Source organism: Pseudomonas sp. HY7a-MNA-CIBAN-0227 (assembly GCF_040310325.1).
Taxonomy (GTDB): Bacteria; Pseudomonadota; Gammaproteobacteria; order Pseudomonadales; family Pseudomonadaceae; genus Aquipseudomonas.
Genome location: NZ_JBEOPT010000012.1, coordinates 113,427 through 169,787, shown reverse-complemented (window position 1 = coordinate 169,787; position 56,361 = coordinate 113,427). Strand labels below are relative to the sequence as shown.

51 protein-coding genes, 1 tRNA gene and 1 pseudogene (1 of these 53 cut by a window edge) are annotated in these 56,361 nt (G+C 59.0%); 30 read left to right on the top strand and 23 right to left on the bottom strand.

The window, feature by feature from the left end:
• A tRNA-Arg gene (locus AAEZ06_RS20100) sits at nt 1-30 on the bottom strand (it extends 47 nt beyond the left edge of the window).
• Between the two features lie 275 nt (nt 31-305).
• Here AAEZ06_RS20100 and folD point away from each other — a divergent pair.
• Nucleotides 306-1,160, top strand: coding sequence for a bifunctional methylenetetrahydrofolate dehydrogenase/methenyltetrahydrofolate cyclohydrolase FolD (gene folD, locus AAEZ06_RS20095; RefSeq protein ID WP_350615849.1), 855 nt, complete (start codon nt 306-308; stop codon nt 1,158-1,160).
• A gap of 207 nt (nt 1,161-1,367) precedes the next feature.
• Nucleotides 1,368-2,303, top strand: coding sequence for a D-alanyl-D-alanine endopeptidase (pbpG, locus tag AAEZ06_RS20090; protein ID WP_149414021.1), 936 nt, complete (start codon nt 1,368-1,370; stop codon nt 2,301-2,303).
• Nucleotides 2,304-2,408: 105 nt separating this feature from the next.
• Here pbpG and AAEZ06_RS20085 read toward each other — a convergent pair whose 3' ends face one another.
• Complete coding sequence (locus AAEZ06_RS20085) at nt 2,409-3,086, bottom strand: peptidase C39 family protein (RefSeq protein WP_350615862.1); 678 nt, start codon at nt 3,084-3,086, stop codon at nt 2,409-2,411.
• A 210-nt stretch (nt 3,087-3,296) separates the two neighbouring features.
• Here AAEZ06_RS20085 and AAEZ06_RS20080 point away from each other — a divergent pair, with 210 nt between their 5' ends.
• A complete protein-coding gene (locus AAEZ06_RS20080) occupies nt 3,297-3,458 on the top strand; it encodes a hypothetical protein (RefSeq protein WP_350615846.1) in 162 nt (53 codons plus the stop codon).
• A gap of 149 nt (nt 3,459-3,607) precedes the next feature.
• Here the strand turns inward: AAEZ06_RS20080 and AAEZ06_RS20075 are convergent, their stop codons facing one another.
• Together AAEZ06_RS20075 and AAEZ06_RS20070 are read right to left on the bottom strand one after the other, a co-directional pair.
• Nucleotides 3,608-4,891 carry a Zn-dependent hydrolase gene (locus AAEZ06_RS20075; protein WP_149414022.1) on the bottom strand — a complete coding sequence of 428 codons (1,284 nt, stop codon included), beginning with the start codon at nt 4,889-4,891 and terminating at the stop codon, nt 3,608-3,610.
• A gap of 32 nt (nt 4,892-4,923) precedes the next feature.
• Nucleotides 4,924-6,408, bottom strand: a complete 1,485-nt coding sequence (locus AAEZ06_RS20070) for an NCS1 family nucleobase:cation symporter-1 (RefSeq protein WP_350615844.1) — start codon at nt 6,406-6,408, stop codon at nt 4,924-4,926.
• Between the two features lie 602 nt (nt 6,409-7,010).
• Here AAEZ06_RS20070 and hydA point away from each other — a divergent pair.
• From hydA to preA, 3 genes are all read left to right on the top strand, one after another.
• The gene (gene hydA / locus AAEZ06_RS20065; protein ID WP_350615842.1) at nt 7,011-8,450 is read left to right on the top strand and encodes a dihydropyrimidinase; all 1,440 of its coding nucleotides are present in this window, start codon (nt 7,011-7,013) and stop codon (nt 8,448-8,450) included.
• Nucleotides 8,451-8,591: 141 nt separating this feature from the next.
• Nucleotides 8,592-9,959, top strand: coding sequence for an NAD(P)-dependent oxidoreductase (locus AAEZ06_RS20060; RefSeq protein WP_149415039.1), 1,368 nt, complete (start codon nt 8,592-8,594; stop codon nt 9,957-9,959).
• The gene (preA, locus tag AAEZ06_RS20055; protein ID WP_149415040.1) at nt 9,960-11,234 is read left to right on the top strand and encodes an NAD-dependent dihydropyrimidine dehydrogenase subunit PreA; all 1,275 of its coding nucleotides are present in this window, start codon (nt 9,960-9,962) and stop codon (nt 11,232-11,234) included.
• Nucleotides 11,235-11,315: 81 nt separating this feature from the next.
• Here the strand turns inward: preA and AAEZ06_RS20050 are convergent, their stop codons facing one another.
• Nucleotides 11,316-11,936 carry a TetR/AcrR family transcriptional regulator gene (locus tag AAEZ06_RS20050; RefSeq protein ID WP_149415041.1) on the bottom strand — a complete coding sequence of 207 codons (621 nt, stop codon included), beginning with the start codon at nt 11,934-11,936 and terminating at the stop codon, nt 11,316-11,318.
• 116 nt (nt 11,937-12,052) lie between these two features.
• On the opposite strand from AAEZ06_RS20050, the gene copC reads away from it, so the two are divergent.
• Nucleotides 12,053-12,418 (top strand): copper homeostasis periplasmic binding protein CopC, encoded by a 366-nt coding sequence (gene copC, locus AAEZ06_RS20045; protein WP_149415042.1) that lies wholly within the window; start codon nt 12,053-12,055, stop codon nt 12,416-12,418.
• A 3-nt stretch (nt 12,419-12,421) separates the two neighbouring features.
• The gene (gene copD, locus AAEZ06_RS20040) at nt 12,422-13,279 is read left to right on the top strand and encodes a copper homeostasis membrane protein CopD (protein ID WP_149415043.1); all 858 of its coding nucleotides are present in this window, start codon (nt 12,422-12,424) and stop codon (nt 13,277-13,279) included.
• Nucleotides 13,280-13,331: 52 nt separating this feature from the next.
• On the opposite strand, the gene AAEZ06_RS20035 is transcribed toward copD, so the two are convergent.
• From AAEZ06_RS20035 to AAEZ06_RS20015, 5 genes are all read right to left on the bottom strand, one after another.
• Entirely contained in the window at nt 13,332-14,477 is a 1,146-nt protein-coding gene (locus tag AAEZ06_RS20035) for an HlyD family secretion protein (protein WP_149415044.1), read from the bottom strand.
• Nucleotides 14,474-16,132 carry an MFS transporter gene (locus AAEZ06_RS20030; RefSeq protein WP_149415045.1) on the bottom strand — a complete coding sequence of 553 codons (1,659 nt, stop codon included), beginning with the start codon at nt 16,130-16,132 and terminating at the stop codon, nt 14,474-14,476. The genes AAEZ06_RS20035 and AAEZ06_RS20030 overlap by 4 nt, the downstream gene beginning before the upstream one ends.
• A 195-nt stretch (nt 16,133-16,327) precedes the next feature.
• On the bottom strand, nt 16,328-17,806 hold the full coding sequence (locus AAEZ06_RS20025; RefSeq protein WP_149415046.1) for a DASS family sodium-coupled anion symporter: 1,479 nt from the start codon (nt 17,804-17,806) through the stop codon (nt 16,328-16,330).
• A gap of 243 nt (nt 17,807-18,049) precedes the next feature.
• Nucleotides 18,050-18,856 carry a sulfite exporter TauE/SafE family protein gene (locus tag AAEZ06_RS20020; protein WP_149415047.1) on the bottom strand — a complete coding sequence of 269 codons (807 nt, stop codon included), beginning with the start codon at nt 18,854-18,856 and terminating at the stop codon, nt 18,050-18,052.
• 9 nt (nt 18,857-18,865) lie between these two features.
• Nucleotides 18,866-19,000 (bottom strand): hypothetical protein, encoded by a 135-nt coding sequence (locus tag AAEZ06_RS20015; RefSeq protein WP_350615864.1) that lies wholly within the window; start codon nt 18,998-19,000, stop codon nt 18,866-18,868.
• A 189-nt stretch (nt 19,001-19,189) separates the two neighbouring features.
• Here AAEZ06_RS20015 and AAEZ06_RS20010 point away from each other — a divergent pair, with 189 nt between their 5' ends.
• On the top strand, nt 19,190-20,053 hold the full coding sequence (locus AAEZ06_RS20010) for an MBL fold metallo-hydrolase (protein WP_350615836.1): 864 nt from the start codon (nt 19,190-19,192) through the stop codon (nt 20,051-20,053).
• A 15-nt stretch (nt 20,054-20,068) separates the two neighbouring features.
• On the opposite strand, the gene AAEZ06_RS20005 is transcribed toward AAEZ06_RS20010, so the two are convergent.
• The 3 genes from AAEZ06_RS20005 to AAEZ06_RS19995 all read right to left on the bottom strand — a co-directional run bounded on the left by AAEZ06_RS20005 (nt 20,069) and on the right by AAEZ06_RS19995 (nt 23,889).
• Nucleotides 20,069-21,280, bottom strand: coding sequence for a cyclic di-GMP phosphodiesterase (locus AAEZ06_RS20005; protein WP_350615834.1), 1,212 nt, complete (start codon nt 21,278-21,280; stop codon nt 20,069-20,071).
• Nucleotides 21,281-21,298: 18 nt separating this feature from the next.
• Entirely contained in the window at nt 21,299-22,918 is a 1,620-nt protein-coding gene (locus AAEZ06_RS20000; protein WP_502948043.1) for a methyl-accepting chemotaxis protein, read from the bottom strand.
• Between the two features lie 479 nt (nt 22,919-23,397).
• Nucleotides 23,398-23,889: an Lrp/AsnC family transcriptional regulator gene (locus AAEZ06_RS19995; RefSeq protein ID WP_133100380.1), complete on the bottom strand. Its 492-nt coding sequence runs from the start codon at nt 23,887-23,889 to the stop codon at nt 23,398-23,400.
• 196 nt (nt 23,890-24,085) lie between these two features.
• Between AAEZ06_RS19995 and AAEZ06_RS19990 the strand changes: the two genes are divergently transcribed.
• The 5 genes from AAEZ06_RS19990 to AAEZ06_RS19970 all read left to right on the top strand — a co-directional run bounded on the left by AAEZ06_RS19990 (nt 24,086) and on the right by AAEZ06_RS19970 (nt 30,162).
• Nucleotides 24,086-25,321: a 3-methyl-2-oxobutanoate dehydrogenase (2-methylpropanoyl-transferring) subunit alpha gene (locus AAEZ06_RS19990; protein WP_149415051.1), complete on the top strand. Its 1,236-nt coding sequence runs from the start codon at nt 24,086-24,088 to the stop codon at nt 25,319-25,321.
• A 1-nt stretch (nt 25,322) separates the two neighbouring features.
• Nucleotides 25,323-26,381: an alpha-ketoacid dehydrogenase subunit beta gene (locus AAEZ06_RS19985; protein ID WP_133100382.1), complete on the top strand. Its 1,059-nt coding sequence runs from the start codon at nt 25,323-25,325 to the stop codon at nt 26,379-26,381.
• A complete protein-coding gene (locus AAEZ06_RS19980; RefSeq protein WP_350615829.1) occupies nt 26,382-27,656 on the top strand; it encodes a dihydrolipoamide acetyltransferase family protein in 1,275 nt (424 codons plus the stop codon). It abuts the gene before it with no gap.
• Nucleotides 27,657-27,659: 3 nt separating this feature from the next.
• The gene (gene lpdA / locus AAEZ06_RS19975) at nt 27,660-29,039 is read left to right on the top strand and encodes a dihydrolipoyl dehydrogenase (RefSeq protein WP_350615827.1); all 1,380 of its coding nucleotides are present in this window, start codon (nt 27,660-27,662) and stop codon (nt 29,037-29,039) included.
• A gap of 103 nt (nt 29,040-29,142) precedes the next feature.
• Complete coding sequence (locus AAEZ06_RS19970; RefSeq protein WP_149413076.1) at nt 29,143-30,162, top strand: branched-chain amino acid aminotransferase; 1,020 nt, start codon at nt 29,143-29,145, stop codon at nt 30,160-30,162.
• A 50-nt stretch (nt 30,163-30,212) separates the two neighbouring features.
• Here the strand turns inward: AAEZ06_RS19970 and AAEZ06_RS19965 are convergent, their stop codons facing one another.
• Complete coding sequence (locus AAEZ06_RS19965; protein WP_350615825.1) at nt 30,213-31,100, bottom strand: GNAT family acetyltransferase; 888 nt, start codon at nt 31,098-31,100, stop codon at nt 30,213-30,215.
• 209 nt (nt 31,101-31,309) lie between these two features.
• Between AAEZ06_RS19965 and ctlX the strand changes: the two genes are divergently transcribed.
• The gene (ctlX, locus tag AAEZ06_RS19960; protein ID WP_350615823.1) at nt 31,310-32,251 is read left to right on the top strand and encodes a citrulline utilization hydrolase CtlX; all 942 of its coding nucleotides are present in this window, start codon (nt 31,310-31,312) and stop codon (nt 32,249-32,251) included.
• On the top strand, nt 32,248-33,294 hold the full coding sequence (ocd, locus tag AAEZ06_RS19955) for an ornithine cyclodeaminase (protein WP_350615821.1): 1,047 nt from the start codon (nt 32,248-32,250) through the stop codon (nt 33,292-33,294). The genes ctlX and ocd overlap by 4 nt, the downstream gene beginning before the upstream one ends.
• A gap of 258 nt (nt 33,295-33,552) precedes the next feature.
• Here the strand turns inward: ocd and AAEZ06_RS19950 are convergent, their stop codons facing one another.
• The 3 genes from AAEZ06_RS19950 to AAEZ06_RS19940 form a co-directional block, all read right to left on the bottom strand.
• Complete coding sequence (locus AAEZ06_RS19950) at nt 33,553-33,849, bottom strand: hypothetical protein (RefSeq protein WP_256666198.1); 297 nt, start codon at nt 33,847-33,849, stop codon at nt 33,553-33,555.
• Between the two features lie 496 nt (nt 33,850-34,345).
• Entirely contained in the window at nt 34,346-35,068 is a 723-nt protein-coding gene (locus AAEZ06_RS19945; protein WP_350615819.1) for a DUF4225 domain-containing protein, read from the bottom strand.
• Nucleotides 35,065-35,550 (bottom strand): Hcp family type VI secretion system effector, encoded by a 486-nt coding sequence (locus AAEZ06_RS19940; RefSeq protein WP_350615817.1) that lies wholly within the window; start codon nt 35,548-35,550, stop codon nt 35,065-35,067. Before AAEZ06_RS19940 ends, AAEZ06_RS19945 begins: the two co-directional genes overlap by 4 nt.
• 285 nt (nt 35,551-35,835) lie before the next feature.
• On the opposite strand from AAEZ06_RS19940, the pseudogene AAEZ06_RS19935 reads away from it, so the two are divergent.
• From AAEZ06_RS19935 to AAEZ06_RS19925, 3 genes and pseudogenes are all read left to right on the top strand, one after another.
• Nucleotides 35,836-36,366, top strand: a pseudogene (locus AAEZ06_RS19935) (ABC transporter permease subunit); the annotation flags it as partial.
• Between the two features lie 3 nt (nt 36,367-36,369).
• Nucleotides 36,370-37,215, top strand: a complete 846-nt coding sequence (locus AAEZ06_RS19930) for an ABC transporter ATP-binding protein (RefSeq protein WP_256666202.1) — start codon at nt 36,370-36,372, stop codon at nt 37,213-37,215.
• Between the two features lie 12 nt (nt 37,216-37,227).
• Nucleotides 37,228-37,725 (top strand): Lrp/AsnC family transcriptional regulator, encoded by a 498-nt coding sequence (locus AAEZ06_RS19925; protein ID WP_149413080.1) that lies wholly within the window; start codon nt 37,228-37,230, stop codon nt 37,723-37,725.
• Nucleotides 37,726-37,851: 126 nt separating this feature from the next.
• Here AAEZ06_RS19925 and AAEZ06_RS19920 read toward each other — a convergent pair whose 3' ends face one another.
• From AAEZ06_RS19920 to AAEZ06_RS19910, 3 genes are all read right to left on the bottom strand, one after another.
• Complete coding sequence (locus tag AAEZ06_RS19920; RefSeq protein ID WP_149413081.1) at nt 37,852-38,685, bottom strand: TIGR03915 family putative DNA repair protein; 834 nt, start codon at nt 38,683-38,685, stop codon at nt 37,852-37,854.
• Nucleotides 38,682-39,902, bottom strand: a complete 1,221-nt coding sequence (locus AAEZ06_RS19915) for a putative DNA modification/repair radical SAM protein (RefSeq protein WP_149413082.1) — start codon at nt 39,900-39,902, stop codon at nt 38,682-38,684. The genes AAEZ06_RS19920 and AAEZ06_RS19915 overlap by 4 nt, the downstream gene beginning before the upstream one ends.
• A 131-nt stretch (nt 39,903-40,033) precedes the next feature.
• Entirely contained in the window at nt 40,034-40,378 is a 345-nt protein-coding gene (locus tag AAEZ06_RS19910; protein ID WP_149413083.1) for an FKBP-type peptidyl-prolyl cis-trans isomerase, read from the bottom strand.
• A gap of 243 nt (nt 40,379-40,621) precedes the next feature.
• Here AAEZ06_RS19910 and AAEZ06_RS19905 point away from each other — a divergent pair, with 243 nt between their 5' ends.
• From AAEZ06_RS19905 to AAEZ06_RS19895, 3 genes are all read left to right on the top strand, one after another.
• Complete coding sequence (locus AAEZ06_RS19905) at nt 40,622-42,118, top strand: PAS domain S-box protein (protein ID WP_149413084.1); 1,497 nt, start codon at nt 40,622-40,624, stop codon at nt 42,116-42,118.
• A gap of 122 nt (nt 42,119-42,240) precedes the next feature.
• On the top strand, nt 42,241-42,492 hold the full coding sequence (locus tag AAEZ06_RS19900) for a CsbD family protein (RefSeq protein ID WP_149413085.1): 252 nt from the start codon (nt 42,241-42,243) through the stop codon (nt 42,490-42,492).
• Nucleotides 42,493-42,502: 10 nt separating this feature from the next.
• A complete protein-coding gene (locus AAEZ06_RS19895) occupies nt 42,503-42,775 on the top strand; it encodes a DUF1652 domain-containing protein (RefSeq protein WP_149413086.1) in 273 nt (90 codons plus the stop codon).
• Here the strand turns inward: AAEZ06_RS19895 and AAEZ06_RS19890 are convergent.
• Nucleotides 42,738-43,931: an MFS transporter gene (locus AAEZ06_RS19890; protein WP_149413087.1), complete on the bottom strand. Its 1,194-nt coding sequence runs from the start codon at nt 43,929-43,931 to the stop codon at nt 42,738-42,740. The two genes, AAEZ06_RS19895 and AAEZ06_RS19890, sit on opposite strands and share 38 nt — an antisense overlap.
• Before the next feature lie 292 nt (nt 43,932-44,223).
• Between AAEZ06_RS19890 and AAEZ06_RS19885 the strand changes: the two genes are divergently transcribed.
• The 3 genes from AAEZ06_RS19885 to AAEZ06_RS19875 are packed head-to-tail and all read left to right on the top strand — an operon-like array spanning nt 44,224 to nt 47,309.
• Entirely contained in the window at nt 44,224-44,781 is a 558-nt protein-coding gene (locus AAEZ06_RS19885) for a helix-turn-helix domain-containing protein (protein ID WP_149413089.1), read from the top strand.
• A gap of 33 nt (nt 44,782-44,814) precedes the next feature.
• Nucleotides 44,815-46,161 (top strand): glutamine synthetase family protein, encoded by a 1,347-nt coding sequence (locus tag AAEZ06_RS19880; RefSeq protein WP_149413090.1) that lies wholly within the window; start codon nt 44,815-44,817, stop codon nt 46,159-46,161.
• A gap of 50 nt (nt 46,162-46,211) precedes the next feature.
• On the top strand, nt 46,212-47,309 hold the full coding sequence (locus tag AAEZ06_RS19875) for a DNA alkylation repair protein (RefSeq protein WP_149413091.1): 1,098 nt from the start codon (nt 46,212-46,214) through the stop codon (nt 47,307-47,309).
• A gap of 2 nt (nt 47,310-47,311) precedes the next feature.
• Here the strand turns inward: AAEZ06_RS19875 and AAEZ06_RS19870 are convergent, their stop codons facing one another.
• Nucleotides 47,312-48,199 (bottom strand): LysR family transcriptional regulator, encoded by an 888-nt coding sequence (locus tag AAEZ06_RS19870; RefSeq protein ID WP_149413092.1) that lies wholly within the window; start codon nt 48,197-48,199, stop codon nt 47,312-47,314.
• A gap of 140 nt (nt 48,200-48,339) precedes the next feature.
• On the opposite strand from AAEZ06_RS19870, the gene AAEZ06_RS19865 reads away from it, so the two are divergent.
• From AAEZ06_RS19865 to AAEZ06_RS19845, 5 genes are all read left to right on the top strand, one after another.
• The gene (locus AAEZ06_RS19865) at nt 48,340-49,986 is read left to right on the top strand and encodes a GMC family oxidoreductase (RefSeq protein ID WP_350615808.1); all 1,647 of its coding nucleotides are present in this window, start codon (nt 48,340-48,342) and stop codon (nt 49,984-49,986) included.
• Nucleotides 49,987-50,079: 93 nt separating this feature from the next.
• On the top strand, nt 50,080-51,702 hold the full coding sequence (locus AAEZ06_RS19860; protein ID WP_350615806.1) for an MFS transporter: 1,623 nt from the start codon (nt 50,080-50,082) through the stop codon (nt 51,700-51,702).
• Nucleotides 51,703-51,859: 157 nt separating this feature from the next.
• Nucleotides 51,860-53,809: a DNA topoisomerase III gene (locus AAEZ06_RS19855; protein ID WP_350615804.1), complete on the top strand. Its 1,950-nt coding sequence runs from the start codon at nt 51,860-51,862 to the stop codon at nt 53,807-53,809.
• A 130-nt stretch (nt 53,810-53,939) separates the two neighbouring features.
• Nucleotides 53,940-54,380, top strand: a complete 441-nt coding sequence (locus AAEZ06_RS19850; RefSeq protein ID WP_149413096.1) for a CBS domain-containing protein — start codon at nt 53,940-53,942, stop codon at nt 54,378-54,380.
• 590 nt (nt 54,381-54,970) lie between these two features.
• Nucleotides 54,971-55,300: a hypothetical protein gene (locus AAEZ06_RS19845; RefSeq protein WP_149413097.1), complete on the top strand. Its 330-nt coding sequence runs from the start codon at nt 54,971-54,973 to the stop codon at nt 55,298-55,300.
• Between the two features lie 69 nt (nt 55,301-55,369).
• On the opposite strand, the gene AAEZ06_RS19840 is transcribed toward AAEZ06_RS19845, so the two are convergent.
• A complete protein-coding gene (locus tag AAEZ06_RS19840) occupies nt 55,370-56,269 on the bottom strand; it encodes a LysR family transcriptional regulator (protein ID WP_350615802.1) in 900 nt (299 codons plus the stop codon).
• Between the last annotated feature and the right edge of the window lie 92 nt (nt 56,270-56,361).

Below are 56,361 nucleotides of genomic sequence, written 5' to 3'. Positions count from 1 at the left end.
GGATGCTCTATCCAGCTGAGCTACGGGCGCTTTATTAATCTGTACTCTTTGAGGATTACAAACTAAGTGCTTCCAGCCTTACAGAACAAACATTCTGCTCGACCTTCTTAACCAGTGCTAGGCTGTGCCCGACAAGTGCGACGAATAGTATAGACGCCCCCGGAACTCGTCAAATCCTTTTTAAAAAAAACTCATTTTATTTAAGGGGTTAGGGGAATTTACAGACCAAGCGCCTTTGCCCTCACGTCCTGGCGTGCGAGAATGCGTGCACTTTTCTTCCCCTTCTCGATGGTTAATCACGCGTAATGACTGCACAACTTATCGACGGCAAAACGATCGCCGCCAGCCTGCGCCAGCAGATCGCCAAACGTGTCGCTGAGCGTCGCCAGCAGGGCCTGCGCACGCCTGGCCTCGCGGTGATTCTGGTCGGCAGTGATCCCGCCTCTCAGGTTTATGTCTCGCACAAGCGTAAAGACTGTGAAGAGGTCGGCTTTATTTCCAAGGCCTATGACTTGCCTTCCGATACCACCCAGCAGGCACTCACCGACCTGATCGAGAGCCTCAACGGTGACCCGAAGATCGACGGCATCCTGCTTCAACTGCCGTTACCCAAGCATCTGGATGCGTCCAAACTGCTGGAATGTATTCGCCCGGATAAAGACGTCGACGGCTTCCATCCTTATAACGTCGGCCGCCTGGCCCAACGCATTCCGCTTCTGCGGCCCTGCACCCCGAAGGGCATCATGACCCTGCTGGAAAGCACCGGCGTCGACCTCTATGGTCTGGATGCGGTCGTAGTCGGCGCTTCCAACATTGTCGGTCGCCCGATGGCAATGGAATTGCTGCTGGCCGGTTGCACCGTGACCGTCACTCACCGTTTTACCAAGGACCTGGCCGGTCACGTCGGCCGGGCGGACCTGGTGGTGGTCGCCGCCGGCAAGCCGGGTCTGGTAAAAGGTGAATGGATCAAGCAAGGCGCCATCGTCATCGACGTCGGCATCAACCGTCAGGAAGACGGCAAGCTGGTGGGCGATGTGGTGTACGAAACCGCCCTGCCCCGTGCCGGCTGGATCACCCCGGTTCCGGGCGGCGTCGGTCCAATGACCCGTGCCTGCCTGCTGGAAAACACGCTGTATGCTGCAGAAACCCTGCACGACTAATAACCAGCCGCTCTGAAAAAGCCCTGCCTTATGGCGGGGCTTTTTATTGCCCCGAAAATAACCGCTTTTTTCTTTGTTTTTAAGGGCTTTCGTCTGGCTCTGGAAGAACATTCGACAGTTTCTGATCCATACTTCTAAAATGTAACGTCATTTTTCAGAAAGCCCGTTGCAGAACGGTATATCCCTACTTTTAGCGAGTTCATCCGCGTGAAAATTCGTATTTCTATCATCAGCCTATTTTTTGCATTTACAGGCACCTTCGCCAGCGCCAGCGAAACCACCCTCGCCCCACGCGATACCTCGCAACTGCACCTTGCCTCCGGCAGTGCCATGCTGGTGGACCTGCAGACCAACAAAGTCATCTACGCCAGTAACCCCGATGTTGTCGTGCCCATCGCCTCCGTCACTAAATTGATGACCGGGATGGTCGTGCTGGATGCCAAGCAGAACATGGATGAGTACATCTCCATCAACATCACTGACACCCCGGAAATGAAAGGTGTGTTCTCGCGGGTCAAGATCAACAGCGAAATGCCTCGTAAAGAGATGCTGCTGATCACCCTGATGTCTTCGGAAAACCGCGCCGCCGCCAGCCTTGCCCATCATTATCCGGGCGGCTACTCAGCCTTTATCGCAGCGATGAACGCCAAGGCCAAGGCCCTGGGCATGACTAGCACCCATTATGTCGAGCCCACCGGCTTGTCGATTCATAACGTCTCGACCGCCAGGGACTTGAGCAAGCTGGTACAGGCTGCGCATAAATACCCGATGCTCACGCAACTGAGCACCACCAAGGAAAAAACCGTGTCTTTCCGCAAACCCAGCTACACCCTGGGTTTCTCCAACACCGACCACCTCGTCAACCGCGCCAACTGGGACATCAAGCTGACCAAGACCGGCTTTACCAATCAGGCCGGTCACTGCCTGGTGCTGGTCACCAGCATGGGTAACCGTCCGGTGTCGCTGGTGATCCTCGATGCCTTTGGCAAACTCACCCACTTTGCCGATGCCAGCCGCATTCGCAAATGGGTAGAGACCGGCAAAAGCGGCTCAGTGCCGGACGTAGCTCTGCAATACAAGGCCGACAAGAATCTCAAAAATCGCCAAAGCGGGACAGCCCAGGTTTCCGAGGCGCACCGGTAATCAAAGCAGACCCCCTGTGGAGCAGACTTGCTCAGCGCGGTGTTCTCGGGTTCTTCGCGAGCAGGAACTAGGCGCCCCCCTCGCTCCTGCACAAGATGGTTTTTACTATTTCACCGGTTTGCCGGCCAGCACCTTCAGTGCCTGGGCTGCAGCCTGCTCCTGCCCGGCCTGGGCAAGTTCGTTGGCTGCTTTCTGCCAGCGTCCGGCATCCACGTTCGCCGGCAGCTGACTTGGCCGCTGGATCAGGATCGCCCAGTGGCCGGCGCTTTTCCAGGCGGACTCAAAGGCACTGAAGCCCATCAGCTGTCGCCGGTTCATTCCCTCCCGCAACAACACCGTACTCTTCTGCTGGTTGTAGCCGACCAGCACGGCGTAGCGTGGCCCAGCCCAGAAGGTCGATCCCTCGGTGATCCGCACCATCACCGGATACCCGGCGGCCACTTGTGCCAACAGTGCCGGCAGCTTGGCATCCAGCGGATACACCAGCATCCCGTATTCGCGCGCCAGCACCTGCATATTGTGCTCAAGGTCAGCTTCCGCGCCTGGAAGGTGCAGCGGCTTATCCAGCAAACCCGGTGTAATCACAATACCTTGTTGCGACAGCATGCTGGCCAAGGCAGCGGGACCGCTCTGATAGGCCTCACTGCGAAACACCGGCACGCCGTTGAGTTCAACACGCTCAGGCAAGCCTCGGATTTTCGAGGGTTGCCCGGCACAGGCTGCAAGTCCAAGGACACAGGCTGCCACCAGCAAGGAGGTTTTAACGTTCGGCCGTAAGCGCAACTTCTTCACTCTCTTGATCATCTGCAGGCGTGGGCCTCGATCATAGGGCGCTCTGGAACCTGGGTATAGCCTTGAGCCGCAGTAAATGGCCGGGGATAGAGCAAACAAGTTGCACGCTTCGACCATTGGTCAATAGCGTGCAACCACCCGATAGCTAGACTGTCCATGAGAAGACAGTACGTGCCCTGCACAGGGCGAAAGGAGGCACTTATGAGCCTGACAACAACGATTTTTTTCTTGGTCTGTGGCTGGCTGGCCGTCGCCGGCGCCATGCTGTGGGGCGTATTGCGCATTACCCGCCGCCGCCATCATCCGCAAACCAGGCCCGCAGCAACCAGCAAGTCGCGCAAACCCACCGCGCACCATGCCTAGGGGATCGCCCCGGCATGCAGTTGAAGTCATGGGTCTGCACCACTTCCTGACCGTGACCGTCCGTCATCAATGCCCTTTGCTTCCACCCGTTCGGCCATCAGAAGGCTGATCGTTCCCGTTCACCCCGCGTGGGAACGATCATCTGGGAGTCAGGCAGCCAGTTTTCCGCTGGCAATTGCCTGTGACGCCGCCACCATCGCCCGCAACAACACCGCACACCCCGCCGCCAGATCATCCGGCGCGGCATTTTCGATTTCGTTGTGGCTGATGCCGCCTTCGCACGGCACGAAGATCATCCCGGCCGGGCCGAGTTCGGCGACGAAGATCGCGTCGTGCCCTGCCCCGCTGACGATGTCCATGTTCGACAGGCCCAAACCATTAGCGGCATCACGCACGGCATCGACGCAGCCTTTGTCGAAGTACAGCGGCGGGAAGTCGGCGGTGGGTGTCATCTCAAACGTCAGGCCGTGTTTCTCGCAGGTGTCGTCGATCACCTTGCGTACCTGGGCAATCATTGAATCAAGCCGTGCTGGCTCCAGGTGGCGCAAGTCCAACGTCATGCGCACTTCACCGGGGATGACATTGCGTGAGCCGGGATAGGCTTGCAGGCATCCGACGGTGCCACAGGCATGGGGTTGATGGCCAAGAGCGGCAGCATTGACCGCGGCGACCACGGCGGCGGCGCCCACCAAGGCATCTTTACGCAAATGCATCGGCGTCGGGCCGGCGTGGGCTTCGACGCCGTGCAGCTTCAGATCGAACCATTTCTGGCCGAGGGCGCCGAGCACCACGCCGATGGTTTTGCGTTCATCTTCGAGAATCGGGCCTTGTTCGATATGCGCCTCGAAATAGGCGCCCACCTTATGCCCGCTGACTGGCCGCGATCCGGCATAGCCAATGGCGTTCAGCGCATCACCCACCGTCACACCGTCAGCGTCGGTTTTGGCCAGGGTATCTTCGAGAGTGAACTTCTCGGCAAACACCCCGGAACCCATCATGCACGGCGCAAAGCGCGAGCCTTCTTCGTTGGTCCACACAACGACTTCCAGTGGCGCTTCAGTTTCCACCTTGAGGTCGTTGAGCGTGCGCAACACTTCCACCCCGGCCAGCACGCCAAAGCAACCGTCGAACTTGCCGCCGGTGGGCTGGGTGTCGATATGGCTGCCGGTCATCACCGGTGGCAACGTGGGATTGCGCCCAGGGCGGCGGGCGAAAATGTTGCCGACGCCATCGATGGTCACGGTACAGCCGGCTTCCTCGCACCACTTCACAAACAGGTCGCGAGCCTGGCGATCGAGGTCGGTCAGAGCCAGGCGGCAGACGCCGCCCTTGGGCGTGGCACCGAGCTTGGCCAGTTCCATCAGGGACAGCCACAAACGGTCGCGATTGATGTGCTGATGGGTGGATTGCAGAACGTCAAGGGCAGCGTTCATGGTGATCTCCTCAGGCTATTTCTTATGGTTTATTAAGGGGCTTTGACCGCCACCGGGCTGGCCCCGCGCTTCATGCACAAGCCGTAATACAACAACCCGCCCAGCGCTGAGCCGGTGAACCAGCCATAGCTGTAGAACCAACTGAATGCATCACTGCCCAACGACAGCAACGTCAACACCACCGGCACGCCAAAGGCGATAAAGCCATACCAATTCCACGCCGGATACACGTCATCGCGGTACAACCCAGCCAGGTCCAATTGCTGTTTCTTGATGATGAAGTAGTCCACCACCATGATCCCGGCAATCGGCCCCAACAGGCTTGAGTAGCCCAGCAACCAATTGGAATAGACCGTTTCCAGGCTGACGTCGGAGACCAGCAGGCCAAGCTTTTTCAGCAGCTCATGGCCCATCAGCGCCAGCCCCACCAGGCCGGTAAGCACCACCGCCGTGGTGCGGTTGATCAACTTGGGCGCGATGTTCTGGAAGTCATTGGTGGGGGATACGATGTTCGCCGCGGTGTTGGTGGACAAGGTGGCAACGATGATCAGCAGCATGGCCACGGCCACCCACACCGGGCTCTGGATATGGCCGATCAAGGTCACCGGATCGGAGACGCTGACACCCACCAGTTTCACCGAGGCGGCGGTCATGATCACGCCGAGGGCAGCGAACAGGAACATGGTCAGCGGCAGGCCAAAAATCTGCCCGAGGATCTGGTCCTTCTGGCTTTTGGCGTAGCGGCTGAAGTCGGGAATATTCAGCGACAAGGTGGCCCAGAAACCGACCATCGCCGTCAGGCCCGCCATGAAGTAGCCGGTGAGGCTGGCGCCTTCGGGGCGCTTGGGCGCGATTGCCATCAACTCGGTCAGCGACACGTTGGGCAACGCCCACACCAGCAGGCCTATACCCACCAGCACCAACAGCGGCGCAGACAGGGTTTCCAGCCATTTGATCGACTCGGCGCCCCGCAGCACGACCCACAGGTTCAGCCCCCAGAAGATCATGAAACCGATCACCTCACCGGTGCCGCCCAACGACTTCCAACCCTCGAAAATCGAACCCAGGAACAGGTGAATCGCCAGCCCGCCAAACATCGTTTGGATACCGAACCAGCCGCACGCCACCAGGGCGCGAATCAGGCACGGCACGTTGGAGCCGATCACCCCGAAGGAGGAGCGCAGCAACACCGGAAATGGAATGCCGTACTTGGTGCCGGGAAAGGCGTTTAGCGTCAGGGGAATGAGCACCACGACGTTGGCCAGCAGGATCGCCATCAACGCCTCGCCCACCGACAACCCAAAGTAGGCGGTGAGCACACCGCCCAGGGTGTAGGTCGGCACGCAGATCGACATACCGATCCACAGCGCGGTGATGTGCCATTTGTTCCAGGTGCGTTCGTGCACCTTGGTAGGTGCCATGTCGTGGTTGTAACGGGGGCTGTCGAGGACGTCGTCGCCGGCGTCGAGTTCGTACAGGCCGTCGCGTTCGATGACTTGCGATCTGTTCTGTTGCATGGCCGCTCCACGGTTTTTTCGAATTATTTTTGCTCATCCCACGCAGGACGCGGGATGGCCGGAGTACCTCGTTGACAACATGACATCACGGACCCGGCCAACCGCCACTGCACTCAATAACCGTGCCGTAAGCCGTCACTTCGTCCGCACCGCTTATATAACTCGCTGATGTTTATCAGCTTTATTGTTTCGACCGATCAAGCCCTCGGTACTTGCAGCGTTACACAGGCCAAATAATGCGCAAGTTGCCCGAACCATCAGGACTCAATCTGGTGCAACACAATTATTTTTATTTCCCGCCCCCGTCAAGAGGCATGTCTCAAGCGTCTGATTTGCAATAAGAAATGTTGCTCATATTGGGAACCTGTCAAGTGCGTCAAAATGGTGAGAGGACGCTACATTTTGGTGATTTTTATTTATTATCCTTATAAATCAACAATTTAATAAACGTATAAGCTTATAAAAAATATTCTTGCTCATTCTAAAAACTCGGGCTAATTTCTATTCCTGTCACCGCTGACAGGAATTAACCTTCCCAGCGGCGCGATGCATTACAACACTTAGAACTGGCATAAGCCGGTCAAGCCCGTGAGGAACTCGGCATGTCTCTGTTGATCCGTGGCGCCACCGTTATTACCCATGATGAAAGTTACCGAGCCGATGTCTTGTGCCTTGAGGGTCTAATCCGCGCTATTGGCACTGATCTGGATATTCCCGCTGGCACCCAGATACTCGACGGCAGCGGCCAATACCTGATGCCCGGCGGCATCGATCCCCATACCCATATGCAACTGCCCTTCATGGGCACCGTGGCCAGTGAAGACTTTTTCAGTGGTACGGCGGCAGGCCTGGCGGGCGGAACAACATCGATCATCGACTTTGTGATTCCCAACCCCCAGCAATCCTTGATGGACGCCTTTCACCAGTGGCGTGGCTGGGCGGAAAAATCAGCGGCCGACTACGGTTTTCACGTTGCCATCACCTGGTGGAGCGAGCAGGTGCGCGAAGAAATGGCCGAGTTGGTCAGCCATCACGGCATCAACAGCTTCAAGCATTTCATGGCTTACAAGAACGCGATCATGGCCGCCGACGACACCCTGGTGGCCAGCTTCGAACGCTGCCTGGAACTGGGCGCGGTGCCGACGGTGCATGCCGAAAACGGCGAGCTGGTCTATCACTTGCAGCGCAAGTTGATGGCCCAAGGTATCACCGGTCCCGAGGCCCATCCATTGTCCCGGCCTTCGCAGGTAGAAGGCGAAGCCGCCAGCCGCGCCATTCGCATCGCTGAAACCATCGGTACGCCGTTGTACCTGGTACACGTCTCGACCAAAGAGGCACTGGACGAAATCACCTACGCCCGCAGCAAGGGCCAACCGGTCTACGGCGAAGTCCTGGCCGGGCATTTGCTGCTGGACGACAGCGTCTACCAGCACCCCGACTGGCAAACCGCCGCCGGCTACGTGATGAGCCCGCCCTTCCGCCCGCGCGGGCATCAGGAAGCGTTATGGCATGGCCTGCAATCGGGCAACCTGCACACCACCGCCACCGACCATTGCTGCTTTTGCGCCGAGCAAAAAGCCGCTGGCCGGGACGATTTCAGCAAGATCCCCAACGGCACCGCCGGTATCGAAGACCGCATGGCGCTGTTGTGGGACGAAGGGGTCAACACCGGGCGGTTGTCGATGCAGGAGTTCGTAGCGCTGACCTCCACCAACACCGCGAAAATCTTCAACCTCTACCCGCGCAAAGGTGCGATCCGTGTCGGTGCCGATGCCGACCTGGTGCTCTGGGACCCCGAAGGCACACGGACCATTTCCGCCAAGACCCACCACCAGCAGGTGGACTTCAACATCTTCGAAGGCAAGACCGTGCGCGGCGTGCCCAGCCATACCATCAGCCAGGGCAAGTTGGTCTGGGTTGATGGCGATTTAAGAGCTGAGCGCGGTGCCGGACGTTATGTCGAACGGCCGGCGTATCCGTCGGTGTTCGAGCAGTTGAGCAAGCGGGCTGAGCATTCCAGGCCAGTGACTGTAAAACGCTGAAAGCGGCCTTCGGCCTATCGCGGGCAAGCCCGGCTCCCACATTTGAAATGCATTCCCCTGTGGGGCTTGGCTTGCCTGCAATAGCGTCCGCCCAGGCAACAAAAACAATGCCCGTTAGAGGCAAACCGTGAGGCCAATACCGTGATCCAGACCCTGAACCATCTTCCACACCCCCACGAAGATGCGGCCGCCCTCGCCGCCCATTTCACCGACCTGGCGCCGCCGCTCAACGCCCGGCAAGCGCAATTGGAAGCCTCGCGCTGCCTTTACTGCTATGACGCACCGTGCGTCAACGCGTGCCCCAGCGAGATCGATATCCCGTCGTTCATTCGCAATATCCACACGGAAAACGTCCAGGGCGCGGCGCAGAAAATTCTCTCGGCCAACATCCTCGGCGGCAGTTGTGCCCGAGTGTGCCCGACGGAAATTCTCTGCCAGCAAGCCTGCGTGCGCAACAACGCCGAAGAGTGCGCCCCGGTGCTGATCGGCCTGCTGCAGCGTTATGCCGTCGACAATGCACACTTCAGCGAGCATCCGTTTCAACGTGCCGCGCCCACCGGCAAGCGCATCGCCGTGGTCGGCGCAGGGCCAGCGGGTTTGTCCTGCGCCCATCGCAGCGCCCTGCACGGCCATGACGTGGTGATTTTCGAAGCACGGGAAAAGGCTGGCGGCCTCAATGAATACGGGATCGCCAAGTACAAGCTGGTGGACGACTTCGCCCAGAAGGAACTGGACTTCCTCCTGCAAATCGGCGGCATCGAAATTCGCCACGGCCAGCGCTTGGGCGACAACCTGACCTTGAGTGAATTGCACCAGCAATTCGACGCGGTGTTCCTCGGCCTGGGTCTTGCCGCCAGTAAACAATTGGGCCTACCTCACGAAGATGCGCCAGGCCTGGTCGCCGCCACCGACTATATCCGTGAACTGCGCCAGGCCGATGACCTCAGCCTACTGCCCTTGGCCGACCGCTGCATCGTCCTTGGCGCCGGCAACACCGCCATCGACATGGCCGTGCAAATGGCCCGCCTCGGCGCCCGCGACGTCAATCTGGTGTACCGCCGTGGCTTGAGCGAAATGGGCGCCACCGGCCATGAGCAAGACATCGCCAAGGCCAATCAGGTGCGCCTGCTGACGTGGGCCCAACCGGAGGAAATTTTGTTGGATGATCAGGGCCATGTGCGCGGCATGCGCTTTGCTCGCACACGCATGGAAAATGGTCGCCTGCAGCCTACAGGCGAAACCTTCGAACTGGCCGCCGACGCCATCTTCAAGGCTATCGGCCAAGGTTTCGACGACGAGGCTCTGCACGATCCACTGGCCCACCAACTGCAACGCCAGGGCGACCGCATCTTCGTCGACGAACAGCTGCGCACCAGCATCCCCGGCGTGTATGCCGGCGGTGACTGCGTCAGCCTCGGCCAGGACCTTACCGTCCAGGCCGTCCAGCACGGCAAGTTGGCCGCCGAGGCCATGCACGCCCAACTCATGCTCAACGTGGAGGCTGCGTAAATGGCCGATCTCTCGATTGTCTTCGCCGGTATCAAAGCCCCCAATCCATTCTGGCTGGCCTCCGCGCCGCCCACCGACAAGGCCTACAACGTGGTCCGCGCCTTCGAAGCCGGCTGGGGTGGCGTGGTCTGGAAAACCCTTGGTGAGGACCCGGCGGCGGTCAACGTCTCGTCCCGTTACTCGGCGCACTATGGCGCCAACCGAGAAGTGCTGGGCATCAACAACATTGAGCTGATCACCGACCGTTCCCTGGAGATCAATCTGCGGGAAATCACCCAGGTGAAAAAAGACTGGCCGGATCGCGCCCTGATCGTGTCGTTGATGGTGCCGTGCGTCGAAGAGTCCTGGAAACACATCCTGCCCCTGGTGGAAGCCACCGGCTGCGACGGCATCGAGCTGAACTTCGGCTGCCCCCACGGCATGCCGGAACGGGGTATGGGCGCGGCGGTGGGCCAGGTACCGGAGTACGTGGAAAAGGTGACGCGCTGGTGCAAGACCTATTGCTCGCTGCCGGTGATCGTCAAGCTCACACCCAACATCACGGACATCCGCATCGCTGCCCGTGCGGCTTATCGCGGTGGTGCCGATGCGGTGTCGCTGATCAACACCATCAACTCCATCACCAGCGTCGACCTGGAACGCATGGTCGCCTTGCCGATGGTCGGCACCCAAAGCACCCACGGCGGCTACTGCGGTTCAGCGGTCAAGCCGATAGCCCTGAACATGGTCGCAGAAATCGCCCGCGACCCGCAGACCCAGGGCTTGCCCATCTGCGGGATTGGCGGCATTGGCAATTGGCGCGATGCGGCGGAGTTCGTCGCCATGGGCTGCGGCGCAGTGCAAGTGTGCACAGCAGCGATGCTCCATGGTTTTCGGATCGTCGAAGAAATGAAGGATGGGCTGTCGCGGTGGATGGACAGCCAGGGTTACGCCAATTTGCAGGAATTTTCCGGGCGGGCGGTGGGCAATACCACCGACTGGAAGTACCTGGACATCAACTATCAGGTGATTGCCAAGATTGATCAGGCAGCGTGTATTGGTTGTGGGCGCTGCCATATCGCTTGCGAAGACACCTCACACCAGGCCATTGCCAGCCTCAAAATGGCGGATGGGACGCATAAATACGAAGTGATTGATGATGAGTGCGTGGGTTGCAATTTGTGCCAGATCACCTGCCCGGTGGCCGATTGCATTGAGATGGTACCGGTAGATACGGGCAAGCCATTTCTCAACTGGACGCAAGACCCAAGGAATCCCTATCGGGAGTCGGTGTAATAACCTGACCTTCATCGGTGCCTGATAGACACCGTTATCGCGGGCTTGCCCGCGATGAGGCCGGCGCTAATACCACAAGGCTCAAGGCTCCAACCCAATCCCCCGTAAAATCACACTGGTCACCGTCTGCACCGCCCTTTCAAACTGCATGTCCGACAGCGGCGCGTGGTCGTTCAAAATCATCACCTGATGATCAAAGTCAGCATAGTGTTGGGTCGACGCCCAGATCATGTACAGCAGGCTCGACGGCTCCACCGGCAAGATGCGTTTGTCTTCCACCCATTGGCGAATTTTCGCCTCCTTCATCTTGGCCCAGTCGTACAGGCTGGCGTCCAGCGCCTCACCGAGGGTCGGGGCACCGTGGATGATTTCGTTGGCCCAGACTTTCGAGCCATAGGGGCGACTGCGCGAATGCTGCATCTTGGCGCGGATGTAACTGCTGAGCACTACGCGGGGGTCATCGAACATCTCAAAGCACAGCGCGTCCTGCTTCCACACTTCCAGCAGGTCAAACAGCACCGCGCTGTACAGCTCACTTTTGGTGCTGAAGTAGTAATGCAGATTGGAGCGTGGCAGTTGCACTTCTTCGGCGATATCGGCCATGGCGGTGCTGCCATAGCCCTTTTCGGCGAAGACCTTTTCAGCCGCCAGCAGAATCTTTTCGACGTTAACACGACGAATACCGATCTTGTGATTGCCCATAAGGGCTCCCTGACAACAACATGTCCCAGAGACTACCATCCGCTCTAGATCGGGGCGACAGGCCAAGCCGAAACTTCGTACACTGCTGCTCCTTTCCAGTTGATGGGTATTGAACAATGTTGATCAAGAAAACCCTCACCACCGTGGCCCTGCTCGCGTCCTTGCTGGGTGCCTCGGCGGCATTTGCCCACGCGCACCTAAAAAGCGCTACACCCGCAGCCGACAGCACTGTCGCCGCGCCGAAGGACGTGCGACTGACCTTTAGCGAAGGCATCGAAGCCACCTTCACCAACGTCTCGCTGAGCAAGGACGGCACCGAAGTGGCGGTCAAGGGCCTGGAAACCCCGGACGCCGACAAGAAAGTCCTGGTGGTGACACCCGCTGCCCCCTTGGCCGCCGGCACCTACAAGGTCGAGTGGCACGCTGTGTCGGTCGACACCCACAAAAGCGAAGGCCGCTACAGCTTCAAGGTCGGCCAATAATCCATGGCTACGCTGCTGGTTCTGTGCCGTTTCCTGCATTTCATCGTCGTGCTGTTGATGTTCGGGGCCTGTGCATTCAGGCCCTGGCTGCTGGGCGCGAAACCGCAGCCGGTGCTGGACCGACAACTGACACGCATCACCCGTCTGCTGGCCTGGCTGGCCCTGGTTTCCGGGGTCGCCTGGCTATTGCTGATCACCGCCAGCATCGCGGGCTCCTGGCCAGCGGCGCTAGAGCTGTCGACCGTGCAGTTGGTATTGGGCAAAACCTTCTTCGGTCAGGTCTGGGCCTGGCACCTGCTGCTGAATGTTTTGCTGGCACTCAGTTTCATGATGCCCTGGACCGCCCTGCGCCTGCCGTTGAGCGCGCTGCTGCTGGCAACCCTGGCGCCGGTAGGCCATGGCGCCATGCTCGACGGTATCAGTGGGCAATTGTTGATCCTTAATCAAGTGGTGCATTTGGTCTGTGTCAGCGCCTGGCTCGGCGGTTTACTGATGCTGGTGTTGATCCTCAGGCAATCTGCACACCCTCCACTGGAGCCAATCCTCAGACGCTTCAGCGGTGTTGGTTATGGCATGGTGGCGGGCTTGCTGGTGACCGGTTTGATCAATGTTCGCGTCCTCACCGGGCAGTTCTGGCCGACGCCGCTGTTCACCGGCTTTGCCTTGATTCTGTTGGTCAAAGTGCTGCTGGTGGCCGCAATGCTGGGGCTGGCGCTACTGAACCGACTGCGCATAAACAACTGCGAGCAGCGGCTGGGCACGCTGAAAGCCAGCGTGCTACTGGAATGGCTACTGGGTGTGGCGGCCGTTGCGGCGGTTTCCCTGCTCGGCACCCTGCCCCCCATGGTCATGGCCGGATGAAACGGTGCTGCTTGTCGACGCCGCGGTGGGTTAACCAACATTTCTTCGCAGCTTAGGGAGGTGTGTTCTGGAGCCTTCCCGCCGTATCAATACTCACCACCACCGACAACCCCGGCCGCAAGCGCTCGCTCTGCTCCTGATCCGGGTCGACGGTAATCCTCACCGGCACCCGCTGGGCGATCTTGACGAAGTTGCCCGTGGCATTGTCCGCCTGCAACAAGCTGAACTCAGAACCGGTGGCCGGGGAAATACGCTGCACCGTGCCGTGAAATTTGCGGTGGTTCAGGGCATCAACGGTAAAGGTCACCGGCTGGCCCACTTGCACATTGTCCATTTGGGTTTCTTTCATATTGGCAATCACCCACAACTGGTTCGGCACCAGGGCCATCAACTGCGCGCCGGAGTTAACGTAAGCACCGAGGCGCACGCCAATCGGCCCCAGTTGCCCGTCGCGCGGGGCAACCACGCGGGTGTTGGACAGGTCGATGCGCGCCAGCTCCACCGCCGCATCGGCACTGGCCACGGCGGCCTCCAATGAACCGCGATTAACGATCACCGTCTGCAAGTCCTGGCGGGCGATTTCCAGGCTGGCCTGGGCCTGGGCCACGGCAGCGATGGTTTGCGCGCTGGCGGCGCGGGTCACGTCCAGCTCGCGTTTGGACACTGAGCCGTCGCTGATCAACTCTTCATTGCGGCGCAGGTCGGCGGTGCTTTTGCGGGCCTGGGCCTGGCTGTCGACCAAGGCGGCTTGCCGCAACTTGATGGTCGCCTCGGCGCTGTTGCGTTGCTGCACCACATTGGCCAGAGACGCCTGTTGCACCGCCAATTGCGCCAGGGCCTGGTCCAGGCGCTGCTTGTAGATGCGGTCGTCCAGGCGCACCAGCAAATCCCCGGCCTTGACGAACTGGAAGTCCTGCACCGGCACTTCATACACATAACCGCTGAGCTGCGGCCCGATGATCGTCACCTGGCCACGCACCAGGGCGTTTTCGGTGGTCTCCACGGCGCTGCTGAACGGCGGCAACTGCCAGGCATAGAGCACGATCAACACCCCGACGATGGCAATCGCGGCAAAGCCCAGGGACGAGATGATCCGCACCCACAATGAACGTGGTTCGGTGGCCGCAATACTGGGCGGGGCGCTGTCTTGCGGGGTGGAAGCGATTGCGTTGGTAGTCGTAGTCGTCGGTTCGGTCATGAAGAAAGTGCACCGCTAGGTTGAACGGGAGGCGCTGCACTTACGGCAGCTTTGGTGGTACTCATCAGCCACAGGCTGTGGATAAAAATCCAGATCATGGTCAGTACCGCGATCACCGCAATCAGCATGAACACGTCGTTATAAGCCATGACATTGGCTTCACGGGTGGCCGCCGTGGCCAGACTGCGAATGCCCATCAGGTTGCGCAGTTCCGGATCGGCGAACACCGAACCGTAAGCCGAGCCGCCGCTCTGCACCCGTGCGGCCACCCGAGGGTCCATCAAGGTCAGGTGCTCGACAATCATGCTGGAGTGAAACTTCTCCCGCACGATCTGAAAGGTGCCGAGCAACGCTGCGCCAATCAGCCCGCCAAGGTTCTGGCAAATCCCGAATAGCACCGAGAAACTCACCAGGTTGCTGGGGTTAGTCAACACGTTGCGCACGCCCAGGACCATGGTCGGGCCAAGAAAGAACGTGCCGCCGAAGCCTAACAGGAACTGGCTGATGTACATGTTCTGCGGTCGGGTCAGGTTGCTGGAGAAACTGTCGATCACTGATCCGGTGGCCATCAGCGCCAGGGAAATGACCAGCGGCATCAGCAAATGGGCCGGGTTGATGGTCAGCGCGCTGGTGGCTAAACCGGCAATCGCCCCCACCAGCATCACCAGATACAGGGTGCGCATCTGCTCGCTGCCCATGTTCAGCGCCTGCAAAAGGCCCACGGCGCCGGTGGACTGCTCCGAGAGCACCATGCGGATAAGGATCACCGCCAACGCCAGGCGAATCATTACCCCGCTGCCCAGCCAGCGGGTCATCAGCATCGGGTTGGCGCGGTTATGCTCGATAGCCAGGCCGGCCATGATCAACACCAGCGAACAGGCCGATGCGATGCCGATCCACGGTGCTTCCAGCCACCAGTCAATCCTGCCCAGGGACAGCACCGCACACAGCAACGCCACGCCGGTAGACAGCAGGGCGAAGGTGAGGAAGTCGAGTTTCTCAAAGGTCTTGAGGCGATCACCCTGCGGCAATTTGAGCAGGAACACGCAGCCCAGGCAGGTCAGCGCCATGCCCAGTTCAAACAGGTACAGCCCGCGCCATTCGGCGATTTGCAGCAAGTCTTCGGAGAACAGCCGAGCCAATGGCAAGGCCAATTGCGAGGTGCCCAAGCCCAGCACCAGGGCCTTGAGCCGCCACTTTGCCGGAAACGCCTGGATCATATAGTACAAGCCCAGGGAACTGAGCGCCGCACCGACCATGCCGTGGGCCGCCCGCACGGCAATGGCGGAGCTTAAGTCGTTGACGAACAAGTGGCCGAAGGTCACCAGCGCATACAGCACCAGGAACACCTCGGTAAACGCCCGCAGGCCAAACTGCTGGCGAAACTTCACCAGCAGCAGGTTCATCGAGACGTTGGTCATCACATAGGCGGCGGGCAGCCAGGCCATTTCGGCGGTGGTCGCACCCAATGCGCCTTGTAGGTAAGTCAGGTTGGCGATTACCAGGGAGTTGCCCAGGCCGCCAGTGATTGCCACCAATAGGCCGACCAGGGCATAAGCCCAGCGTTTGCGGGTGGAGTGCAACGGCGTAGACGGCGAACCCGGTAGGGCCGGACGCTCGTGGGGCTGCCAGGTGCGCGGGGTGTACTTATCCATTCGGTGACCTTGATGACCGTGCCGCAACGCGCCGCACGGTAAAAACCTCTGCAAAGGGACTCGTAAACCTGAGCAGGGTTCATCTTGCCATGAAGGCAGGTCAACCTTGTAGCATTCTCATTCTGCGTGGCTGACCTCAACGGTCAGGCATTACTGCCTGTTCTGCGCGACAGCCATGGCAACGCTCCTTGTGCTTCAGATCCAGCCCAGCCAACGCCACCATGTGGCGGCGAACACCAGCATCAACAGGTAACCGATCAAGGTCACCAGCAACCCAACCTTGGCAAACTGCCGGGCGGTAAAGGTCCCGGTGCCCAGGCACACCATATTCTGCGGTGCGTTGATCGGCAGGATGAAGCCATAGCTGACGACGAATCCCAGTAGCATGGTCATGCCCAACCGGTTGATATCTCCCGGCAGGGTTTGCAACACCGCAATCAGGATCGGCAACAACGCCGAAGTCAGCGCCGTGGCACTGGCAAACCCCAGGTGGATCACGATCAAGAACGCCCCAAGAATGGCAAACACCCCCAGCGGTCCCAGTTGATCAAGCCCGGTATGCCCTACCACCTGCGCGCCCAACCATTGCCCGGCATGGGTAGTCAGCAGCGCCGTACCGAGGCTGATGCCCACGCCAAACACAATCACCGTGCCCCACGGGATGCGCGGCTGCACATCTTTCCAGGTCATCACCCCGATTCCCGGCAGCAGCAAAAACACCAGCCCGACGTAGGTGGTCGAGGTGGTATCAAAACTGTGTAGCCGCCCTTCCGTGGCCCAGGCCAGCAACAGCAGCACCGACACCGTCAGCAGACGTTTTTGCGGGCCGGTCATAGGCCCGATGTCCGCCAGGGACTGCGCCACCGCTTCCTTGCCGCCGGGAATGCTGTCGCTTTCCGGTGGCAGCAGTTTCAACACCAGGAACAGCAGCACCGCCGACATGATCACGGCCCACGGCGCACCGGCGATCAACCAGTCGATCCACGACACCCGCTGGCCGAGCATCTTGTCCATGAAACCGACGGTCAGCAGGTTTTGCGCGGCTGCGGTTTGGATGCCGACGTTCCAGATGCTGGTGCCCTGGGCGACGACGATCATGATCCCGGCGGCGATGTTGGAACGCTTGTCGACACCAAAGGCGGCGATCACGCCCATCATGATCGGCACCACACAGGCGCTGCGGGCGGTGGCGCTGGGCACCACCAGGCTGAGCAGGATGGTCACGGCAATCGCCCCCACCAGAATCCCTCGGGTGCTGGTGCCGACGCGGGTCAAGGTCACCAGGGCGATGCGCCGATCCAGACCGGTGTGGGTCATGGCAGCGGCGATAAACAGCGCGCCGGCCACCAGGGCCAGGGCCGGGTTGGAAAAGCCGGTCAGGGCCATGCCGATGGCCGAGCTGGAGCCGATCAGGTGAGTGGGGTCCTGCATCGACGGCGCGGTGCCCAGCAGAAAAGCCATGAGCGAGGTGATCATGATCGCACTGGCCTCGTAGGACACCGCTTCGCTGATCCACACCACCACCGCAAACACGAGGATCGCCAGCATCCGATGCCCGGCCACCGGCAAGTCGGCAGGCAGCGGCAACAGCAGCACGCCGACCATCACCAGCACGGCGATGACCAGGCCCATGGGCAGCTTGTATGAGACTGCAGGTGTTACAGGGGCGCCCATGGCGATCTCCATCAGCCAAAATATTCTGGCCAGGAGCATGAGGCAAAGCGTCGTAACATGCCTTGACGGGTATCAAAGGGAAACCGATTGCCCGAGGGGGCGCAGTTAAGAATGTGTGTGCTGGTTTGCCTGCGATCGTAGTGGATCAGCAATTCCTGGCGACTGATATACCGTGGGCCCTCAAGTTTCTCGCCAGCACGAGCTAGGCCAGGTCACCCTCGCTCCTGCAGTGAATGTGCGGTGTTAGATGAAGGCTCTGGACAGCATGCCGACGGCAACCAAAAAGCATAGGCTGGCGAAACCCACTTGCAGGGTTCTGGCCTGAATCAGCGAACAAAGGCGCCGCCCCACAATCATCCCGACGATGCTGGAGACGATAAACACCCAGCCCACGGAGTCGATGGTGACACCGGCATGAAACGCGCCGACCACGCCGATCAGGGAAATCAGGCTGATCACCATCAACGACGTGGCGACAATGCCGCGCATCTGCACATCGGTCAGTTGCTTGAATGCCGGCACAATCAGAAACCCGCCGCCAACACCGAGCAAACCCGACACGGCACCGGTCACCGCGCCCAAGGCTGCCAGGGTGGCGGTACACTTGGCGGTCCAGGAGAAGCGCCCGGTCTGTTGATTGAGCATGCAGTTCTTCTGGCCCCAGGAAGCGGCGCCATGGTCACTGGGCCCCGCCTCGACCTTCTCGCGCCGCAACATGCGCCAGGCCACCAGCACCATCAGCGCGCTGAACAGGCCCATCAGAATTTTGTCCGACAGTTGATGGGCCAGGAACACCCCCAGCGGCGAAAACAGCGCCCCCAGCAAGGCGATCAGCAGCGCCGCGCGGTAGCGCACCAGGCCATGGCGCAAACCATCTATGGCCCCGACAGCGGCAGCCGCGCCCACGGCGAACAACGATACGGGCGCTGCTTGGGTCATGGTCAAGCCAAGCCCCAGCACCAGGGCCGGAACGCCGATAATTCCACCGCCGGCGCCGGTCAAGCCCATCACCAACCCCATGATCACGCCAAAAAAACTTGCCAGTAGCATAGGGTTCTCTCAATCCACCTTGGCCATACGGGTCAGCCATTCGCGGCCCTTGAGCAGGCTGGCCAGCAGGCCGATACCCGCGGAACCGCCGCCGATGACAACGATATCGCCACTGATGGTCGGTCCCCAGTGTTGGTCGTTCATGGTTTTTGGCCTTTTTTAGTCAATGCACGCAAGGGTCGTTGCCGTATGGCATCACGCCCTGCTGTTTGCCACCACGATGCCATCCTTTGCCTCGAGTCCTTTAATTCACTTAAGCTCGCAAGGTTATGTGGAAAACACCATGAATGTAAGCCGCGATTTCCCGGCCCCCAGCCACTCAGGACGACCGTTATGTCAGCGTTGATTCAATCCTTTCTGGACGAGGCATCGTCGACCTACACCTATGTCGTCTATGAACAAGACGGTGGCCAGTGCGCCATCGTCGACTCGGTGCTCAACTATGACCCAGCCTCGGGGCGCACCGGCACGGCCCAGGCCGACCAGGTGATTGCCTTCGTGGGCGAGCACCGCTTGCAGGTGCAATGGCTGCTGGAGACCCACGCCCACGCCGATCACCTGTCCGCCGCACCCTATCTGCGCCGGCAACTGGGGGGCAAGATCGCCATCGGCAAGTCCATCACCAAGGTACAGGGCGTATTCAAGAACCTGTTCAACCTGGAACCGGAGTTCCGTGTCGACGGTTCGCAATTCGATCATCTGTTCGCCCCGGATGAGGTGTTCCACATTGGCAACCTCAAGGCCCGTGCCCTGCATGTGCCAGGGCATACGCCGGCGGACATGGCCTACCTGATCGACGATCAATTGATCCTGGTGGGCGACACGCTGTTCATGCCCGATGTCGGCACGGCGCGCTGTGACTTTCCCGGCGGCGACGCACGCCAGCTCTACGCCTCGATGCGCAAGTTGCTGGCCTTCGCGCCGCAAACGCGTCTATATGTCTGCCACGACTACCCGCCCGAAGGCAGGGCCGCCAAATGCCTGACGACGATTGCCGAGCAGCGGGCCGGGAATATTCATGTGCATGACGGGGTGGATGAGGCGGCGTTTGTGACAATGCGTACCCAGCGTGATGCGGGCCTGGGTATGCCGACGCTGTTGCTGCCGGCGATTCAGGTCAATGTGCGGGCGGGAAATATGCCGCCAGCGGAGGAGAATGGGGTGGTGTATTTGAAGATCCCGTTGAATCAGCTTTAAGGCGACGCATAAGGCCTAGCCAAAATAGGATGTCTTAGGCTGGGCGAGCCCCGACCACAACTCGTCGACATGCTTGAATCCCCACTCCTCAGCGGACTCCCGGCCGATGATCTTGTCGCGCTGTTCGGCCAGATTCACCACCGCCTGAACAATCGGCAAGCGAGAGCGCGCCGAAAAAAACACGTTGACCACCGGCGTGAGCAAGGACTTGGGGTTTTGCTCTATTACCACGCCAATACGACCACTCTCCAGGCGGACCAGAGCACCAACGGGGTAGATCCCCACACACCGAACAAACGCCTGGAACACCCTCTCGTCAAAATGGCCTTTCCACTCAGCCATTTTCTGAATCGCGTCGGCCGGCCCCCAGCCGCGCTTGTAGGGACGCTCTGAAGTGATCGCATCGTAGACATCACACACAGCGCCCATCTGCGCAAACAGGCTGATCTGATCCTGGACGAGGCCGTGGGGATAGCCGCTGCCGTTGCATTTCTCGTGGTGATGCAGACAGACATCCAGCACCAATGCACTGATATGCGGGCAGTTGCGCAACATTTTCGCGCCCTCCACCGGGTGACTGCGCATGATGTCGAACTCCGCCTCAGTCAGCGCCCCAGCCTTGTTCAAAATGCCCTCCGGGATGGCCATTTTCCCGACATCATGGAACAAGCCCGCCAGGCCCGCCTCCTGGACCAGCTCAGGCGAGAGGCTCAATTGCCGGGCCAGCGCGATCATCAATCCACTGACGGCAACCGAATGCATGTAGGTGTATTCATCAGACTTTTTCAAACGGGCCAGGCTAATCAATGCATGGGGATGGCGTAGCACCGACTGGGATATTTCCTCGACCAGGCTGGCCACTCGGGTTAACTCAACCGCCCTGCCCATGCGCAAATCACTGAACATCTCGATGACCGCGCCTTTGGCGACAGCGCACACCTTGACCGCGCGCGCCACCTCAGCCTTCATTTCCATATGGGGGGAAGCCACCGGGCGTTTCAAGGCAGGTGGTTTATGTACGGCCTGTAGGCCCTGCGGTTTCAGGTCGCAACCTTTCTCGGTGTCAATCCAGACACCCTGGACCTTTGATGCCAACAAGCGCTGCAAATCTTCGTTGCGGTTGAGCAAAAAACTGCTCTTCCAAAAAGCATGATCGATCCATGAACCATCAAGCTTATGGATGTGCATACCCAGAGTCACCTGCGACGCAGGAATGCATTTCAACATACGTCAAACCCCAATCAACTAACTCACGGAAAACTTTGAAACGATCTGCTTAAGATCCACCGCAAGCTTGGACAGTTCATTGCTGGCAATGGATGTCTGACCGGCGGCAGAAGAGCTCTGAATAGAAAGATCCCTGATGCTGATGAGGTTCTGATCAACGGAACGAGCCACATGGGCCTGCTCCTCCGATGCGGTCGCAATCAGCAGATTTCTTTCATTGATATCAGAGATGGCTTGGGTGATTTGGGTAATGGCGGCGCCTGCTTCATGGGCGATCTTTAACGAGTCCACGGCTTCACTGCGGTTCAACTCCATGGACAACACCGCCTCACTGGAGCAGCTCTGGATTTTCGCAATCATCTGTTCAATTTCGTGGGTAGAGGTTTGCGTTCTGTGGGCCAGCGCCCTGACTTCGTCGGCCACGACAGCAAAGCCGCGCCCCTGCTCTCCGGCCCTGGCCGCCTCGATCGCCGCATTCAAGGCAAGCAAGTTGGTTTGTTCGGCAATGGAACGGATAACCTCGACCACCTTGGCGATATCCTGGGCCTGCTTGGCGAGCCCTTCGACTTCCAGCCCGGTTTGCTGAACCGTTGCGCTCAACTTTTCAATCGAGGCAATGGTCTGGGCAACACGGTCCTGACCCACTTTTGCCGAGCGCTGGGAGTCTTGAGTCGATTGGGAAGCCGAGACAGCATTTCTGGCCACTTCCTCTACCGCCGCAGTCATCTCATTGACTGCCGTAGCGGCCTGATCAGTTTCCATACTTTGTCGCTCAATGCCTGCACTTGACTCTTTGGTGATCGAACTCATCTCCTCCGCCGCCGAGGCCAGTTGCCCCGAAGCTTCGGAGATATGCTGCAAGGTGCTTTTCAGGTTCATTTGCATGGCCGCCGTAGACTGCTGCAGATCCGTCAACTCGTCCTTGCCACTGATATTAATGGCGACACGCAGGTCGCCTTGGGCAATCTTGGCCGTCGCCGCCAATAACTCCTTGACCGGCGTGATAATGCTTTTGGTGAACAGGTGCGCCACCACGACCGTCAACAAGACCGAGACCACCATCAGCACAATGGTAAGCAGGCGGGCGGCATCAAACTCATCGGAGGCCGTACCCACGGCGATTTGCGCACCGTTTTGGTTTATAGCCACCAGTTCACCGATCCACGATTGAAGTTTTAACGCCACGGGACTGGCCTGGTCGCGGATAAACACGTTGATATCATTTATCGAACGAGATGCATCCATGGTCACCAGCTCATCAACCTTGAGGTTATAACTCTGGACGCCTTTCACTATGTCTTCGTACTTGTTTTTCTCCTGCGGACTTGAAACAAATTTTGAGTACTTCTCTGTCACGTCAACCAATACGTTCCTCGCATCCTTGATCGCGTCAGCGGAGTCCCCACTCAACCTATTGTTTTCCATCGCAAATCGACGCAGCTCCAGCCGAAGGTTTAGCAATGCGCTTTCTATTTTTCCTGCCTGGCTAATACTGGGAAGCCAATTAGTTTCAATCGCGACCGTCGAGGCATAAATCTTGTCAGCTTTTACCAGCGTCAGGCTCCCTTGTATCAATAGCAAAAGACAGACAACGCCAAAACACAAAGTGGTGCGCAAGTTCAGCCTTATCAATCGCATTGACATAACAACTCCCGATTTCCTTAGCTCTGCGGACCTTGCGCCCTGTGCAGAAGCTGTCAGATATCACTTTATTTAGAGGCGAGTGAAAAAAACGTAACGCTAAGCGGTTATTTTTGTTAAAGCCAAAAATACCGTGTGAGCGCAAAACCAAAACACCACCTGAGACACTATTGAAAGTGCTCAATATGGCGCTTTATTTAATAAGAGGGCGCAATGCAAGTTGACCAGCGAAATCATAAAGCGCACGGCAGACTAAATCTTGACGCGCCATGACTATAAGTTCTCGCTTAAAGCTGGAGTTTAGCAGGTGCACCAGCGAGCGCAGGGAAAACCGATCTTATAATGTAAAGTATCGACAGTGATAGAGCGTATCGGGGGTCATCCGCACTTGTTGCCATCTAAACGAATAGACTGGAGGGAAACTTCACCTTATAACGCAGCGACGACGCCCCCCCGTCGCTGGTCAAGGCTGGCGCTTACGGCTTGCTCAACATCAGGCCATCTGGCGGCAACGGTAGCGCCGTCTTGTAGCGCACCTGCTTGAGCGCGAAGCTGGAGCGGATATTCGCCACGCCGGGCACCTTGGTCAGAAAGTCCATCATGAAGCGCTCCAACGACTGGATGGTCGGCACCAATACCCGAATCAAATAGTCGGGATCGCCGGCCATCAAATAGCACTCCATCACCTCCGGCCGATCAGAAATCGCCCCTTCGAACTGCTGCAACGCCTCCTCGTTCTGCTTTTCCAGGCTGACATGGATGAACACATTGACGTGCAGCCCCAGCAAATCGGCGTCCAGAAGCGTCACCTGGTCGCGAATAAGCCCCAGCTCTTCCATGGCCTTGACCCGGTTAAAGCACGGCGTGGGTGACAGGTTGACCGAGCGGGCAAGGTCGGCGTTGGTGATGCGGGCGTTCTCCTGGAGGCTGTTGAGAATCCCGATATCGATACGGTCCAGCTTACGCATGAGACAAAACCACCTGTTTATTATGTTTATGCAGTTTTTTTATCCTCAAATGAACTGAAGCGCAACGAAACAGAGAGAAATATTCTCCTACGCCCAGCCTATGATTGTTGTAGGACAAGATTTCTTCTACCCGAAGACTGACTGTCAGCTAAGCGCGCCCACTACAAGAAATTCACAAGATCGAGCGTAGAAAGCCATGAATCAGCAATACGAACCGCTGCGCCTGCACGTTCCCGAGCCTTCCGGCCGTCCAGGCTGCAAAACTGACTTTACCTACCTGCGTCTGACCGATGCCGGTACGGTGCGCAAACCCGCCATTGACGTTGAACCCGCCGACACCGCCGACTTGGCCAAGGGCCTGATCCGCGTGCTCGACGATCAGGGCCAGGCCCTTGGCCCATGGGCTGAAGGCGTACCCGTCGAAATCCTGCGCAAGGGCATGCGTGCAATGCTCAAGACGCGGATCTTCGACAACCGCATGGTGGTCGCCCAGCGTCAGAAAAAAATGTCGTTCTACATGCAAAGCCTTGGCGAAGAAGCCATCGGCAGCGCCCAGGCCCTGGCCTTGAACATTGACGACATGTGCTTCCCCACCTACCGCCAGCAAAGCATCCTGATGGCCCGCGAAGTGCCGCTGGTGGACCTGATCTGCCAACTGCTGTCCAACGAGCGCGACCCGCTCAAGGGCCGTCAGTTGCCGATCATGTACTCGGTGCGCGAAGCCGGCTTCTTCACCATTTCCGGCAACCTGGCGACCCAATTTGTACAGGGCGTGGGCTGGGGCATGGCCTCGGCGATCAAGGGCGATACCAAGATTGCCTCGGCCTGGATCGGTGATGGCGCCACAGCTGAATCAGACTTCCACACCGCCCTCACCTTCGCCCACGTCTATCGGGCGCCGGTGATTCTCAACGTGGTGAATAACCAGTGGGCGATCTCCACCTTCCAGGCCATCGCCGGCGGTGAAGCCACCACCTTTGCCGGACGCGGCGTGGGTTGCGGGATTGCCTCCCTGCGGGTAGACGGCAACGACTTTATCGCGGTGTACGCCGCCTCCGCCTGGGCCGCCGAGCGCGCCCGGCGCAACCTGGGGCCGACCCTGATCGAATGGGTCACCTACCGCGCCGGCCCCCACTCCACCTCCGATGATCCGTCCAAGTACCGTCCCGCCGACGACTGGAGCCACTTCCCCCTGGGCGATCCGATCCTGCGCCTCAAGCAGCACTTGATCCGTATCGGCCAGTGGTCCGAAGAGGAACACGCTGCCGTCAGCGCGGAACTGGAAGCCGAAGTGATCAAGGCCCAGAAAGAAGCCGAACAGTACGGCACCCTCGCCGGCGGCCAGATTCCAAGCGCCGCGACCATGTTCGAAGACGTCTATAAAGAGATGCCGGAGCACTTGAAGCGCCAGCGTCAAGAGTTGGGGGTCTGACATGAACGATCACAACAACACTATCGAGCTGGAAACCGCCATGACCACCACCACCATGACCATGATTCAGGCCCTGCGCTCGGCCATGGATGTGATGCTTGAGCGTGACGACAATGTCGTGGTGTTCGGCCAGGACGTCGGCTATTTCGGCGGCGTGTTCCGTTGCACTGAAGGCCTGCAAAACAAGTACGGCACCTCGCGGGTGTTCGACGCGCCGATCTCGGAAAGCGGCATCGTTGGTGTCGCCGTGGGCATGGGTGCCTATGGCCTGCGCCCGGTGGCGGAAATCCAGTTCGCCGACTACGTCTACCCGGCTTCCGACCAGATCATTTCCGAAGCGGCGCGCCTGCGTTATCGCTCGGCCGGCCAGTTCACCGCACCGATGACCCTGCGCATGCCTTGCGGCGGCGGCATCTATGGCGGCCAGACCCACAGCCAGAGTATTGAAGCGGTGTTCACCCAGGTCTGCGGCCTGCGCACGGTGATGCCGTCCAACCCTTACGACGCCAAGGGCCTGCTGATCGCCTCCATCGAAAACGATGACCCGGTGATTTTTCTCGAACCCAAGCGCCTGTACAACGGCCCGTTCGACGGCCACCACGACCGCCCGGTAACCCCGTGGTCGAAACACCCCGCCGCGCAAGTCCCGGATGGTTACTACACCGTGCCGCTGGACGTCGCCGCCATCACTCGTCCGGGCTCGGAGGTAACCATCCTGACCTACGGCACCACGGTGTATGTGTCGCAAGTGGCTGCTGAAGAAAGCGGCATTGATGCCGAAGTCATCGACCTGCGAAGCCTATGGCCGCTGGACCTGGAAACCATCGTCAACTCGGTGAAGAAAACCCGTCGTTGCGTGATTGTCCACGAAGCCACCCGCACCTGCGGTTTCGGCGCCGAATTGGTGGCGCTGGTTCAGGAACATTGCTTCCACTACCTGGAAGCGCCTATCGAGCGCGTCACCGGTTGGGATACCCCGTATCCCCACGCGCAAGAGTGGGCGTACTTCCCTGGTCCGTCCCGTGTGGGCGCGGCTTTGCATCGGGTTATGGAGGTCTGAATGGGCACGCACGTTATCAAGATGCCGGACATTGGCGAAGGCATCGCAGAAGTTGAACTATCGGTCTGGTACGTCAAGGTTGGCGATCTGGTGGTAGAGGATCAGGTGCTGGCGGACGTGATGACCGACAAGGCGATGGTGGATATTCCCTCGCCGGTCCATGGCAAGGTGATATCCCTGGGCGGTGAGCCGGGTGAAGTGATGGCGGTGGGCAGCATTCTGATCAGTATTGAAGTGGAAGGCGCAGGCAATACCAAGGAGTCGGCGTTGTCGTCTGTGGTAGAGGAAGCGGAAGCGGCACCTGTACCTGCGCCGAAGGTCGAAGCCAAGGCCCCGGCCATTGAAAGCAAACCAGCGACCAAGCCGGTCGTTGCTCAAGCCCCGGTAGCCCGTGATGCCGACGAGCGTCCGTTGGCCTCCCCAGCCGTGCGCAAGCATGCGCTGGATGCAGGTATTCAACTACGCCTGGTCCAGGGCTCCGGCCCAGCCGGGCGGATTTTGCATGAAGACCTTGAGGCGTATTTGCTGCAGGGTCCGGCAAAAAGTTCGGCAGCATCCAACCCTTACGCCGAACGCAATGACGAACAGCAAATCCCGGTGATCGGCATGCGCCGCAAGATCGCCCAGCGCATGCAGGACGCCACCCGGCGTGCCGCGCATTTCAGCTACGTGGAAGAGATCGACGTCACTGCCCTCGACGAGTTGCGGGTACACCTCAATGAAAAACACGGCGCCACCCGCGGCAAGCTGACCTTGCTGCCGTTTCTGGTGCGGGCCATGGTCGTGGCGTTGCGGGACTTCCCGCAGATCAACGCGCGTTACGACGATGAAGCCCAGATCATCACTCGCCTGGGCGCGGTGCATGTCGGCGTCGCCACCCAAAGCGATATCGGCCTGATGGTTCCGGTGGTGCGTCACGCCGAGTCCCGCAGCCTGTGGGGCAATGCCGAAGAGATCACCCGCCTGGCAGCCGCCGCGCGCAATGGCAAGGCCAGCCGTGATGAGCTGTCGGGCTCGACCATCACGTTGACCAGCCTCGGCGCCTTGGGCGGGATTGTCAGCACACCGGTGCTGAACCTGCCGGAAGTAGCCATCGTCGGCGTCAACCGCATCGTTGAGCGACCCATGGTGATCAAGGGGCAGATCGTGATCCGCAAGATGATGAACCTCTCCAGCTCCTTCGATCACCGGGTGGTCGATGGCATGGACGCGGCGCAATTCATCCAGGCCATCCGTGGCCTGCTCGAACAACCCGCCAGCCTGTTTCTGGAGTAAGGCATGTCTCAATCATTAAATACCACACTGCTGATTATCGGCGGCGGCCCTGGCGGTTACGTGGCGGCGATTCGTGCCGGCCAACTGGGCATCCCGACCATTCTGGTGGAGGGCCAGTCGCTGGGCGGTACCTGCCTGAATATCGGCTGCATTCCGTCCAAGGCACTGATTCACGTTGCCGAACAGTTCCAGCAAACCGTGCACCACAGCCAGGGTTCCCACCTGGGGATCGAGGTCGACGTACCCACCCTGGACATCGGCAAAAGCGTGGCGTGGAAAGACGGCATCGTTGACCGCCTGACCACCGGTGTTGCCGCGCTGCTGAAGAAACACAAGGTGCAGGTCATCCAAGGCTGGGCCAAGGTCATCGATGGCAAGACTGTGGCGGTTGGCGACCAGCGCATCCAGTGCGAGCACCTGTTGCTGGCCACCGGTTCGAAAAGCGTCAACCTGCCAATGCTGCCAATTGGCGGGCCAATCATCTCTTCCACCGAGGCCTTGGCGCCGACGAAAGTACCCAGGCGCCTGATCGTAGTCGGCGGTGGTTACATCGGGCTGGAGCTGGGGATTGCCTATCGCAAGTTGGGGTCCGACGTCAGCGTGGTCGAGGCCCAGGACCGTATCCTGCCAGCCTACGACGCCGAGCTGACGCAGCCGGTGGCCGAATCCCTCAAGCAACTGGGGGTCAAGTTGTACCTGAAACACAGCGTCACCGGCTTTGAACACAACACCCTGCAAGTACGTGATCCCAACGGCGACACCCTGTCCCTGGAAACCGACCAGGTGCTAGTGGCCGTCGGTCGCAAACCCAATACCCAGGGCTGGAACCTGGAAGCGTTGAACCTGGACATGAACGGCTCGGCGATCAAGATCGACAGCCGCTGCCAGACCAGCATGCGCAATGTCTGGGCCATTGGCGACCTGAGCGGCGAGCCGATGCTGGCGCACCGCGCGATGGCCCAGGGCGAGATGGTCGCAGAGCTGATCAGCGGTAAAACTCGCGAATTCAACCCGGCGGCAATCCCGGCAGTGTGCTTTACCGATCCAGAACTGGTGGTGGTCGGCAAGACCCCGGACGAAGCTAAAGCCGCTGGCCTGGACTGCATCGTCGCAAGCTTCCCGTTTGCCGCCAATGGCCGCGCCATGACCCTGGAGTCAAAAACCGGCTTCGTGCGGGTGGTGGCGCGGCGCGACAATCACCTGATTGTCGGTTGGCAGGCGGTGGGTGTCGGTGTGTCCGAGCTGTCCACGGCGTTTGGCCTGTGCCTGGAAATGGGCTCACGCCTGGAAGACGTGGCGGGCACCATCCACGCCCACCCGACCTTGGGTGAAGCGGTGCAGGAAGCGGCGTTGCGGGCCTTGGGGCACGCGTTGCACCTTTGAAGGGGGTGCGAATGCACCGGGTAATGAAGTATTGTTGCGCCCATCCAGAAATAAACCACACGCCTGCCTTCGACCAGGCGGTTGACAAGAGATAGAGGGTGTCATGGGTAACGAAAGCATCAATTGGGACAAGCTGGGTTTTGACTACATCAAGACCGACAAGCGTTTTCTCCAGCACTGGCGTAATGGCGAGTGGGAAAAAGGCACCCTGACCGAAGATAACGTGCTGCACATCAGCGAGGGCTCCACCGCCCTGCACTACGGCCAGCAATGCTTCGAAGGCATGAAGGCCTATCGCTGCAAGGACGGTTCGATCAACCTGTTCCGCCCGGACCAGAACGCCCTGCGCATGCAACGCAGCTGCGCACGCCTGCTGATGCCACAAGTGCCGACTGAAGACTTTATCGAAGCCTGCAAGGAAGTGGTCCGCGCCAACGAGCGTTTCATTCCGCCGTACGGCACCGGCGGTGCGTTGTACCTGCGTCCGTTCGTGATCGGTACCGGTGACAACATCGGTGTGCGCACTGCGCCCGAGTTCATCTTCTCGATCTTCTGCATCCCGGTGGGCGCCTACTTCAAGGGCGGCCTGACCCCGCACAACTTCCTGATTTCCGGCTACGACCGTGCAGCACCAAACGGCACTGGCGCGGCCAAGGTCGGCGGCAACTACGCCGCGAGCCTGATGCCGGGTTCCCAGGCGAAAAAGGCCAACTTTGCCGATTGCATCTACCTGGACCCGCAAACCCACTCGAAGATCGAGGAAGTCGGTTCGGCCAATTTCTTCGGGATTACCCACGACAACACGTTCGTCACCCCGAACTCGCCGTCGGTATTGCCAGGCATCACCCGCCTGTCGCTGATCGAACTGGCCAAGTCCCGCCTGGGTCTGAAAGTGGTCGAAGGCGATGTGTTCGTCGACAAGCTGTCGGACTTCAAGGAAGCCGGCGCCTGCGGTACAGCGGCGGTGATCACGCCCATCGGCGGCATCGAATACAAAGACAAGCTGCATGTGTTCTACAGCGAAAAAGACGTCGGCCCGGTGACACAGAAGCTCTATAAAGAGCTGACCGGAGTGCAATCGGGTGATGTTGAAGCGCCTGAGGGTTGGATCGTCAAGGTTTGATCCTGCACCTGCTTTAAACAAGAAACCCGCCTATTTGGCGGGTTTCTTGTTTATTCGGGGATGTTTTCCGGGATCTTCTTGCCCATGCTTATCCGCGGCTGCGCCCCGTAGCCCAGCGCCTCGTAAAAACCCACTACCGCATCATTGCCGCCAGTGATCTGCAGGTTGATCTTCATGCAGCCCAAGGCCGTTAATGCCTGCTCGGCATGCCGTACCAACGAGGCGCCCAAGCCTTGCCGGCGATAGTCGGGATGCACTGCCACCGAATACAACCAGCCGCGATGCCCGTCATAACCGGCGAGGATGGTGCCAATCACGGTTTTCTTGTCCGTAGCCACAAAAAACAACCCGTCGTTGACCGCCAGTTTTTTATCAATGACCAGGGTCGGCAGGTTGTGCGCCGAGTCATAACCAAAGGCCGCCTGCCACAGCGCCACCACCTGCGCACGGTGTGGGCGGTCGCGGTAGGGGCCAATGGGATGGCGTGACGACAATGCCTTCTCCATCACCAGGGTGCGTTCGTTACCGTGGTAGACGTCGCGCACAGTAATGAAGCCTAACTTGATATAGAACAATTCGGCAGTCAGTGAGGAGGGTACATTCAATACCGTCACTCCGGCCTCGCGGGCACGCAGTTCGATTTCGATCATCAGTAGGCGGCCGATGCCCTGGCCTTGCAACGTCGGATTGACGAACACCGAACGCACCACATTAGCGTCGAGTGCGGCGGTGGCGACGATCACTTGATCCTGGATCGCCACCAAGACGGTTCGGCGCTTAAGCAATTGCAGCACCGCGTCGGGAGTAAAGTTGCTCGCCACCCGCGCAATCACGTCAGCCGGGTAATCCTGGGCGTTGTTGTCGTGCAGGGCCGCGAGAATGACTTGGCTTATGCCTTCAGCATCGACGGTTTGGGCAAGACGAACTTCGGTTGGCATGATTTCCCCTTCTTGACACCCATATTGTAGCGTGCAGCAGCATCGAATTTTTTACCGAAAAAGATGCCACGCCCACCCTAGCAGCCGATTTCGCTGCAAAACCCCGCTTTTCAGCTTTCCCGGCTGAGTCACGCCCCTACTTCAACCGGGATTCTGCCTCCATAGCGCACAAAATAGCTTTACTGCCCAACCCATGGACCCGTGCCCCCATGCAAACCACTAACACCGTTCTGATGATCCGCCCGGCACGCTTTGCCTTCAACCCGGACACCGCGATCAACAACCGCTTCCAGCAAGCTCCCCTGGACCCCTACAGCGCACAGCAGAAAGCGCTGGAAGAATTCGACGGCTATGTCAACACCCTGCGCCAGCACGGTGTGGAAGTGCTGGTGGTGCAAGATACCCTCGCGCCCCACACCCCGGATTCGATCTTCCCCAACAACTGGTGGAGCAGCCACGCCGACGGCAGCCTGGTGCTGTACCCGATGGAGGGCCAGAACCGTCGCCTGGAACGCAGCAAAGGCGTGCTGCAAGTACTGGAGCAACGCTTTGCCATCCACGACACCATCGATTTCAGCCACCTCGAAGAACAGAACATGTTCCTCGAAGGCACCGGCAGCATGGTCCTCGACCGCCAGCACCGCATCAGCTACGCCTGCCACTCAGGACGTACTCACTCCGATGCCTTGCGCCAGTTTGCCGAACGCTTGAACTACCAGGTCTGCGTGTTTCACGCCGTCGACCGCCACCACGCACCGATCTACCACAGCAACGTGATGATGAGCGTGGGCCGCAACCTTGCCGTGGCCTGCCTGCAAGCGCTGCCTGAAGAGCACGAACGCCTGGCCCTGGAACACTCCCTGCGCGACACTGGCAAGGACATTCTGGCCCTGGACTTCGACCAGCTGGAAGCCTTCGCCGGCAACATGCTGGAAGTCCACGACCGCCACGGCCAGCCGCTGCTGGTGATGTCCGCCAGCGCCTGGCACTCCCTCAAGCCCACCCAGCGCGAGCACGTGGAACGCCACACCCGACCGGTGGTGGTGAACATCGACAACATCGAGCGCATCGGCGGCGGCAGTGCCCGCTGTATGTTGGCGGAAGTGCATCTGCCAACCCGTCCCTCATACCAACAAGGAGTCTTCCCATGACCCGTTATATCGACGTCAACGACCTCAGCTATCTGGTTTCGCAAAAAGGTCTGCTGACCTGCATCGCCGAGATGGCCGAGTACATTCGCGCCGACTACCTGCGCTGGCACGACTTTGAAAAATGCGCACGCCTGGCCAACCACTCGCCGGAAGGTGTGATCGAGTTGATGCCGGTTTCGGACGCCTCGCTGTACGCCTTCAAGTACGTCAACGGCCATCCGAAAAACACCCAGAGCGGCATGCTCACCGTCATGGCCTTCGGCGCCCTCGGCGATGTCGACACCGGCAAGCCGGTGCTGCTCAGCGAAATGACCCTGACCACCGCGATCCGCACCGCCGCCACCTCGGCGCTGGTGGCACGCTACCTGGCCCGGGAAGACAGCCGCAGCATGGCGTTGATCGGCAACGGTTCCCAGAGCGAGTTCCAGGCCCTGGCCTTTCACTCGATGCTGGGCATCAATGAAATCCGCCTGTTCGATATCGACGCCAAGGCCACCGCCAAGCTGGCGAACAACCTCAAGGCCTTCCCGGCGATCAACGTGATCCTGGCCAGCAGCGTGGCTGACGCCGTACGCGGTGCCGACATCGTCACCACTGTCACCGCAGACAAGGCCTACGCCACGATCCTCACTGACGAGATGATCGAGCCCGGCATGCACCTCAATGCCGTCGGTGGCGACTGCCCCGGCAAGACCGAACTGGACCGACGAATCGTCGAGCGTGCGCGGGTGATCGTCGAGTACGAACCGCAAAGCCGCATCGAAGGCGAAATCCAGCAAATGCCGCAAGATTCCCAGGTGACTGAACTGTGGCAAGTCATCAACGGCCAAGTGGCTGGCCGGGAAAATCCGCGCCAGGTCACGCTGTTCGACTCGGTGGGTTTTGCAATCGAAGACTACTCGGCCCTGCGGTACGTACTGGACGTGGCCAAGGCCCTGGACGTGGGCAGCGAACTGGAACTGGTTCCGGATCTGGCCGATCCCAAGGACCTGTTTGCACGGCTTGCACAGCAGCCGGCCGCACAGCAGAAAAAACACGCCTGAGACCGCTCTGGCCTGCCGCTTTGTGTAAGGGGCAGGCTGGAAAAAGTTGATCCACAAGCCGATTTAACGGGTATTTCAGCCGATTGCGCTGCCACTCGCGTTTTAACAGCCTATTACGCGCGTCATCGCTGGGATAAACGACACAAAAGACGCACCACCTTGAAGCATTCTTTGTGGCGAGCCCGCTCACCACACAAACCCACTTGCCATAAAAAGCTGGGGTTTGGGGCGCAATGGAACCAAAAACCAACGTAAGCCCTACCACCTCCGCTCAGAGCCCTCTTCCCAGTCATCCGCCTCGATAATGCAATTGCGCATCTCAGCCTCTTGTCTGATCTCGGTCAGCAGATCATGTACCGTCTTATCCAGTGCCTCCTCGTTACGATAGAGAATGCTCAACGAGTAGTTACCCGACGCCAGCGGCTTCATGCCATAGGGTTCCAGACAGTAACGCTCGATGTTCTCCTTTGCCCGCTTTTTGCCACGCACGAACTTGCTGTTGTTCTCGACGGCCAGGCGCAATATGACCGTCGCGATCCGTTCGGCATCGTCCATTGCCGGCGGGACTGTGATGCCGAGATGCTGGGACGGTACTCCTTCGCAGTACCGGAAGAGGTTGCCCGAGGTGAGTTGCGGCCACAGCGTAATCCGGACGACGATATTTAGGTGCGCACGGAGGGGCAGTCATGCCCTTTATTGATCAGGGTGGGGCATCCTAGGCGGGACTGATTAGATGTGAGTTTACTTTCGTGAAAACCAGCGCCTCGGCTCATATTGGGTGGGAACACAGCATGTGTGGAGGAAAATACTTACAAATGCGATCCATCCAACTGCATCATTACCTTGAAGGATAGGTTTTAGTGCAGGGAAAATAATATCATACCCGTACCTTACGGTACTCATATGAAATGATCCAAAAAAAATAGTTAGAGATAAGCATATAAAAAACCATCCCCACTTGAATTTCGCACCAGAAAAAAATCTCGACAAAAAATATAAAGAAGACAACACTATCAAAGACAGCACTAGATATGCAATTGAAACTATAATATTATTTGCCATTGCCTTTGTACTCCAGGTACATTGATCTACCTGTCACGCTATCGCTAACCCCTTCAAATATAAGTGCACTACTCCCCATTGTCTTATATGACCTTATATAATCAGTATTTATATATCTAAATAGGCGCCAAGCATCTGGCTTTAATACCATTCTCCCGACGCCATATGCAGAAAGTCCTAAGTCAACAGTACCATAAGCCATATCCCCTTCAAGTGCGCCGCCGCCGAGTAGTTTAGCGCCCTCCTGATAAATCTTCCTGACGGGGCCTTGGGTGTCAGAACGATTTTCTAAGAGGTTACGTCCGTTCTCATAGAGATTATTAGCACCATGGGCCATCATGGGGGCACCTGCGAATAGGCACAGCGTACCGGCTGAGCCGTAGCAGATTCCGGCCCCTATTGCGATTTGAAATGCCCCGGCGATTGCTCCCACGCCTTTTTGAGCAATCTCAAATGACTGGCTCAGCAGGCTGCTCTGTTCGTTTTTGAGGTCCTGTAGGCCCTGCTCAGGGCTTTTTTTGCCCTGCGAGACATCATTAACAATGCTTTTGGCATAATAAGCGACTTCGCGGTTGAATTGTAAACGCAGCGTGCCGTCTTTGATGTGTCTAACACCTAATGTGCTAGCTTGGCTTCCAAGTTTTCCAGCCGCGGCACTAACCATCCAGTAGTCACAGCTACCAGGCATGCAACTTTCGTTTGATGGTTTCATTCGTTATTTCCCCACGTGCTGTATCCGCTGGTGCCAGCAGCGTGGTGGGTCCACGTGATTTCTCGGTAACGGATGGCTACATGTTCTTGCGGTTCGGCGTCGTTCTGCAAAATAGCGTGGGGCATTTCAAGTGTCAGGTTAGCAATAATTCCGCCACTGATCGAGATAGAATAGAATTTTTCCTGCAGGCCAAAAGAAGAAACTCGATAAAAACTGATTGTACAGTTTATTTCTTCTCTAGATGAGAGTGCTTGAGCGAGGAGCGGAGAAGCCTTATCAACGTTTTTGGTGATCAGGATTGGACTATGTGTTGGCTTATTAATATTTCCGATATTGACCATGTTGTGGGTGTAAGACAGAACCATAATTTCGTCGGTATACCCGGTCTGACACTTGTTGCCAATAGAGTCTTGGGTTGAACAACCTGCCGAAATCAGTCCTTGAGCCTTGCCGGTGATCGTCATGTAACCATGGTTAGCCATACGTACCACTCCTTTTAGTCAGCCGAATATCCTATTACAAGGGGCTCAGACGCGATGTAGGACATTTCCGAAATCCTGTACGAAATATGTCGCGCTTTGGTCCAGCGGCTCGGTAAAGGACCGGGCCAGGTAAGTCTGCGGGCTGGTCGCGAAACCAGGAGCCCGAAATCAGTCAGGAAGCCGAGATGCGCAATTGTTTTATCGAGGCGGATGCCTGGGAAGAGGGCTCTGAGCGGAGGTGGTAGGGCTTACGTTGGTTTTTGGTTCCATTGCGCCCCAAACCCCTACACCTACCTGTTTCGCGGCACGCCACTCTATATTCAGTTGCTGATTTGCTACACCGGCCTCTATGGCCTGGAAGTGGTGCAGGACAACGCCCTGCTCAACCAGTTTTTCCGCAATGCGCTGAACTGCACGCTGCTGGCCTTCGTACTCAACACCTGCGCCTACACCGTGGAAATTTTCGCTGGGGCCATTCGCAACATTCCCCACGGCGAAATCGAAGCGGCACGGGCCTACGGCTTGCACGGCTGGCGGTTAAACCTGTTTGTGGTGATCCCGGCGGCCTTGCGCCGCTCATTACCGGCCTACAGCAACGAAATGATCCTGATGCTCCACGCCACGTCACTGGCGTTTACCGCCACCATCGGCGACATCCTAAAGGTGGCCCGCGATGCCAATGCCGCGACCTTCCTGACGTTCCAGTCATTCGGTATCGCTGCCCTGCTGTACATGCTGCTGTCCTTTGCACTGGTGGGCCTGTTTCGACTGGCCGAACAGCGCTGGATGCGTTTTCTTGTTCCTACCCGAGGCTAACCCATGAATCAGTCCGCGCAGGCCCTGGCCGCTTATCCCGCTGATGTACGCCCCGCTGCAAAACCTACCGTCGTAGCGGAAAATGCCAACGTCAAACTCAAGGTCGAAGGCCTGCATAAAAGTTATGGCGAACATGAGGTGCTCAAGGGCGTCTCCCTCAATGCACGCAACGGCGATGTGATCAGCCTGATCGGCGCCAGTGGCTCCGGCAAAAGCACCATGCTGCGCTGCATAAACTTTCTTGAGCAGCCGGACGCCGGGGTAATCACCCTCGACGGCATCAGCATCGAAATGCGTCAGGGCCGTTCCGGCGTGCGTGCGCCACACCAGGCGCAATTGCAGAACCTGCGCACCCGGCTGGCCATGGTGTTCCAGCACTTCAACCTGTGGAGCCACATGACCGTGCTGGAAAACATCACCATGGCCCCGCGCCGGGTGTTGGGCATGAGCGCAGCAGAGGCTGATAAACGCGCGCGCATGTACCTCGACAAGGTGGGCTTGCCGGGGCGGGTGGCTGATCAATACCCGGCGTTTCTCTCCGGCGGCCAACAGCAGCGAGTGGCCATCGCTCGTGCCCTGGCCATGGAACCGGAGATCATCCTGTTCGACGAACCCACTTCAGCGCTAGACCCGGAGCTTGTAGGAGAAGTACTTAAAGTCATACAGACGTTGGCTGAGGAAGGTCGTACCATGCTTATGGTCACCCACGAAATGGGCTTTGCTCGGCAGGTGTCCAGCCAGGTGCTGTTTCTGCATCAGGGCCGGGTCGAGGAACAAGGCGGAGCCGAAATCCTCGATCACCCCAACAGCGAACGCTTGCAGCAATTTCTTTCCAACCGCTTGAAGTGAACACCAAACCCCATGGATACCAAGGCAAAAGGCCCTCATTCTTCCCCAGTGCTGGATCGCATCGACGAAGCCATCATCGATGTGCTGCGGCATCAGGGGCGCATTACCTACGAGAAGCTGTCTTCCTTGGTGCACCTTACGCCCAGGCCTTGCCTGGAGCGGGTGCGCAAGCTGGAGCGACGCGGGGTGATCCGTGGTTATGGCGCCATCATCGATGTGCAAATGGTCTCGCCGGGGCTCTCCTTGCTGGTGCTGGTCGCCCTCTCCAACCAGAGCGGTCGTTCGGCACAGAAAGCCTTCGAGGCCTGCGTCAAAGTTTGCCCGCAGGTGTTCGAGTGCCAATTGATCAGCGGCCCGTTCGACTACAGCCTGCGCATGCGCTGCCGGGACATGGAGCATTATCGGGTGCTGACGGAAATCTGGTTGAACAACGGCGAGCTGCACATCGATAAGTTGGTGGCGCATCCAGAGTTGGCGGTGGTGAAGAATACTGCGACCGAATTAACCTGAAACCCGGTTTCTTAAACACTGGAGAACCCATGTGGGAGCTGGCTTGTCGGATCGCTGCGATAGCATCAACTCGGCTCTGCTGCTGGACCGGGTCGTCTGCATCGCGGGCAAGCCCGGCTCCCACACTTAACCGTGCCCGCTTGAAATCCGCTTGCCCGGCAGCGCCGCAATCAACTTCGCCTGCCCATCCCGCTGCTTACCCGTGCGAGCCTCACTGATCAACCCCGGTATCAACTTGCCCTCCGGCAGGTTCTTCCAGAATCGACTAGGCAAGTGCCCCTCCATGACCTTGGGATTCAACCGTGCCGGGTTGAAGATATGGCTGTAGTAAGTCAGCCACATGGCGCTATGGGGGTCTTCGACGTTTTGCGCCATCTGCCGCCATTGCGGCGGGCAACTGCGCTGATGAATCAGTTTCTGGCCGTCGTAATACACCCCATCCAAAGGCGTGGCGATCAACCAGCGATGCCGGCCCATTCGCCCAACAAAGTGCTGGCTCGCGCTGTGCAAAATGTCGTGGGCCGGTTCATGCCACGCCACGTACTCGGGCAACTCAGGCCCCGCCGCCGTGGGCAGCGCGATGAACCGCACAAAGGCATGCAGGTGATGAGCCTCGCGCTGCACCTGCTTCAACCGCCGATGCAACTCGCTGCCCAGCTTGTCCCCCGCCAGCATCGCCGTGCGATCACCATGACTGACGCGCCACAGCACTTCATACAACAGGCTCCAGCGCTGTTCACCGTGATAACAGGCGGCGCTCTCCAGCAGTTCCAGCAGCGCCTTGGGAATCCGTGCCTGGAATGGTCCCGCGTGTGCCGGATACGCCTCGTCGGTAGCAAACAAGTCAGCCACTTCTGCCTCGCCCCAGCTCACATGGCTCGGATCAATCTGATGGCTGAGTAGCCAGCGCGCCTGCTCGCGCCACGTGCTGAAGAGGTTGTCGCATTCCAGGCTGATCATCCCCATAACCCCAGTTGTTGTGGTTGCGGGCGGTCCCGCAGTTGCTCACGCAGCAGCACGCTGGTGCTTTCCGCCTGCTGTGGGTGGTAGTCGCTGGTGATGAAAAATGGTTTGGCCTTGCTCAGCACGCAACGCATCCGCGCCAGGTCTTCATAGCGGATCTTGCGTTGCCGACGCAGGTCCACCAAACGCTGGGTGGTGCGCAGGCCAATCCCGGGAATTCGCGCGATCAGCGTCGGCTCGGCGCGGTTCAAATCCAGGGGGAAAACATCGCGGTGTTCCAGGGCCCAGGCCAGCTTGGGGTCGATATCCAGGGCCAGGTGCCCCGGGCCCTGAAACAGCTCGCTGGCGCTGAAACCATAACTGCGCAAGAGGAAATCCGCTTGGTACAAACGGTGCTCGCGCATCAACGGCGGCGCGGCCAGGGGCACGCTTTTCGGGCTATTGGGGATGGGACTGAAGGCCGAGTAGTAAACCCTGCGCAATTTGAAATTGCCGTACAACGACTCGGCGCTGTGGAGGATGGTACTGTCGTCGGTGTCATCGGCGCCGACAATCATCTGCGTACTTTGCCCGGCCGGGGCGAAACGCGGCGAGCGGGGTTCGTTGAGGACCGTTTGCTCGCCGGTAAAGATGGTCTGCATTGCCTGTTTGATCGAAACAATCTGCTTTTCCGGCGCAAGTACCTGCAGGCTCTTGTCCGTGGGTAACTCGATATTCACGCTCAGCCGATCGGCATAGCGGCCAGCCTCGGCAATCAACGCTGGGTCGGCTTCGGGAATAGTCTTGAGGTGGATATAACCGCGAAAGTCATGCTCTTCGCGCAGTAGCTTGGCCACCCGCACCAGTTGCTCCATGGTGTAGTCCGCCGAACGGATGATCCCGGAACTGAGAAACAGCCCGCTGACGCAGTTGCGCCGGTAGAAATCCAGGGTCAGGGTCACCACTTCTTCCGGGCTGAACCGCGCGCGGGGCACGTCACTGGAGCGGCGGTTGACGCAGTATTGGCAATCGTAGAGGCAGAAGTTGGTGAGCAATACCTTCAGCAACGACACGCAGCGCCCGTCCGGCGTATAGCTGTGGCAAATCCCCATGCCATCGGTCGAACCCAGTCCCGCCTTGCCCTCGGAGCTGCGCTTGGGCGCACCGCTGCTGGCGCAAGACGCGTCGTACTTGGCGGCGTCGGCAAGGATGCTGAGCTTTTCGATCAACTGCATGGGGGTTACCAGTACTGGTTTTTTATACAGTATCAGCAGCACCGCTGCAGGTTCAAGAAAATGGTGGTGAACGGTCGAACAATTTTTAAGGCGCGTGCGTTCGATCCCGCGACACCAACCCCACCTATTCCTCAATCATCCCTTGTCAGCACTTCCAGCAATTGGATCTCGAAACGCAAATGACTGTTGGGCTTGATATGCGCGCCCATGCTTCGCTCGCCATAGGCCAGGTGCGCCGGCACGAGCAACGTACGAACACCGCCGACCTGCATGCCCATCAACCCCAGGTCCCAGCCCTTGATTACCCGGCCAGTACCGATCACACACTGGAACGGCTTGCCGCGCTCCCAGGATGAATCGAACACCGTGCCATCTTCCAGGGTGCCGGTGTATTGCGTGGTGATCAGGGCGCCCTTGACCACGGTTTTGCCGTCGCCCAAGCGCACGTCGGTGATTTGTAGATCTTCGCTGTTCATGGGGGATCTCGTTAGGTTTGCACAGACCGGGGTTTTCCCAGAATCAGCTGGTTTTGGCAAGCGCAGGAAAAATCCAATTCGAGACATTTTTGATCGTTCCCATGCTCTGCATAGGAACGATCATCCGACTCGATCAGGCCAGCGGCACCCGTCGTGTAGCAATCGCCATGCGCCCAGGACTTTCTCTGCACTATCCTGAGGCCCAGATGTCGTACTTCTCATGCGACCTTCCCCGGAGAAACCATGAGCCAGGCCGTCCTCGCCAAAGAAACCAATCGCCGCCAATTGCAGCAGATCATCTCCGGGTTGTCCGACGGGGTGATTCTCGCCGAGGTCGACCAGACCATCCTCTGGGCCAACGACGCCGCGCTGACCATGCACGGCGTGGGTAGCATCGCCGAGCTGGGCGCCAATACCAGGGAATATGCCGCGCGTTTCGCCTTGCGCTACCGCAATAACCACCCGCTATTGCTGGAGAACTACCCGCTGAGCCGGGTGGCGGACGGTGAGGAGTTCAGCGACGTGGTGGTGGAAGTCACCCCAACCGGTAACGACGAAAAAACCTGGGTCCATCGCCTGCGCAGCCTGGTGCTCACTGACGTCGCTGGCGAGCCAGAGCTGCTGGTACTGATCCTCAGCGATGCTACCGAATGGGCCAGTGCTGAACAGCGTTTCGAAAAGACTTTCAACGCCAACCCGGCGCCGGCGGTGATCTGCCGCCTGAGCGACCTGCGCTACATCAAGGTCAACCAGGGTTTCCTGGAGATGACCGGCTACAACCGCGACCAGGTGATCGGCCGCTCGGTGTACGAACTCGATGTGCTGGAGCAGGCTGAACGCAAGGAGTTGGCGATCCAGCGCCTGGGCGAAGGTGCAACCATCCCGCAGATGCAAGCCGAGCTGAAGCTGCCCGAAGGCGGCAGCAAGCTGGTGATCGTCGCCGGCCAACCCCTGGACATGAACGAGGAAGACTGCATGCTGTTTTCCTTCACTGACCTGGAGCCCCGGCGCAAGGCCGAAAGCGCCCTGCGCCAGAGTGAAGAACGCTTCGCCAAATCCTTTCGCCTGACACCGGTGCCGACGCTGGTGTGCTGCGCCGCCAACCAGCAGGTGGTGGACATCAACGAAGCCTTCATGACCATCACCGGCTACACCAGTGAAGAGTTGATCGGCAAATCCATCGAAAACATCGACTTTATCGACAGCCCCCAGGCCTGCACACAGCTGTTCGCTGCACTGGAAAAAGTCGGCAACCTCGACGGCCTGGACCTCAAGGTGCGCAAGAAAAGCAACGAGGTGATCGATTGCGTGCTGTCAGCCGACACCGTCAGCATCCAGGACGTGCCCTGCTACCTGCTGGTGCTGATGAACATCACCGAACGCAAACGCTCGGAACTGGAACTGGTGGCCGCCATCGAGGAAGTGATGCAGGACGCCTCCTGGTTCAGCCAGACCCTGATCGAAAAACTGGCCAACGCCAAGAGCGTCAACAGCCCCGATTTGCCGAGCGTCTCCTTCACCGACCTCACCGCCCGGGAGCGCGACGTGCTGGGGTTGATCTGTGAAGGCCTGGCCGACAAGGAAATCGCCTTGCGCCTGGAGTTGGCGCCCAATACCGTGCGCAACCATGTGGCCACGGTGTATTCCAAGCTCGGCGTGCACAGCCGCAGCGCCGCCATTGTCTGGGCGCGTGAGCGCGGGCTATTTGCCGGCGAACGGCGGTTAAAAAGTAAGAGATAAGGTGCAAATGCACTAGTGCGATCAGTGCAAATTCGCCTTATTCAGCAGTGGTCTACTCCTTAACCTTGAAGGGTAAGCACAGGCTTCAGAGCCTGTGCCATAAGCCCTTGAAGGAGAACACCATGAAAAGCGAACACGTCAAAGGCTCCGTCGAAAAAGTCGCAGGCAAGGCACAAGATTTCTTCGGTGAGTTGACCGGTGACGAACAGCTTCAAGCCGAAGGTGTTGCCCGCCAGGCCGCCGGCCAATTGCAGCAAACCTACGGCGATGCATTGGATAGCGTCGGTGATTTCGCCAAAAACAAACCGCTTGCCACCGTGGCGATTGTTGCCGGTGTGGGCCTGGTCCTGGGCCTGTTGTTACGTCGTCGCTGAGGGCGCCCGCATGTTTACCCTCTCGCAACTGCGCAACTGCATCGAAGCAGGCTTGCTGCCTCTAAACTGCGAATTCACCCTGTGCCGCGATGCGTCATTGACCTTGAAAGTCTTTGATGCAGAAAGCGGCCGGGTAGACCTGGTGGTCACAGGGATCAGCATCAACAAGCTGAAAAACCCGCAAGACGTAGAAAACATGATCGAAGAACTGCGCTACGAGCTGCAAAGCAATACCGTAGGGCAGGTCAATCTGGCCGATCCGAGCGTATCGACGCACCAATAAAGTAGAACAAGCCCCCACCGACAATAAACGCCGCCAGCATGTAGAACATGTAGTGGGCCGGCAGGCTGGCCAGCACCAGCCCGCACAATACCGGCCCCAGCGCAGCGCCAAGGTTGGAAAGGTTTTGCGCACCGTAGTACATGCCCCTCAGATGGTCCGGGGCGATCCGGTCGATAAACATGTACTCGGCGGGGAACACGATGATTTCCCCCACGGTGAAAATCGCCATGGCCAGGACCCACCACCACACAGTGGTCGCCAGCGCAAAACCGATCACCCCTAGCATGAACATCCCCAGGCCCAGGATCAGCCAGCGGCTCAGGTGGCGATGGGAAATACGCCGGCCAATAAAATACTGCAGGCTGATCACCATCAGTGCGTTGGTGGTTACCACCGAACTGATGATGGTGTAGGTGTATTGCGCAGTGGCGGTGGTCACCAGGTACAGGGACAAGTAGGCCGTGAACTGACCGAACACCACGGCGCTGAGCAAGCCGCCGACGGTAAAGCAGACCAGCCGGTGGTCGCGCAATAACAAACCACCCACCGCCAGGAACGACACCGGTTTTTGCGTGGTGTCGGCGGTGGTGAGGTGCCTGTCGCCCCAACGCCAGTAGAGCAGGAAAAACCCCGCCCCAAGGACCGCCGACAGCACAAACGGCAGGCTGATATCGAGCTTGGCCACCACAGCCCCGAGCGCCGGGCCTACCGCATAGCCGATATTGGTCAGGGTGTACTTGATGGAAAATACTTCGCTGCGCGCCGCTTCAGGCAGCAGGCTGGCAAAGCCGGACTTCACTGCGATATCAATCACCGCATAAGCCAGATTGATCAGGATCAGACAGCTGTAAAACAACCACAGGTCTCGCGCCAGCACGGTGCCGACAAAGCCCAGCACAAATACCAGACTCAGGCCAAGCAACAGCCAATAGCTGTTGACCCGGTCCACCAGGAAGCCACCGTACACACTCAACAGGGAACCGACGATCAGCGAACTGCCAATCACCAGGCCGACCTGGCTGATGTCCAGGGCAAAACGGCTGGACAGGTAGATCACCAGATAGGGAAAGGTAATCGCCCTCGCCAGCGTGAGAATCAGCGTGGCTAACAGCAGTAGATTAACCGTGCGGGGGTAGTTTTTTATGGTGGCCAGCATCCTGCTCTCTTGTCCTTAAGTCGGTCGCCCAGGGAGCCATTGCAGCCAGCGGGCGCAGGTACCTTAACGCAAGTTGAGCGGCAAAAAATGCTGACTTATGCATTTATGCAAAATTTAAATGGGGTCGACAGCGAAGCAGATTCGGTATGGGAGCTGTCGAGCTTCAGCGAGGCTGCGATAGCGGTGGGCCAGGCAACATTTCTATTTGATGTGCTGACGTCATTGCGCACATGAAATTAATCCTGTAATTTTTCATGAAATTTATTAAAGATAATTTCACGGCGCCTCCCCCATGGACAAACAAGAAGAACTCGACGCCCTGGCGATCCTGATCCACGACCTGCGCAAGTACAAGAAGCTCACCCTGGCCCAACTGGCGCAAAAGATCGACCGCTCCGTCGGCTTCCTGTCCCAGGTCGAGCGCGGCTTGTCCCGTCCGACGGTGGCCGACTTGACCGCCATCAGCCACGCGCTGGACGTGCCCACTACCTACTTCTACAGCCTGTCCAAACCCAAGGCGGTGAACTGGGTGACCCGCCCTAATGAGCGGCGCACGGTGTATTACGCCAATGGGATCACCGACATCCTCGTCTCGCCGAGCATGCAGGGTGCTTTTTCGATCCTCGACAGCCTGCTGGAACCCGGCGCCAACAGTGGTGAACAAACCATGAGCGACCGCGCCGAACAGGCCGGTTACGTGCTGGAGGGCGAGTTGACGCTGTGGGTCGAGGGCGAGGCCGAGTCGGTCACGCTGGGCCCCGGCGACAGTTTTCACCTGGCCAGTTTTGCCTATTGCCGCTACGGCAACCTGACCGACCTGCCAGCCCGCGTGCTGTGGGTCTATAACTGAGCGCCGATCACGGCACACAAAGGAGCGTCACCCGTGCAAAGCAAGTCTTCCACGCTGCTGGCCGAAGTCCGGACTTTTCGCCAGAACCATCCTGACGTGCGTTACGTCGACCTGATTTCCCTGGATATTCCAGGGCATTTTTATGGCAAGCGCTACCCGGTAGAAATGCTGGAAAAAGTCGCCGCCGGCAGTTCCTTGAAGCTGCCGCAAAATGCCGTGCTGCTGGGGGCTCAGGGCGGCCTGTTCAAAATCGGCGACTATTGCTTCCACGACGGCGACCCGGACGCCAATCGGCGCCTGGTGCCCGGCACCCTCAAGCCGGTGAGCTGGGAAGCGCAACCCTTGGGGCAGATGCTGATCACCTCCGATGGCACCGAAGCGCCCATCGAGTTCGAACCCCGCGAGGTGTTGGCCAAGGTCCTGGAACGCTTGCAACACAAGGGCATTCACCCGGTAGTGGCCTTCGAGCTGGAGTTCTACTTGCTCGATAAAAAACTCGCTGACGGCCTGCCGCAATTTGCCCGCGACCCGTTGAGCGATGACCCTGACGACCAACCCAACCTGCACATCGAACGCCTGTCGCGCTTTGCCCCGGTGCTCGATGACATGGTGCAAACCGCCCAGGCCCAGGGCATCGACATTACGGTGATCACCGCCGAATTGGGCCCCGGCCAGTTCGAGATCAATTTCGGTCACCTCGACGACGGCCTGCGCGCTGCCGACTGGGCCGCCCTGTTCTGCCGCAGCACCCGTGGCGTGGCACTCAAGCATGGTTATCGCGCCAGCTTTATGGCCAAGCCATACCTGCACCATCCGGGCAGCGGCATGCATGTGCATGTCAGCCTCTACGATGCCGCGGGCAACAACCTGTTGGCGGCGCACCAGCAGCAACCGTTGCGCCATGCCGTGGCCGGCTGCCTGGAACTGCTGCCTCATTGCATGCCGATTTTCTCCCCCAACCACAACGCCTTCCGCCGCCTGGGCGGTACGGTCAACGCGGCCACGAAAGCCTGTTGGGGTTATGAAGATCGCGACGCCTGCGTACGCATTCCCGAGTCCGACCCACGCAACCTGCGCATCGAGCATCGCCTGGCCAGTGCCGACGCCAATCCGTATCTGGTGCTGGCAGCGATCCTGGTGGGGCTTGAGCACGGCCTGCAAGCGGCTCGCGAACCCATCGCACCTCTGAATGAGGACCGTAACAGCGGCGCGGATTTCCCTCTGGAGATGCTCGAAGCGGTGCGCGCCATGCAGCACCAACCGGCCCTGCGCGAAGGGCTGGGTGCGGAATTTGTCGACGTCTATTGCGAAAATAAACGCCAGGATCACCTGGCCTTCCAGCAGGAGATCAATGCGCGGGAATATCGCTGGTATCTCTAGGTGCTGATGGTTAGCCTTCCGGGCATCCCCAAGTACCTGCGGACTTGCCCATGACTGACCAAAGCGCTCCTGCCCTCAAGGAAATCTTCAACGTCGAACGCCTGCAACACATCGCCACGCAGATGACGGCGGTGTACCCGGCGTTCGACGCCAAGGGTTTTCTCAAGCATGCCAAACAGGGCTTGGCCGAGTTGTCGGTGATGCAGCGCATGGCCCGGGTCAGCGAAAGCCTGCATGCAGTGATCCCGCAGGATTACCCGCAATCGCTCAAGCTGCTGTACGCCCTGGCGCCACGGCTGAACAGCGGTTTTGTCAGCCTGTTCCTGGCGCACTACGTGGCGAGTTATGGCGCCCACGACTTCAAGCGCTCCATGGCGGCGCTCAAATACTTCACCACCTTTGGCTCCGCCGAGTTTGCCGTGCGGCACTTTTTGCTCAAGGATTTCGACCGCACCCTGGCGGTGATGCACGACTGGTCGCAGGATGACAACGAACACGTACGACGGCTCGCCAGTGAAGGATCACGACCCAGGCTGCCGTGGTCGTTCCGCCTGGCCCAGGTCCAAGCGAACCCAAGCCTTTGCGCCTTGATCCTCGACAACCTCAAGGCCGACAGCAGCCTGTACGTGCGCAAGTCCGTGGCCAATCACCTCAACGACATCACCAAGGACCACCCGGACTGGGTGCTGACCTTGATCGAAGGCTGGTCCCTAGACAGTCCCCACACCGCCTGGATCGCCCGGCATGCCTTGCGCAGCTTGATCAAGCAGGGAAACACGCGTGCATTGACGATCATGGGCGCCGGGGCCAAGGCTGAAGTGAAAATCCATCACCTGAAAGTCGAGCCCGCGGTGATCTGTCTGGGGGAGCGGATCAACCTGTCCTTCAGCCTTGAGTCCATCGCCGACAGCCCGCAAAAGCTGGTGGTCGACTACGCCATCGACTATGTGAAAAGCGCCGGCCACAGTGCGTCCAAGGTGTTCAAGCTGAAGTCATTTACCCTTGGCCCCGGTGAACACCACACCCTGCGCCGCGCCCAACATATTCGTGAACTGACCACGCGCAAGCACTACCCCGGCAAGCATGCGGTGCATGTACTGGTGAATGGTGAACGGCTGGGCAGCGCCGAGTTTGAGCTGCGGGGCTGAGACTACTCCCCCAACAACACTCCCTGCTCGCGCGCGCACAACTCCACCACGTAATCCCACAACACCCGCAACCTCACCGACTTGTGCAGTTCGCGCCTGGAGCTGATCCAGTAACTGCGCTGGATGCTCTCCTCCGGCAGCAGCGGCACCAGCTCTGGATCACCTGCCGCCATGAAACACGGCAACACCGCGATACCCAGCCCCGAGCGCGCCGCCTGGTGCTGAGCGATGACGCTGGTGCTATGGAATACCACTCTAGGGTTGCGGCAGAAGCTGCTGAGGAATTTCAGTTCCTGGCTAAACAGCAGGTCATCGACATAATCGATCCAGGCATGCACGGCCAGATCTTCACGTTTTTCAATAGGCGGGGTGCGCTCCAGGTAGCTGCGGCTGGCGTAGAGGGCCAGGCGGTAGTCGGTGAGTTTGCGGGTCACCAGTTGGTCGACGCTGGGCTGCTCCAGGTGGATGCTGATTTCCGCCTCGCGGTTGAGGATGCTGACAAAACGCGGCACCGCTACCAGCTCCACTTCCAGCCCCGGATAACGTTCGAACAGCCCGCCCATGCGACCGGCGAGGAACATCACCCCCAGGCCTTCCGCCACGCCGAGGCGTATTTTGCCTAAGGGCGCGGCGCAATGGGTCAGCTCATCTTCGGCCAACAGCGCGACGTTTTCCATGGCTTCGGCATGCTTGAGCAGCGCTTCGCCGGACGGCGTCAGTTCATAACCCTGGGCGTGCTGGACGAACAGCGCGGTGCCGAGGCTTTTTTCGATAGCCTCGATGTGTCGGGCCACGGTGGCGTGGGTGGTTTTCAGTCTTTGCGCCGCCGTGAGCAGGCGACCGCTGCGCTGTAATTCAAGAAAGAACCGCAGATCATTCCAGTCGAACATGTCGCCTCCCCTCTCACCCTTACTCGCCCTTAAAAGCAGCGCTGTCTAAAAACGCACAGCAGTTGAGTAAAAACTAACATTTTTAAGACGAAAACTAACAACTAGGATGGCGCCAATAAGAAAAACAAGCGAGACCCCAGATGCTCATTGCAGCTGCTGAATACGATTACGTAGTGGTAGGCGCCGGCCCCGCAGGCTGTCTGCTGGCCAATCGACTGTCCGCCAACCCCGCCCATCGCGTGTTGCTGCTTGAAGCCGGCGGTCGCGACAATTATCCCTGGATTCACATCCCCGTCGGCTACCTGTTCTGCATCGGCAACCCGCGCACCGACTGGTGCTTCAAGACCGAGGCCCAACAAGGCCTGCAAGGCCGCGCCTTGAGCTACCCACGGGGCAAGGTGCTGGGCGGCTGCTCTTCGATCAACGGCATGATCTACATGCGTGGCCAGGCCCAGGACTACGATGGCTGGGCCGCTGAAGGCAATCCCGGCTGGGCCTGGAACGATGTGTTGCCACTGTTCAAACAGAGCGAAAACCATTTTGCCGGCAGCTCCGAATTTCACGGTAATGGCGGTGAATGGCGCATCGAACAGCAGCGCCTGCACTGGCCAATCCTCGATGCCTTTCGTGAGGCGGCCAAGCAAAGTGGCATCGCCAGCATCGACGACTTTAACCAGGGCGACAACGAAGGCTGCGGCTACTTTCAGGTCAACCAGAAAGCCGGTGTGCGCTGGAATGCGGCCAAGGCCTTTCTCAAGCCGATTCGGCAACGGCCCAATCTGACGGTGTTGACTGAGGTTGAAGTCGACCGCGTCTTGCTGGAAAACGGCCGGGCCAGCGCGGTTGTCGGGCGCCAGTACGGGCAACAAGTCACCTGGCGGGTACGCAAGGAAATTGTCCTGTGCGCCGGCGCCGTCGGTTCACCCGGCATCCTGCAACGCTCCGGCATTGGCCCGGCCAGCGTACTCAAGCCCTTGGGTATCGAGGTGCTGCATGAGTTGCCCGGTGTCGGCGGCAACCTGCAGGACCATCTGCAACTGCGGCTGATCTACAAGCTGGAAAACGCCCGTACCCTGAACCAGATCGCCGCCACCCTGTGGGGCAAGATGGGCATGGGCCTGCGTTACCTCTATGACCGCAGCGGCCCGCTGTCCATGGCTCCCAGCCAGCTTGGCGCGTTTGCCCGGTCGGGGCCGGAACAGACCTCGGCAAACCTCGAATACCACGTGCAACCGCTGTCCCTGGAACGCTTTGGCGAACCGTTGCATGCCTTCCCGGCCTTTACCGCATCAGTCTGCGACTTGCGCCCACAAAGCCGCGGACGTATCGATATCCGCTCGGCCGACCCCAAGGATGCGCCGCTGATCCAGCCTAATTACCTGAGCCACCCGGAAGACTTGCGGGTCGCCGCCGACGCCATTCGCCTGACCCGGCGCATCGTCAGCGCCCAGGCCCTGAGCCAATTCAAGCCGGTGGAGTACCTTCCCGGCGACGCATTGCAAAGCGACGAACAACTGCAGGAAGCTGCCGCGCGGATCGGCACCACCATCTTCCACCCGGTGGGCACCTGCCGCATGGGCAGCGATAAAGATGCGGTGGTCGACGCGCAACTGCGGGTTCATGGTGTTCCCGGCCTGCGTATCGCTGATGCCTCGATCATGCCGCACATCACCTCAGGCAATACCTGCTCACCGACGCTGATGATCGCGGAAAAAGCCGCGCATCTGATCCTGTCCCCCGGCACAAGGAGCCTCGCCCCAGAGAAAGAACTGGTTACGGCAATCTGAGCACCCCCGTCTCCTACAGGGGAGGTGGTGCGGCGACGCCGACACGGCGTCGACAGTGGAACAACAATAAATAATCACTGTGAGGGATACCCAATGTCAGAGCATGCTCAACCCCTGGACTCCGCGATCGGCGCGAGAACCAGCAACGAAACCAAAAAAGTCATCTTCGCCTCGTCCCTGGGGACCGTGTTCGAGTGGTATGACTTTTTCCTCTATGGCGCCCTGGCGGCGGTGATCAGCAAGCAGTTCTTTGCCGGAGTCAACGACACTACGGCGTTTATCTTTGCTCTGATGGCCTTTGCCGCCGGCTTTGTCGTGCGGCCGTTCGGCGCGCTGGTATTTGGCCGCCTCGGCGACATGATCGGGCGCAAGTACACATTCCTTGTCACCATCATCCTGATGGGTGTGGCGACCTTTTGTGTCGGCCTGCTGCCAACCTATTCGAGCATCGGCATCGCCGCACCGATAATCCTGGTGGTGCTGCGCATGCTCCAGGGCCTGGCCCTGGGCGGTGAATATGGCGGCGCCGCGACCTACGTCGCCGAGCACGCTCCGGCCGACAAGCGCGGGTTTCACACCAGCTGGATTCAATCCACCGCTACCCTGGGCCTGTTGTTGTCGCTACTGGTGGTGCTGGCGTGCCGTTATTTCACCGGCGACCAATTCGAAGTCTGGGGCTGGCGCCTGCCGTTCCTGCTGTCGATCGTGCTGCTGGGCATTTCCACCTGGATTCGCATGAGCCTGCACGAATCGCCAGCGTTCCTGAAAATGAAAGAGGAAGGCAAGGTCAGCAAGGCGCCGATCCGCGAGTCCTTCGGCAAGTGGGAAAACCTCAAGGTGGTGCTGATCGCCCTGTTCAGCATCAACGCTGGCCAAGCTGTGACCTTCTACGCCGCGCAATTCTACGTGCTGTTCTTCCTCACCCAGTTCCTGAAGATGGACCCGGCCCTGGCCAATATGCTGCTGATCATCAGCGTGGTGATCGGTGCGCCGTTCTTTATCTTCTTCGGCTGGCTATCGGACAAGGTCGGGCGCAAACCGGTACTGATGGTCGGCCTGCTGCTGGCTACCGCGCTGTACTTCCCGATTTTCAAGAGCCTGGCCCACTACACCAACCCGGCCATGGACCAGGCCAGCCAACAGGCACCGATCACCGTGCTGGCGGACCCGGCCACCTGCACCTTCCAGTTCGACCCGGTGGGCAAGGCACGTTTTGACAGCCCATGCGACAAGATCAAGACCTTCCTGGTCAAACAGGGCCTGCCTTACAACAGCGCCACCGCTCCTGCGGGCAGCGCGGCCCAGGTGAGTGTGGGCGAGGTGCGTATCGACGGCTTCGACGAAGCAGCCCTGCGTGGCGCCGTGACCCTGGCCGGTTACCCATCCTCGGCGGATGTGGCACAGGTCAACAAAACCATGGTGGTGCTGCTGATCGTCGCCCTGATCCTGATCGCCGCCATGTGCTACGGTCCGCTGGCAGCGCTGATGGTGGAACTGTTCCCGACGCGCATCCGCTACACCTCGATGTCCCTGCCGTATCACATCGGCAACGGCTGGTTCGGGGGCTTCCTGCCGACGGTGTCGTTTGCGCTGGTGGTGTACACCGGCGATATCTTCTATGGCCTGTGGTATCCGGTAGTGATTACTGGGGTGAGTTTGATCGTCGGGCTGATTTTCCTGAAAGAAACGAAGAATGTGGACATAGATAATAATTGAGCCTCAAGCGGTCAGCTTCAAGCGGCAAGTAAGAGCGAGTCGGCTTTTACTTGAAGCTTGAAGCTTTTAGCTGTACATCCATCCAGATAAAGGTTGCTCAAATCCCTTCCATTGCCCATCCTGCTCCCCATTCAACTTCGTAACGAATGTGGTGACCATGCGGCTGTTCCTCTGCGAAAAACCGTCCCAGGCCAAGGATATCGCTGCCGTGCTCGGCGCCAGCCGCCGTGGTGACGGTTGCTGGCTGGGTGCCGGGGTCACAGTGACCTGGTGCATCGGCCACCTGCTGGAAACCGCTCCGCCCGATGCCTACGACGCCCGCTACAAGCGCTGGGTACTGGCCGACCTGCCCATCGTCCCGGAAAAATGGAAGATGCTGGTCAAACCCAGGACCGCCAGCCAGTTCAAGGTGGTCAAGCGCCTGCTGGGGGAAGCCCAGGAACTGGTGATCGCCACCGACGCCGACCGTGAAGGCGAGATGATTGCCCGGGAGCTGGTTGAGCACTGCCGTTATCGCGGGCCGATCCAGCGGCTGTGGCTATCGGCACTGGACGACGCCTCGATCCGCAAGGCCCTGGCGGCCCTCAAGCCCGGCGCCGAAACCTTCAGCCTGTACCACTCGGCCCTCGGGCGGTCGCGCGCTGACTGGCTGATCGGCATGAATATGAGCCGTCTGTTCACCCTGCTGGGCCGCCAGTCCGGCTACCAGGGCGTATTGCCAGTCGGCCGCGTGCAAACCCCCACCCTGCGCCTGGTGGTGGACCGCGACCGCAGCATTGCCAACTTCGTGCCGGTGGCCTATTGGGCCATCGATGTCGAGCTGCGACATGACTCGATCACTTTCACCGCCCAATGGCGCGCCACCGAAGACGCCTGTGATGATCAGGGCCGCTGCCTCAATCCGCAGCTGGCGCAACAGGCCGCGACGGCAATGAGCAACGCCGCCAGCGCGCGGTTGATCAAGTTGCGTACCGAACGCATGCGCGAAGTGGCACCCCTGCTCTTCGACCTTGGCACCTTGCAGGAAATCTGCTCGAAAAAGCTCGGCCTCGGCGCCCAGGAAACCCTGGATATCGCCCAATCTCTTTACGAAACCCACAAGGTCATCACCTACCCGCGCAGTGACTGCGGCTACCTGCCCGTCAGCCAGCACGGCGACGCGCCAAAGATTCTCGCGGCGCTGGGCCAGGCTGATCCGGCAGTCAACGCACTGATGCCACACATGGACGCCCAGCGGCGCTCCCGGGCCTGGAACGATGCCAAGGTCAGCGCCCACCACGGCATCATCCCCACAGGTGCAGGAAAGGACCTCGGCCAACTGACCGGCAAGCATCGCGCGGTCTACACCCTGATTCGCGCACGCTACCTGGCGCAGTTTCTACCCAACCACGAGTACGACCGCACCCAGGCAGATTTCGACTGCGCGGGCGAAGCCTTGCGGGCGGTGGGCAAAGTCATCGTCGAGCCGGGCTGGAAACGGGCATTGCCCGAAGCCCTGGCACCGAGCAAAGGCCGCGAGGCGCCCGCACCGCAGCCCTTGCCGGCACTGATACAAGGCCGGGACTACGCGGTGGCGAAGGTCAACCTGAAAGACCTGTGGACCCAGCCGCCGAAGCCCTTCACCGAAGGCGACCTGATCAAGGCGATGAAGAACGTCGCCAAGCTGGTGGAAGACCCGTTGCTCAAGCAGAAACTCAAGGACACCACCGGCATCGGCACTGAAGCGACCCGGGCCGGGATCATCCAAGGTTTGCTGGATAGGGGTTATCTGGTGAAAAACGGCAAGGCCCTGTCCGCGACACCCGCGGCGTTCAGCCTGATCGATGCCGTACCACGGGCGATTGCCGACCCCGGTACCACGGCCATTTGGGAGCAGGCGCTGGACATGGTGCAAAGCGGTGAAATGAGCCTGGAAGAATTCGTCTCCAAGCAGGCCGCGTGGATGAGCAAGCAGGTCAGCCGTTGCAGCGGGTTGAGCCTGACTATCAGCGGTCCAGCCAGCCCGGCGGGACGTGGCGCCACACCCTGGAAAAACAAACGCAAGCCCGCCAAACGCAAGACCACCGCCAGCCCGAAACACGCAGCAAAACCGGCAAACAAGACGTGAACAGGGAAAAAGTCCTGCCAATGACGTTTTTCGACGGGATATACAGCGCTTTAGACCTTGCTCAGTCGTGGACCGTCTAGGATTCTGTAGGGATCGCTGACTTCCCAACAACAACACCGGAGTGGCCGCCATGAAGACCGTTGCACAAGTGCTCAAATCCAAGGAACAGAAAAACCAGGAAGTCCATACCATCAAGTCACACCAGACAGTGATGGAGGCTCTGATTCTGATGGCGGCAAAAAACGTCGGTGCCCTGCCGGTCGTTGATGAAGGCAAGGTTATCGGCGTCATCAGCGAGCGTGATTACGCGCGCAAACTGATTCTCAAGGGTCGATCCTCTGCCACGACAGCGGTCAGCGAAATCATGAGCTCACCGGTGATTACCGTCGACATTCACCAAAGCGTCGAGAAATGCATGAACATCATGACCGACAGTCACCTGCGCCACTTGCCGGTGGTGGAAGATGGGAAGTTGCTGGGCCTGCTGTCCATCGGCGACCTGGTCAAGGAAGCGATTGCCGAACAGGCCGACCTGATCAAGCAGCTGGAGCAGTACATTCGCGGCGAGTGACAGGCATAAGCATCTACAACAGCAACTGCCGTAGCAGTTGCCGAGCCCCAGCGAGGCTACGTTGGCCTCACCACTGCCATCAGTCGTCCTCGACGCTGCTGGTGGAACGCTTGGGATAGCGAAAGCACTCGACCCACCCGCACAAAAAATGACGCTCAAGTCACAACTTCCTGCTTTCTCCTGCCTCCGCAACGATTTATGTAGTGATCAAAAATAATCACTACATAATCGTTGACGTAACCTTTTTGTCCTTGCATGATTCAGTTGTCTCCCGGATCGGGAGCGTTGGTAACAAGCGCTTTGAACTAGCTCGTCTGACCGCCGAGCTGTTTTTCCCGGATGTGCACTGCCCACAAGGCAGATTGATGAAGCTGACTGGCCCGAAAGGATCGGTACAAGGAGCTAAAACGCTGCTTGTCTTCGTTATGAAAGCATTGCGTAGCAGTTCATCAGCAAGACTACATGCATCAGGTTCAAGACCCTGCCCGTATTCGGCAGTCCGTCGCTGACGCCCGGTTTTCGGAACCGGAGACAACTAAACAGTTTTAACGAATCAATTGAAGATCGCCAACTGGTCAAGGGGCTTACACATGAATCTGAACAACCAACCAACTATTAATGAATTGGCTGAGATGTTCGCAGCGCAGAAAGACACGCTCGACGACCATATCCTGTGGATTGGTAAATCGGGTCAGGTCCATATTGACTGCCTGGCGCCCCATACCGTGGAAGAAGAGTTCGACAAGAATAACCGTGAGTTGGCAGCGCGCCTGAAGGTGTACCGCCGCGGCCAGGGTTATGTCGGCAAGAAGGCTGCCGCCGATCGCGGCTTTATCGAGCAGGTTTTCCATACGCTGAACAGCGAATGGCAGGCTTTGAAAGACAACTCGAAAGTTCGAGTTATTGATAAATACTGCTGATTAATAGCAACTAATAACTTGAGCCTGCTCGCTAAACCGAGCAGGCTTTTTTATTGCTGATTTTTATAACTAGGCCGGAAACCGCCCCCTCCCCGCCTCATCGCGAAAGATATCAAACAATGCCTGGGCTGCTGCCGAGAGTTCATGGCCGGGTTTGGTCAATACGCCAATGGGTCGTTCGATCACCGGATCACGCAAGGTAATGCAATGGGCGCCCGCCTCCTGCATTTGTCGGGCACACAACGCCGGTACTGCGCTGACACCCAGGCCACTGGCGACCATTTTTCCCACCGTCGCCAGTTGATGGCTTTCCAGCGCCACTGGCAATTTCATACCCAAGGCTCCCAGGTGTTCCTCCAACATCACCCGTACCGTTGAAGGGCGTTGCAGGGTAATGAAGGGTTGCTCCAGCAGGCTTTTCCAGTCGATCTCGGCCATTTGCGTCAACGGTGAGTCAGCGGGTACTACGGCGATAAAACGGTCCAGGTACAACGGGGTAAATCCCAGTGACGAGCTTTGTGGCGGCTCGAAGGCTACCCCCAGCTCCACTTGGCGATCACGGACCATTTCCAGCACCTGCTCGTTGATCACGTCATTGACCGTGACATTGACCTGGGGAAAACGCGCACGAAATATCTTCAGGATCGGCGGCAGCAGGTTGCCGGCAAATGACGGCATCGCCGCCACGGTCACCCGCCCACGCTGCAGGGTGAAACGCTGGCGTAGTTCGTCCTCGGCGTTATCCCAATCAGCAATCAAGCGCCGAGCCAGGGGCAACAGGGATTCGCCTTCCGGGGTCAGCGCGACATTACGGGTATTTCGGCTGAACAGGCGCCCGCCCAGGCCCTCCTCCAGGCCTTTGATGGTCAGGCTCAGCGCCGACTGGGAAAGGTGCAGGCGCTCGCAGGCGGCAGCAAAACTCAAGCTATGGGCCACGGCAAGAAAGGCCCGCATCTGTTTAACTGTCATGAGACTACTCCGGACCGTCGGCGACTATGCTGTTTTTTAAATCAATCAACCTTAAAAAACAACTTAACAAATCAATCCCACGGCGCAACACT

Excerpts from the sequence above, each read along its gene's own strand:
- AAEZ06_RS19905 (WP_149413084.1), top strand. The coding sequence starts at position 40,622 with ATGAGCCAGGCCGTCCTCGCCAAAGAAACCAATCGCCGCCAATTGCAG.
- AAEZ06_RS19860 (WP_350615806.1), top strand. The coding sequence starts at position 50,080 with ATGTCAGAGCATGCTCAACCCCTGGACTCCGCGATCGGCGCGAGAACC.
- AAEZ06_RS20035 (WP_149415044.1), bottom strand. The coding sequence starts at position 14,477 with ATGACCGAACCGACGACTACGACTACCAACGCAATCGCTTCCACCCCG.
- AAEZ06_RS19900 (WP_149413085.1), top strand. The coding sequence starts at position 42,241 with ATGAAAAGCGAACACGTCAAAGGCTCCGTCGAAAAAGTCGCAGGCAAG.
- AAEZ06_RS19895 (WP_149413086.1), top strand. The coding sequence starts at position 42,503 with ATGTTTACCCTCTCGCAACTGCGCAACTGCATCGAAGCAGGCTTGCTG.
- AAEZ06_RS19980 (WP_350615829.1), top strand. The coding sequence starts at position 26,382 with ATGGGCACGCACGTTATCAAGATGCCGGACATTGGCGAAGGCATCGCA.
- AAEZ06_RS19865 (WP_350615808.1), top strand. The coding sequence starts at position 48,340 with ATGCTCATTGCAGCTGCTGAATACGATTACGTAGTGGTAGGCGCCGGC.
- AAEZ06_RS19850 (WP_149413096.1), top strand. The coding sequence starts at position 53,940 with ATGAAGACCGTTGCACAAGTGCTCAAATCCAAGGAACAGAAAAACCAG.
- AAEZ06_RS19985 (WP_133100382.1), top strand. The coding sequence starts at position 25,323 with ATGAACGATCACAACAACACTATCGAGCTGGAAACCGCCATGACCACC.
- AAEZ06_RS20075 (WP_149414022.1), bottom strand. The coding sequence starts at position 4,891 with ATGAACGCTGCCCTTGACGTTCTGCAATCCACCCATCAGCACATCAAT.
- AAEZ06_RS19840 (WP_350615802.1), bottom strand. The coding sequence starts at position 56,269 with ATGACAGTTAAACAGATGCGGGCCTTTCTTGCCGTGGCCCATAGCTTG.
- ctlX (WP_350615823.1), top strand. The coding sequence starts at position 31,310 with ATGCAAACCACTAACACCGTTCTGATGATCCGCCCGGCACGCTTTGCC.
- AAEZ06_RS19885 (WP_149413089.1), top strand. The coding sequence starts at position 44,224 with ATGGACAAACAAGAAGAACTCGACGCCCTGGCGATCCTGATCCACGAC.
- hydA (WP_350615842.1), top strand. The coding sequence starts at position 7,011 with ATGTCTCTGTTGATCCGTGGCGCCACCGTTATTACCCATGATGAAAGT.
- preA (WP_149415040.1), top strand. The coding sequence starts at position 9,960 with ATGGCCGATCTCTCGATTGTCTTCGCCGGTATCAAAGCCCCCAATCCA.
- AAEZ06_RS20030 (WP_149415045.1), bottom strand. The coding sequence starts at position 16,132 with ATGGATAAGTACACCCCGCGCACCTGGCAGCCCCACGAGCGTCCGGCC.
- AAEZ06_RS19875 (WP_149413091.1), top strand. The coding sequence starts at position 46,212 with ATGACTGACCAAAGCGCTCCTGCCCTCAAGGAAATCTTCAACGTCGAA.
- copC (WP_149415042.1), top strand. The coding sequence starts at position 12,053 with ATGTTGATCAAGAAAACCCTCACCACCGTGGCCCTGCTCGCGTCCTTG.
- AAEZ06_RS19945 (WP_350615819.1), bottom strand. The coding sequence starts at position 35,068 with ATGAAACCATCAAACGAAAGTTGCATGCCTGGTAGCTGTGACTACTGG.
- AAEZ06_RS19920 (WP_149413081.1), bottom strand. The coding sequence starts at position 38,685 with ATGATCAGCCTGGAATGCGACAACCTCTTCAGCACGTGGCGCGAGCAG.
- AAEZ06_RS20050 (WP_149415041.1), bottom strand. The coding sequence starts at position 11,936 with ATGGGCAATCACAAGATCGGTATTCGTCGTGTTAACGTCGAAAAGATT.
- AAEZ06_RS20015 (WP_350615864.1), bottom strand. The coding sequence starts at position 19,000 with ATGAACGACCAACACTGGGGACCGACCATCAGTGGCGATATCGTTGTC.
- AAEZ06_RS20005 (WP_350615834.1), bottom strand. The coding sequence starts at position 21,280 with ATGTTGAAATGCATTCCTGCGTCGCAGGTGACTCTGGGTATGCACATC.
- AAEZ06_RS20070 (WP_350615844.1), bottom strand. The coding sequence starts at position 6,408 with ATGCAACAGAACAGATCGCAAGTCATCGAACGCGACGGCCTGTACGAA.
- AAEZ06_RS19970 (WP_149413076.1), top strand. The coding sequence starts at position 29,143 with ATGGGTAACGAAAGCATCAATTGGGACAAGCTGGGTTTTGACTACATC.
- ocd (WP_350615821.1), top strand. The coding sequence starts at position 32,248 with ATGACCCGTTATATCGACGTCAACGACCTCAGCTATCTGGTTTCGCAA.
- AAEZ06_RS19925 (WP_149413080.1), top strand. The coding sequence starts at position 37,228 with ATGGATACCAAGGCAAAAGGCCCTCATTCTTCCCCAGTGCTGGATCGC.
- AAEZ06_RS20025 (WP_149415046.1), bottom strand. The coding sequence starts at position 17,806 with ATGGGCGCCCCTGTAACACCTGCAGTCTCATACAAGCTGCCCATGGGC.
- AAEZ06_RS19910 (WP_149413083.1), bottom strand. The coding sequence starts at position 40,378 with ATGAACAGCGAAGATCTACAAATCACCGACGTGCGCTTGGGCGACGGC.
- AAEZ06_RS19870 (WP_149413092.1), bottom strand. The coding sequence starts at position 48,199 with ATGTTCGACTGGAATGATCTGCGGTTCTTTCTTGAATTACAGCGCAGC.
- AAEZ06_RS19995 (WP_133100380.1), bottom strand. The coding sequence starts at position 23,889 with ATGCGTAAGCTGGACCGTATCGATATCGGGATTCTCAACAGCCTCCAG.
- AAEZ06_RS19845 (WP_149413097.1), top strand. The coding sequence starts at position 54,971 with ATGAATCTGAACAACCAACCAACTATTAATGAATTGGCTGAGATGTTC.
- AAEZ06_RS19855 (WP_350615804.1), top strand. The coding sequence starts at position 51,860 with ATGCGGCTGTTCCTCTGCGAAAAACCGTCCCAGGCCAAGGATATCGCT.
- AAEZ06_RS20010 (WP_350615836.1), top strand. The coding sequence starts at position 19,190 with ATGTCAGCGTTGATTCAATCCTTTCTGGACGAGGCATCGTCGACCTAC.
- AAEZ06_RS19930 (WP_256666202.1), top strand. The coding sequence starts at position 36,370 with ATGAATCAGTCCGCGCAGGCCCTGGCCGCTTATCCCGCTGATGTACGC.
- AAEZ06_RS19990 (WP_149415051.1), top strand. The coding sequence starts at position 24,086 with ATGAATCAGCAATACGAACCGCTGCGCCTGCACGTTCCCGAGCCTTCC.
- AAEZ06_RS20080 (WP_350615846.1), top strand. The coding sequence starts at position 3,297 with ATGAGCCTGACAACAACGATTTTTTTCTTGGTCTGTGGCTGGCTGGCC.
- lpdA (WP_350615827.1), top strand. The coding sequence starts at position 27,660 with ATGTCTCAATCATTAAATACCACACTGCTGATTATCGGCGGCGGCCCT.
- copD (WP_149415043.1), top strand. The coding sequence starts at position 12,422 with ATGGCTACGCTGCTGGTTCTGTGCCGTTTCCTGCATTTCATCGTCGTG.
- folD (WP_350615849.1), top strand. The coding sequence starts at position 306 with ATGACTGCACAACTTATCGACGGCAAAACGATCGCCGCCAGCCTGCGC.
- AAEZ06_RS19915 (WP_149413082.1), bottom strand. The coding sequence starts at position 39,902 with ATGCAGTTGATCGAAAAGCTCAGCATCCTTGCCGACGCCGCCAAGTAC.
- AAEZ06_RS19950 (WP_256666198.1), bottom strand. The coding sequence starts at position 33,849 with ATGGACGATGCCGAACGGATCGCGACGGTCATATTGCGCCTGGCCGTC.
- AAEZ06_RS20020 (WP_149415047.1), bottom strand. The coding sequence starts at position 18,856 with ATGCTACTGGCAAGTTTTTTTGGCGTGATCATGGGGTTGGTGATGGGC.
- AAEZ06_RS20000 (WP_502948043.1), bottom strand. The coding sequence starts at position 22,918 with ATGCGATTGATAAGGCTGAACTTGCGCACCACTTTGTGTTTTGGCGTT.
- AAEZ06_RS19940 (WP_350615817.1), bottom strand. The coding sequence starts at position 35,550 with ATGGCTAACCATGGTTACATGACGATCACCGGCAAGGCTCAAGGACTG.
- AAEZ06_RS19890 (WP_149413087.1), bottom strand. The coding sequence starts at position 43,931 with ATGCTGGCCACCATAAAAAACTACCCCCGCACGGTTAATCTACTGCTG.
- AAEZ06_RS19965 (WP_350615825.1), bottom strand. The coding sequence starts at position 31,100 with ATGCCAACCGAAGTTCGTCTTGCCCAAACCGTCGATGCTGAAGGCATA.